Origin of the sequence: Sphingobacterium sp. BIGb0165, from assembly GCF_024810095.1 — a bacterium.
GTDB classification, from domain to species: domain Bacteria; phylum Bacteroidota; class Bacteroidia; order Sphingobacteriales; family Sphingobacteriaceae; genus Sphingobacterium; species Sphingobacterium detergens.
On the sequence record NZ_JANUEB010000005.1, the window covers coordinates 115,344 to 173,014 of the forward strand.

A 57,671-nucleotide genomic window follows, 5' to 3' on the forward strand; every position below is an offset into this window, starting at 1 on the left:
ATATCGAGCATGTTCCCAAACAAAGTTATCTGGAGTTTTCCTTGCTGGGCTATTTGTCGCAACGGGTAAAAGCAACGGAAAATTTTGGAACGGTCCGCTTGAGGCAGCAGAGCCAGTATCTGGAAGAACTGGTCGTGGTGGGCTATATGAATAAGAAAGCCTCTGAAGTGACAGGCGCTGTGCAGCAGGTCAGCGGGGATGTCCTGCGTAGCAGTGTCACCTCGTCCAATGTGCTGTCTATGTTAAAGGGCAAAACCACGGGCTTGTATATCACGGAGACATCAGGCGAGTCCGGGGCAAAGGGTCAGGTGGTGGAGCGGGGGCAGTCCTCCATGACGACACCTACCAACAGCTATCTGGGGCCATTGATTGTGGTAGATGGGATAATCACCAATTACCAGGCTGTGCAGGATGCTGTTAACCCTGCGGATGTAGAAAATATTTCGATCCTGAAAGATGCTTCTTCGACAGCCATATATGGTTCGCGGGCTGCACAGGGCGTGATTGTCATCACGACCAAACGGGGCTTGTCGGGCAAGAGCACGGTAGACGCGCATATTCAATATGGTATTATCCAGCCAAAACGCGACCTGCGCTTTATGAATACGACCGAGCTCATCGGTTTTATGGATCAGCAGATGCGCCGCTATTGGGAGCAGACAGAATCTATCCGCAAGACTTTTCCTGACGTAAATGATTTTATCCGCGAACGCCGTGTATATACCGATGCAGATCGTTCCCGCAATTTTAACTGGGAAGACGCTATTTATAGCAACGGCAATCTGCGCAATACCGAAGTGAGCGTCCGGAGCGGGACAGAAAAGACAAAGTTCTATGCCGGTATTGGCTGGTTTAAAGAGAATGGTGCTTTATATGACAATTCTTTTGACCGTAAAAGTCTGCGCGTCAATATTGATCATGCTGTATCGCGCAAATTTCACACAAGCCTTAACCTCAGTACCATCGTGGACCGCACCTCAAGACGCAATGGCGTCCCTGAACTGTATATGATCCAGCCTTTTATGTCGCCCTACGATGAACAAGGCAATTTGCTGGATAGTCTACAGCTTAGGCAGTCGAGCAACTATGGACCGGTCGCGACAAGTTGGATGCAAAATTTCCTTGCCGAAACGGACTATGACAACACACGCTTAACGAATGTGCAAAATCACCTCGGCAGTTTACGCTTGCGCTATGATATCTTGCCGGAACTAAGCATCCAGAGTACCAATTCAATCAATTATATGGGCACAAATATCAACTCTTATTTTGATCCAAGATCATTTTCGGGGCGGTATGGTGGCTTTCCCTATTTATTCCGGCCCGGCATGACCGTGCCAAATGGAAGCTTGGATCTGGACGATACAAAGATGGTCGACTATCTGACATCCAATACATTGAATTACCGGAAGAATTTTGGACAACACAACCTATCTGTGCTGATCGGGCAGGAGTGGGGCAAACGCACGACGGAGTTATCTACGGTCAATATGAACGATCTGCTTGCTGGTGAAAGAAATATGGGGGCGGCAAAAAGGTTTGGTAGTGCAGTAGACCTAGCCTATTCGCGGCCTTATTCACCGGTCGGAGCTTATCGCGAAAGAGCGACATTTTCGGTATTCGGACAGGCCGATTATAGCTATAGACAAAAATATCTGGCCTCAGCGTCGGTGCGGACAGATGCAACAACCAATTTCGGACGGGACAAAAGGTATGGTACTTTCTATTCCCTGAGTGCAGGATGGATGCTGTCTTCGGAAGATTTTCTAAAAGATGTCAAAGCGATAAATTCACTCAAATTGCGTGCTTCGTACGGGACTTCGGGGCGCGATCTGGGGGACGGCTATCTGAATACAACCTTCTATGCGACTGGAAATGGCAGTACCCTCTTTCGTTATGAGCAGGAAGGTAATACCGGTGTCCGCATTTCGCAGCTGGCAAACCCCCTCATCTCCTGGGAAACGCTATACAATACCAATGTAGGAGTGGATGCCCTATTATTTGGCCGTTTGGGCATCACTTTCGATATGTATCATAAGCGAAGCGATGGACTGCTTCAGAATGTATTATTGCCTTCTGCCCAAGGTTCATTGGCTCAATATCAAAATGTAGGGCAAATTGTCAATAAAGGTCTGGAATTGATGCTCAACGCACACCTGATCAAATCAACCGATTTTAACTGGCATAGTAGCCTTAATTTTAGCCTCAACAAAAATAAAACTACAAAACTCTATCAAGACTCGCTACTGGATGGCTATTCGCTCGCTTACTACCGGAAGATCGGTGAGGATATTAACGTGATCAAGGCTGTAGAGTATGCCGGTATCAATCCGGATAATGGCAATATGCAGCATTACAACTATGTCAATGGTGAAAAAACAATCGTGGAGGGACTCGGAGCCACAAGTGATCTGCGCAACTGGCAGCCGATAGGTTCGGCTACACCAAAGTTTTTTGGCGGTTTTACCAATACTTTTCAATATAAGACATTTACCCTGAGCGCCGAATGGTGGTTTCAGTATGGCAATTATTTGATGATGAATATTGTCAATAATTTCCAGAGTCCGACATTGCCAAGACAGGGCCGCAATAATATCGCATTCGGCGAAAACCAGCATATATGGAAAGGGCCGGGCGATACCGAGGCCAACTATCCGGATATATTCAGCACGGATCCCAATGCCTGGACGGCGCTGACTTACCGCTCGTCCAGAATATGGGGAAATGGCAGTCATGCACGTTTGCGTAATGTGCGGTTGGCTTATAGCTTGCCACAGCATATCCTAAAAAGTATAAAAATGACAAATGCAACCGTCTATGTCAGCGGTGACAATCTGCTGGTCATTAAGGACAAAGATTTTGTGGGTGCGGATCCCGAAGGGGCTGCACTCGGGGGAACTTCTTTTGGCGGTGTAGGCACAGGATTTGCAAATCCACGACGTTTTTTATTGGGGGTTCAAGTTACGTTTTAATTATTTACAGATGAAAATCAGATCTATATACCGATATCATAGAAATAGAAGTCTTTATTTTCTAGTCAGCATGCTTGTCGCGGGATTGACAAGCGGCTGTAATAAGCAGCTGGATGAGCTTCGTCCGCATAACGTTATTTTTGAGGATATCCAGTTTGAGCGTCCCGAAGGCTATAGCAAGGCTGTGGTGGGAGCTTACAACCTAGTGGCCGGTGGTGCGGTAGCATCTTCCTTTAACTATAATGATATGCTTATCTTTCTCTCAGAAGCAAAAGGCAACACGATCAGGGCGCTGGATGCGGAGGTGAACAAGAATACGGATGTGTTTGACTATGCCAACTCCAGTACAAAAGACCGCTCGCATACCTACGAGTTTTGGCGCGGAAGTTACACACTACTGCTGCACCTTAACAAAATATTGGGCCATGTGAAGGCGGGTGAAACAAACGCTGAAATCTTACAGGCAAAGGCCGATGCTTTATTTTTACGGGCTTATGTCTACTTTAACCTGATACGTCTCTATGGTAAACCTTACCATCAATCGCCTGGCGAATCTCTCGGAGTGATGCTTATTCTAGATGACAAAATCGGCCCTGAATTTGCTCCGAAAAGAGCCTCCGTACAGCAGGTGTATGCACAGATTGTGAGTGATCTGGAAACAGCAGCTCCGCTATTCGCACAAAAGAAATCAAACAGCTATGGTAGCAAATATGCTGCCTATGCGCTGCTGTCCAGAGTATACCTGTATATGGGTGGAACTGTCGATAATCCGGTCGCAGGTGCCAACCAGAAAGCTGCAGAATATGCCGACAAAGTGATCAAAGAAGGCGGTTATCAGCTTTTGCAGGACCAAGCTTATCTTGATTATTATAAAACCAATAACATAAACAACAAAGAGGACATCTTTGCGGTGAATATAGACTATTCACAGGGGCTGATCAGCAATTATTTTGCGATGCCCGTACAGATTGGTTATACCGGCGGATTATATCGGCCCTCGCCTTATTTACTGTCCTTATTGGACGTAGACGACAAGCGAAATAGTTTTTACGTCAACAATGTAACACCGGGATATCCCGAAGATACTCGGGCGGTTTCAAAATATATGATCCGGTATCTGTCACTTTATACTTTTTCACCTTTCCGTTACCTACGTTTGGCCGAAATGTACCTCAATCGGGCAGAGGCTTATGCAAAGCTAAATAATGCGGGCGCTGCATTGAGCGATGTCAATACGATTAGGCGGCGGGCAGGACTGACTGCTTTATCGGGGCTGGAAGGGAAAGCATTGATCAATGAAATCCTGAAGCAACGCAAGCTGGAATTGGCATTTGAAGGGCATGCAAGCTACGATGAATTCCGGAATGGCCTGCCTATGGCACGGAATTATAAATCTGGCAGTTCTGCCGAACTGAATATCAGCCCGACCGACAAAAAAATAGTCATGCAGATACCGGAGGAAGAGATCATCGCCAATCCTAACCTGGTTCAGAATTGAGTTAATAAAAATGAATTTTAGTAACCATCTTAAATTTAGAAAAAATGAAAAAATACATCGTAAGCATAGTGTTGTTGACCAATTTATCGTTGGTTGCCCTCGGGCAGCAGCCTTTTGTATTGAAGGGCGAAACCATTAATGTTTCGTCGCCCTATGTCTACCTGGGCTATCGTAGTGGAGACGGAAGCAAGCATACCTTGGACAGTGTAAAAATTGAAAATAATGCCTTTGTTTTTAAGGGTAAAATCGACGAACCAGTTATGGCTTATCTCTATCTGGACCGTAGCGGCAGGAGTGTGGATGATCCGAATGCCGTAAGTTTTTATTTGGAACCCAAAAAGATGAGCATCCGACTTGAGAGAGACAAATTCAAAGAGGGCCTGATCAAAGGTTCAAAATCACAGGACGAATGGGCAAAATTGAATGTGGAAAAGAATGTCATCCGCAAGGAGATGGAACCTGTGCTGGAAGAATATGGCCGATTGAATAAGCGATACATGGATGCGGATGCCGAACTGAAGCTGCTGGAAGCTAAAGTAAAGAAACTGAAGGAGGAGGCCTATGACTACCGGGAAAATTTTACGCCATTTAATGATCGGCTTGCCGGATTGGATGTGGAATTTATTAAGAAAAATCCAAATTCATACGTGAGTTCTTTTCTGATGCAATTTATGACAACAGGTGCCGATCTTGCTAAAATCGAAGGGTTATATAATGGTTTGTCCGATCAGATCAAGAACAGCGGTAACGGTAGGGAGATCGCAGAAAAGATCCAGGGCATCAAAAACGGTTCCCCGGGGAGCAAAGCATTTGAATTTGAGGCGACCGATATCAATGAAAAGGAACTGAAGCTTGCCGCATTCAAGGGTAAATATGTGCTGCTGGATTTTTGGGCGAGCTGGTGTGTTCCCTGCCGGAAAGGTAATCCGCATTTAATAGACCTGTATACAAAATATAAAAGCAAAGGCTTTGAAATTATCGGTGTTGCGAGCGACGATCGGAGCCAGGCTGCCTGGCACAAAGCAGTAGATCAAGATAAAATCGGTATATGGAGACATGTCCTTAGCGGGCTTAAATTTGAAAACGGTGAATTCGACCGTTCTAAATCCATTTCTGACCACTTTGGGATCAGCACATTACCGACCAAGATTTTGATTGATCCGGATGGCATGATTGTAGGGCGATATGCAAGCGGATCCGAAACGGATACTGAGTTGGACAAAAAGCTGGCTGAGGTATTTGGAGCGCAGTAAAGCTTGCCATTGAAGAGCATTGCAAAACATGGGAAATGCTGCCTTTTTCATGGCTGTACACATTAAATAATCTGTCTGCCGCTATCCAGAGGCAGACAAATTATTAGCCTTTGTAAGTTTTTTTAGCGGCTTCTATCAATTTGTTTTTCTAAGGATCAGCGTGCTGGTAGAAGGGGACAATTCATATCGATTGAATTTATTCTTCTTGTGGGCACCTTCAATTTCATACCCACTCTCTGGATTGATATTCAGCAATACATGTGGCACAAGAGCTGTTTGATTAAGTTTCAAGATTACACTTTTATCCTTTTGATTGTATATTAGTGTTTCGATTTCTCCGGCATCAGTGGTCAACCACAGATTTTCTTTTGCTAAGAAAATGCGGCCTTTGGATGCTGTTTTTATGGCTACTTCGATGTGATCTTTATTTTCTTTAAGATGACCACTAAATGCCAACCAGCCAAATTCTGGATGTTCTATGATATACGTGCCTGAATTGACTGCATAGCCATAAAACCCAGTACCGTAATCGCCCGAAATACCATCGTTGGCTAGTGTAGACGGGTAGGAATGGAATGCTGCAGGCCCAAAGCCATCTGCAGTCACATTGGCCAATGCCCCCATCATACCGGCATGCCCCACGCGAAGAAGGTAGAAATCATCAGGATGATCACGGTACTCGGTCAATACAGGGATCGCATTTAAAGCCGAACCATAATGATGTAGCTGACGTTCGATTCGGGATAATTTTCCGCCATAGACAAAATCCCAGTAACGACGGGCACTACCGTTGTATCCCCAATGTGGCAAGGTAGGCATATAGGCCAAGATAGCATTTAAGGTAACCCGGGTTTTGTCGTCAAAACCAAAGTAGCGAGACCATAAATAGACTTCTTCCTGTCCAGTGGAGTCCCAGGGCATTTCACTCCCAAAGGGATAAGCAAGACTTTTCCAATGTTCGGCCCGTTTGCGCATCACTGCTTCCAATTGATTGGCTTCAGCTGTCAGTCCCTCACGACGTAAATCATGGAGGATAAGCAAAAAAATGCTGCCTTCCATTTGTCCAAATTGGGCATAATAGGGTGCTTTTTCGATCATGGCCATACTGGTTTGAAAAGCACGTTCTAAATAGACATTCCAACGCTCTTCCTTTACAAGATCCTGGTAGACGCGGGCGAGACGATACATGACCCAATGTGCAGCCGCTACATGCGGATAGTTATACGAACGGCCAATATCATCCGCTTCTTTTTTTGGCCATGCCGACCAGGTCTTCCAGTTGATAGCTGCTTGGTAAGTGCCTGCTGGCATAGCATCTGGTTCGTAATAAAATAAACTTTTGACCACACCGTATTTTTGATCGCCTTCCTTGTGCTGAATACGTCCATACATCGTTTCATTGACGAAACGTTTCAATTTTGCGATCTCTGTGCGATTTGGCCGCAAGATCTGCTTCATGATGGCAGCCAGCCAACTGGCCGCTCCGGCTTCATCGCTTAAACCGGCATACCAAGCGCGTTGCTCTTGGGTGACCAATTTTTTATCTTCATAATCATAACTGATAACAGAGGGCGACCGTCCAAAAAGGTCTTTGTCATTTTCGTACCACTGGGTGGTCGTTAAGAAATTGCCAAGATCATTGACGACATCCTTTTCGGACTTAATGACTTTATATTGAATGGTTTGTTCGGTGCCATCCTGATAGGTAATGGTCAGGCGTGCACGTCCCCATTGTTGACCTTTGATCTCATAGTGATGCCATTGCTGTGGTGTGTCTTTTTGCTTGATAACACTTAAAGCGCTTTCAGGATAGATAGAAATGTTTTTAATGGCTTTGTTATGCTTGATAAACAATTTGACCGGATTATCTAATGGAACGACATAACCGGGAGCGCCAATGGCCACAGGTCGGTTATTTTTTAGCAGTGTATTTTCAATTTCTTTGATACTTGGAGCCAGGACAAACTTGAGGGCAAATGTTTTGGATTCATTTGGTTTTAATAGGGTAGAAGTTGCTGTGTTCCATTGTTCTACGCCTTTCCATGCTGTTTCGGCAAGTGCTTTGCTGTGGATCATCCACTCATGGAAGCCTTCGAAAGTAATACTTCTGGGCGTAGTGTCATCAAGTAAGGGGTTGTAGGCTTCAAATCCGGCATTGCTGTAGGGCAAAACCAGTAAGCTTGGACCATTTCCATGCAGATGGTTCACTTGGAGATAGCCGGCATCTTTGCCGATATAGGGGTCAAAAAATACATTTTGTGCATGTGCTTGATTCAAATTTTTCTGATCCATATTATTATTGAAAGGGAGAGGTATACCTAAGGCACCGATTTCAATAGCTTGGTCGGTAGGATTCGTTAGTTGAAATTTCAAGATAAGATCGCCCCCTATATTTTCCCAGCTGCGCTCAACTTTTAAGGGAATGTCACCTAATGTTGAGCTGATGTCAGCGGCAGCTAAGATGGTTTTGGATGGAGTCAATGCGATGACCTTCTTGCGGTCTTTGGCCGAAGAATAATTCGACCAATGTGTTTCTCCCTGACGCTTAAGACTGATGTTGATGTCACCGATATGAAAGAAGCCGTTGCGGTCCCGCTTCGCTAGCATTTCCACGGGCGTATAGTCGAAAGCAGCATCACCATGTACCTGTTGAAAAGCTGATAAAGTCTGTGAGTGATTGAGCACCGTTATTTTTAGCTTATCTAAGGCAAAGCTTTTAGATCCTTTATCGATACCCAAAGTCGCAGGCTGGTTTTTAGTAGCTTTCCATACGGGATGCTCCTCCTGTTGGCTAAATGTGGTGTTGGTCGGCAGGATATAGAGTAAGCTAATGAGGATATAGTAACTATTCTTTAAATTCATTTTGTCAGGTTTAGAAATTAATTATTCTTTATGGATCAGAACGTGAACTGGTACAAATTTGATTGATTAGGCCCTCTTTTAATTACCAGATTTTACCCTAAGATAGTACGTTTTTGATATTTTCTATTTAACGAGTTGCTTTGTAAACCACTAAATACTAAATTTAATGTATAAATGACGTTTAATAAAAATTATTTTAACCTTAAACGATTCATGATTTATGAAACCAATTCAATATCAAGTTCCTATTTCCCAAGATAAGGCCGTTTTTATTCAGGAGGATTTGTTGGATAAGTTTTATCCTTACATGCAACGTCACGAGGAGTATCAGTTAATCTGGAACAAGGAGGGAACAGGACAGCGGTTATTGGGTAGGGAAGGTAATGATGTATATTGCTAATTATAGTAATTTACTTTACGAATAGATTATAAATGTCAATATCCAATAAGTAATTATTAAAAGCCGGTTAGTTTAGCGCTTTTATAGTTGCTTTCTTTGATTAAGGAAATTTTAAATGACTTAATTAAAGACCAACGATGGCTGAATTACATTAGGTTATTGCTGATCGCCCTGACTTAAATTAAGATCTACGTGTTGATTAGCATTGCGATCACAGCCTTACTGTCCACCAAAGATACGGAAACGGATATCTCCGGCTTTAAACCGGATCGGTTTCAATAGACAAAAATAAACCGAAATGATGAAGAAAAACAACAATAACCCTAACGTAAAGAAATTTATAGTCATTGGCGTATTTTGTATGGCTTCTTCGCTAACAGATGCCCAAGATATGGATTTGTATCAACACACAACACCTATTGAGCCTTATATCATACAATATTACCATGATCTGCAGGCTGTCAATTATTTTTATGGTCCTATGCCCAAAAATTGGGAATTTCAGCAGTCGGCAGCCTCGCCTGAGCAGATCAATAGACTGCTCCAGATCGATGATGACTATTTGGCCAAATTAAAAGGATTTGATTATAAGAAGTTGAACACCAATGGTCAGGTCGATTATATCCTGCTGAACCGAAAAGTGCAGCGACATCAGCAAGAGCGCAAAGAAGCATTAGCTTCCTACAATCGACTGAAGCCTTATTTACCATTTGCCGAATATATTCTTCAATTTGAAAAGCAACGTCGTCGAGGTGCTGCTGTTGTGGGAAAGGATATTGCGGTCCTGCTGGAAAAAACGGGCGATCAGGTTGATGCAGCAATCCAAAAACTAGAAAATATAGCAGCGATCGAATCCGCTGATGTTAATTTCCTAGTCAATATGGTGGAGTCATTGCGAATCCGTTTGGAGAGTGCGTTCGATTTCTACAATGGTTATGATCCGATGTTTACCTGGTGGGTGCCAAAATCTTATGAAAGTTTAAACGAAAAATTGATCCAATACAAAGACGTATTGCAGGCAAAGAGCAATTGGAAAGTGTTTAATGATGGAAGTAATATTGGCGGGCAGCCGATCGGAAAAGTTGCGCTAAACAAAAAATTGCGCGAGGAAATGATTGCTTATGATGCGGATGAGTTATTGCGTATCGCTGATAAGGAATGGGAATGGTGTGTGGCGGAGTTATTAAAAGCTTCTCGTGAGATGGGATTTGGAGATGACTGGAAAGCAGCGCAGGAAAAGGTTAAAAATACCTATGTACCCGAAGGTCAGCAGCCGGTTCTGATCAATCAGTTATATGATCGAGCCCAGACATTTATCAAACAGCACGACCTGATCGCTATTCCTGAATTGGCGGATGAAACCTGGGGAATGATTATGATGACACCGGAACGGCAATTGGTCAATCCTTTTTTTACGGGCGGACGTGAGATCAGTATTTCCTACCCGACCAATACAATGACCTATGAGCAGAAGATGATGAGTATGCGTGGCAATAATCCGCATTTTTCATTGGGTACAGTGCAGCATGAACTAAATCCTGGGCATCATCTACAGTATTTTATAAATAAACGGTATAAGCCCTATCGTGAGCAAAATTTCAATACGCCATTTTGGACGGAAGGCTGGACATTATATTGGGAATTACTGCTCTATAGAATGGGATTTGCAGAGACACCGGAAGAACGTATTGGGATGTTATTCTGGAGAATGCATCGTTGCGCACGGATCACCTTCAGTATTAAATTTCATTTGGGCGAGTGGACGCCACAGCAATGTATTGATTATTTGGTTAATCAAGTAGGTCATGAATCTGCAAATGCGCATGGTGAGGTGAAGCGATCATTTGAAGGTGCTTACGATCCTTTGTATCAATTGGCTTATTTGATTGGTGGCTTGCAGCTGCTGAGTATCAGTGATGAATTGGTAGGATCTGGGAAAATGTCCTACAATGAATTTCATGATCGGGTCATTAAGGAAAATTACTTGCCCATGGAAATGCTCAGGGCGATATTGACAAACCAACGGCTTGAACCTGATCATCAGGCAAAATGGAAATTTTATAATTTTAAATAAGCGCAATCCAACCCTACATTATGAGTAATCAGGAAAATAGTCAAGATTTCAAAAAGTCATTAGGTTTATTGGATGCAACTATGCTCGTTGCCGGAAGTATGATTGGCTCGGGGATCTTTATCGTATCGTCGGATATCGCCCGAAATACGGGTTCTGCCGGCTGGCTGATGGTGGTGTGGTTGATCTGCGGTTTTATGACGTTGGCCGCAGCTTTGAGTTATGGCGAGCTGAGTGCCATGTTTCCGAAAGCTGGTGGCCAGTATGTCTATCTCAAAGAAGCCTATGGACCAGTGGTCAGTTTTACATTTGGCTGGACTTTTTTTGCGGTTATCCAGACGGCGACGATTGCAGCTGTGGGGGTAGCTTTTGCTAAGTTTACAGCTTATTTGTTTCCGGTACTGGATGAAGATGTTTATCTGTTAGTAATAGGGGACTATCATATTTCATCTGCTCAGCTGTTGGCAATCGCTGTTATTTTGCTGCTCACCTGTATTAATACCGGTGGCGTAAAGAATGGTAAAACAGTACAGACGGTGCTGACTTTGATCAAAATATTAAGCCTGGTTTTATTGGTCATTTTCGGTTTTGCGGCTTTCGATCTGGAGGTGTGGAATCAAAATTGGTCTTCAGCGAATAGGTGGGATCTACAACGATTAAATGCGGAAGGATCGACAGCAGATTATGCCACTTTTGGTGCGTTTGGTGCCATATCTGCTGCATTGGTAGGGGCTTTGTTCAGTAGTGATTCCTGGCATTCATCTTCTGCGGTAGCAGGCGAGATCAAGAATCCGCAACGCAACATTGGCTTGAGTCTGGCGCTGGGAACGCTGATTGTAACAGTGATCTATATTTTGACCAATTTGATGTATACGGGTGTATTGACGATCCAGGAGATGGCCAGCGCGCCTAAAGATCGCGTGGCCATGCTGGTAGGGCAAGAAATTTTTGGTCCTGTGGGCATAGCCATCTTGGCGATTATGATTATGGTCAGCACTTTCGGCTGTAATAACGGACTGATCTTGGCTGGTGCAAGGATCTATTATTCCATGGCTAAGGATGGTTTGTTTTTTAAGAAAACAGGTACCCTAAATAAGAATGCAGTACCGGCCTACGCGTTGTGGTTACAGGCGGGGATCGCTTCGATATGGTGCTTGACAGGTAAGTATGGCGATTTGCTGGATATGATTACCTGTGTCGTTGTTATGTTTTATGTTTTGTGTATCATCGGCATCTTTTGGTTAAGATATAAACGTCCGGATGTGCCGCGTCCTTATCGGGCGTTTGGTTATCCTTTTATACCGGCTGTTTATATTTTGATGGGGATCTCGTTTATTATTTTGTTGGTGATCTATAAACCGCAATTTACCTGGCCGGGTATCATCATCACGCTTTTGGGGATTCCATTATACTATTTTGTGAAACAGAGAGATGTAAAGACATAATCTTACTTATTTTTAATCCTGCCTGAGCACGATTAGAGGCCGATCAACATATACGATTAAAAAAAAATAACACATATGAAGTTAACATTCACAGCTGTATTATTGATGATATTTCAGCTTTCGACAATGGCGCAAGGGACATTGGAGGATTATAAACGTGCCAAAGAGATCAGAAATTCATTCGGCAAGGTGTATCAGGTACCACAGCAGATTATCTGGTCTGAAAAAGGAGATAGTTTTTCTTATCGGATGAATCTGAAAGACGGTAAGAGAAGCTTATATCTGGTGAATGCGCTAACGAAAAAGAAAATAGATACCGATGTTGCTGCGATTGAAATGCAGCTATCCGCTCAGTTGGGTAAAGAAGTGAAATTAGGCGTTTTGTGGGGGAGGGATCTGAAAGTCTTGTCTGCAAACGAGTTTGAGTTTACGGAAGAGAAAGTACTGTGGAAGTGGAATGGGCAGGAGAATAAGTTGAGCAGAGTGCGTGATATTCCTTCAACAGGTAATGACCGTAGATCGGATGGATATTGGGGAGCACGTTGGGACGATAGTAAGGGGGAATCTGTAGACTCGCCCGATAAGGTCTATACTGCTTATATTAAAAATAGTAATGTATATATCAGTAAAAAGGGAGATTCAAAAAGTGAGCGACAGTTGACCTTTGATGGCAGTCCCGGTGAGTATTACAGTGCCCGTATCCAATGGTCCAATGATTCAAAAAAATTGGCGGCTTCAAAAGTGAGAAAGGCTGAAATCAGACAGTTGACTTTACTGGAATCTTCACCAACTGATCAATTACAACCAAAATTGCAAACCAGAGACTATAATAAACCCGGTGATGCGTTGTCGCAATATTATCCAACGATTATTGATGTGATAAATGGTCAGCTGATCACTGTAGATCCTGCTCAGGTAGCCAATCAATTTTCATTGTCTGCACCGGTATGGAAGGCAGATCATAGTGGAATCACATTCGAATATAACCAACGTGGTCATCAACGGTACGATGTGATGGAACTGAGTGCTGTGGACGGAAAAACCAGAGCAATTATTTCAGAACGTAGCGCAACATTTATTGATTATAGCGGAAAGAAATACCGGAATGATCTCAAAAAAACAGCTGCCATCATCTGGGCTTCGGAACGTGATGGATGGAATCATCTTTATTTGTTCGATGCTAAAACGGGGGCATTGAAACAGCAGATTACAAAAGGAAATTGGGTGGTGCGTAAAGTTGTCAATGTGGATGAGGATAACAAAAAGATTATTTTTGAGGCAAGTGGCATGCATAAGGACGAGGACCCGTATCTTATCCATTACTATACGATTGGTTTTGATGGCAAGGGCCTGAGAGAACTTACTCCGGAAGCAGCCAATCATCATGCGAACTTTAATCCTGATCATTCTTTATTTGTAGATCTCTACTCTCGGGTGGACCAGGCTCCGCAGGCCGTATTGCTACGTGTGGCAGATGGAAAGATCGTGATGGATTTGGAAAAGGCGGATATTTCGGATCTGGAAGCTACCGGATGGCGCAGACCTGAAGTGTTTAAGTCGCTGGCCAGAGATGGTAAAACAGATATCTGGGGCATAATCGTACGGCCACGAAATTTTGATCCGAACAAAAAATATCCCGTGATCGAGTATATCTATGCTGGTCCACATAGTACTTTTGTCCCTAAATCATTTTCTGCTAATCCGGCAGGCCTCGCTGAGCTTGCTGAGCTGGGTTTTATCGTTGTGCAGATTGACGGAATGGGCACATCCAATCGCTCGAAAGCATTTCAAGATGTCGCCTGGAAAAATCTAAAAGATGCTGGTTTTCCCGATCGTATTGCCTGGATGAAGTCTGCCGCGCTTACATATCCATATATGGATATTGAAAAAGTCGGTATCTATGGTACTTCTGCCGGCGGACAGTCCTCCGCCGGAGCACTCTTGTTTCATCCTGAGTTTTATAAGGTAGGGGTTTCATCCTGTGGCTGTCATGATAATCGTATGGACAAAATATGGTGGAATGAACAATGGATGGGCTGGCCGATCGGGCCTGAATATGCAGCTTGTTCTAACATCGAAAATGCGTATAAATTAGAAGGAAAGTTGCTCTTGATCGTGGGGGAGTTGGATGATAATGTGGATCCTGCATCGACTTATCAGTTCGTCAATCAGTTGATTAAACATGGTAAGGATCACGACTTCATTATGGTACCGGGAATGGGACATGCTTCTGGTGGTGATTTTGGAGAAAAGAAACGCCGCGATTATTTCGTGAGACACTTGCTGGGAGTAGAACCTCCAGCTTGGACAGCTTATTAGCGAACAAAAATCGAGCTCGCGAGCTCACAATTAATGATATATCAATGAAAAGTTATAGAGTTTTTTTACGTTTTATCTTCATTGCCACGATTGTAGCGAACGGGTTAAGTACGGTGCAGGCACAAAGTGGTGATCAGATATTGGATGGAATCGGCGAAACGGGAATGATTGCACGATATGTATTTAATGGCGATTTGAAAGATTGGTCCCGCAATAATCTGCATGCTACTGCTGGTCGAAATGTTACATTTATCAATGATAAGCGGTTTGGAAAAGTACTGTCGTTGTCGGGTGAAAAAAATGACTTTATCCAGATCCCTGCCGAGGCATTGACCGATATGGAGTCGTTGAGCATCTCGGGTTGGGTATATTTACGATCGGAGAAAAAAGGTCAAGTTTTTTTTGACTTTGGAAAAGATATGTATAAACATTTCTTCGCCGCTCCTTCCGGGACAGATCTTCAGGAAGGTTTCCAAAGTTTAATTGCTACTGGGGAAAATAATCAAAAGGGAGCTGTTTCTCCAGCATTAGTATTAAATAAGTGGGTCTACCTGACGATCGTGGTGGATATTCCGGCTAAAACTATGATGACTTATGTGGACGCTGTGCTTGTTGGTGAATCTAAGCAGATACCGCGTGAGTTGACCGAAGTTTTTGGATCTTCGGGAGATAAGAACATGTTATATATCGGAAAATCACTTTTGGCAGGATCTCTGACCTTAGATGGCATGTTGCATGATTTTCGGATCTATCGTGTTCCATTGAGTAAAAATCAGCTTACTGGAATTTATACTAATTCACAACGAGGGGTGAGTAATCGCGCCGTAAATGTAACCAAAGTGGAGGATAATCTGCCTGAGTTTCCATTGACCCAAGCGCAACTCTATAATGCTTACTTAGTTGCTGTGCCGGATGTGCAAGTGGAAACGGCATTAGGCGATTTACCACGCTTACCAAGCTATGTTCAAGGGACTTATAAGGAGGATATCGTTGGTCCTAAAGTGCGGGTATTGTGGCCTTCACCAAATGATAACAGTACCGTCTTGGAAGCTAGACGTTATACCATTACAGGAAGAGTGCCGGGAACAGCTATACAGCCTAAAGCAATCGTGACTGTTAAGGCAGGTAATACCGCTGCCGCACCACGGTTGAAGTTGGCAACTTTTGGACTGAATCAGGTCTCCTTGCAAGCTGATGCGCAAAATCAACAAACAAAATTTATTGAAAATCGAGATAAATTTATCAAAACCTTGGCGACGACTGATCCCAATTCTTTTCTCTATATGTTTCGTGATGCATTTGGAAAACCACAACCTGAAGGGGCTAAACCTTTAGGGGTATGGGATAGTCGGGACACCAAACTCAGAGGCCATGCTACGGGTCATTATTTGACGGCGATCGCACAGGCCTATGCGAGTACCGGATATGATAAAACGTTGCAAGCTAATTTTGCCGAAAAAATGACGTATATGGTCAATAGCCTATACGACCTGGCGCAATTGTCGGGTAAACCACAGCAAGAAGGTGCTGTGGCCGTAGCAGACCCGATTGCCGTATCTTATGGTCCCGGTAAATCAGCTTATGACTCTGATTTGAGCCAGGAAGGTATCCGTACGGATTATTGGAATTGGGGTGTAGGCTATATTAGCGCGTATCCGCCAGATCAATTTATTATGTTGGAAAAGGGTGCGAAATACGGGGGACAGAAAACGCAAGTTTGGGCTCCCTATTATACCTTGCATAAAATTTTGGCCGGCTTAATTGATATCTATGAAGTGAGCGGTAATGAAAAGGCGCTTCAAGTGGCCATGGGCATGGCTGACTGGGTGCATGCACGTCTGAGTCAACTGCCTAAGGAAACGCTGATACAAGTGTGGAATATGTACATTGCCGGCGAATTTGGAGGAATGAATGAGACAATGGCGCATCTGTACCGCATCACCCACAAGGAAAGCTATTTGAAAACGGCACAATTGTTCGACAATATCGATATGTTCTTTGGTAATGCGCAGCATACACATGGATTGGCGAAGAATGTTGATACGTTTCGTGGGTTGCATGCCAACCAACATATTCCACAAATTGTGGGTAGTATCGAGCTATATCAGGCTTCGAATCTACCTGAATACTACCGTGTGGCAGACAATTTCTGGTACAAAGCTGTCAATGATTATATGTACAGCATAGGTGGGGTTGCCGGTGCGCGCAATCCGGCTAATGCGGAAGTTTTTACAGCAGAGCCTGCGACCCTATATGAGAATGGTTTTTCTGAAGGTGGACAGAATGAGACGTGTGCGACTTACAATATGCTGAAATTAACGGGCAACCTGTTTCTTTTTGATCAACGTGCTGAATATATGGATTACTATGAGCGTGGACTGTATAACCATATTTTAGCTTCTGTTGCTGAAAATACCCCGGCTAATACGTACCATGTGCCACTAAGACCCGGGGCAATAAAGCAATTTGGGAATCCCAATATGACAGGCTTTACCTGTTGTAACGGCACTGCCATCGAGAGTGGTACCAAACTGCAGCATAGTATTTATTTTAAAAGCAAGGATGATCAGGCTTTATATGTCAATCTATTTATTCCTTCTACTTTGGAATGGACTGAACGTCAAATATCTGTAGAGCAGAAGACGAGCTTTCCAAAGCAGGACGAAACGGAGCTGACCATAAAAGGAAATGGCAAATTTGATCTTCATGTACGTGTTCCCGGATGGGCAACGAAAGGATTTTATGTGACTATCAACGGTAAAGCGGAAAAAGTACAGGCACAGCCAGGTACTTATTTGAAATTGAGCCGCAATTGGAAGAATGGTGATCGCGTCACGTTGAAGATGCCTTTTCAGTTTCATTTAGATCCGGTGATGGATCAACAGAATATTGCCAGTTTATTTTATGGACCTATCTTGTTGGCGGCTCAAGAACCCGAAGCGAGAAAAGATTGGCGTAAAGTGACTTTGAATGCGAAGGATATCAGCAAGTCTATTACCGGCGACCCGCAGCATTTAGCGTTCAAGATTGATGGGATTGATTTTAAACCATTCTATGATACCTACGGACGACACTCTGTTTATCTGGATGTTGCATTGAAATAAATACACTATATACTGAAAATCTTGAGTGGTACTTTGCTAGGCAAAGTGCCCTTTTTTATTTTCTTTCTAAATCTCCCCGGAGTCTCCCCGGTATATTTTTTAAAGAACTTTGTAAAATTGGAAGGGTCGTAGGTGAGCAGAAACGCAATTTTCGAGATAGATAGGGGTGAACTGACCAGGAGTTCTTTTGCCTTAGCTATGATTTTCTGATTGTAGAAATAACCGGGATGATTGCCTTTTTCTTTTTGGACTGTATAACTGAGATGTTTGTGTGAAACGGCCAGCTCACGTGCAATCATATTGATCTCCATAAATTCAATCTTACGGCCTTGTACAACATCTTCGATGTGCATGTCCAACAATAATAAATATTGATTTGTGATCTGAGCACCTCTGCTTTCTGTTTTCATCCTTTCTCCATTTCTACCTGTGGTTATTCGATTAGGGGTTCATATAATTCTTTTTTGTTCTCTTCGTTGGTTCGGATTTTAATTGCTTGTTCTGTTTTTGATGATCTGACTGTTGTATGTTTATTTTCTCTTCATTTAAATAATGGGGAAAATCCATTGCGATATCAGTCGTATCATGATATCGTATTTCAAAGATACCGGAGAATGAAAAATAAACGATGATATGGATATATCACATTGTTATCTCATTACTATCACATCTTTTAATATATTGATATGTAGGTTTTTAAATTGGTTTAGAGACCATTTTTCGCAAAAATAGGCCTCTAACCCCCTATAGAAGACCTTTTGATAGTTTATTTATGTCTTATAGTGATAATATTTTTCTATATAATTTCTTGTATTTATTATAAAGGAGTTTTGATGTGTGATACATCTGTGATATGTGCTTTTTGTTGCTTAATGAGAAATTATTATAACATTTGCAGCTAGTTAGTTAAAACAATTATTCTCATTAAAAAAATTAAGAAAATGATTTTACAAGCACAGACAATGAAAGGTTGGAGAGCACTGGTTCTATCGGCTTTGGTGTGTGGATCGTTGTATTCCTGTAAGGAAAGCAAAGACAGTATAGCGTCAAGTGGTAAGGCTAGCGTCAGTATTCAGCTACTGGGCGTAGAAAATCCAATCGTCACTACGAAGAAAGCAGGTAAAGGCGGTAGCACTACGGGGGCAGCCCAAACAGTAGTGGTCCCTTTGACAAACTCAAGTTCTTTTGAAGCTACTTTGACCAACGAGCCGTCCGTAACAAGTGGCAACCTGTTGCGGGCCTCGTCCGGAACCCGTGCAGCGGTTACCGAGGAGAGAACGCCATTGGCAGATAACATCAAGTATAAAATCGTGGTGTATAATGCTGATGGTGATTATGTAACAGAAAAGATCTATACCAATTCAGTCGACAATTCGACTGCAATCACCTTGGATGCAGAAAAGACCTATACTTTTGTAGCCTATTCTGTCAATAGTACCGCGACTGTTCCGGCAGTAACAGCACAAGCAGATCTTGCGAATGCCAGCCTGGACAATATCAGTGCAGACCTGATGTATTTCAAGAAAGACCTGACAGTTCACTCCGGTGACAATAATCTGGCTGTGGTATTGAAACATCAGTATAGTGAAGTCACGACCAACTTGAGTATGGCGACTGAAATGACAGGAGCTATTACCAATTTGGGTACGACAACCATTGACCCTACACATCCTAGCGCTAATCTAAAACTGGCTGATGGTACGATTACATACAATGGATCTACCGCTACCACCAATGTTGTATTCCCGGTATTGGGAGCCGGCTTACGTACTGTGTCCAGTACACCGACGCTATTGATCCACCCAGGAGCAACAAACGGGGTATTTAAGTTTGGATCGATTACCATCGATGGCGAAACCAAGAGCAATGTATCTGTAGCAGGTTTAAATATTGTTCCGGGACAACGGTATAACCTCAACCTGAACTTCAAAACCTGTACACAACCGGTAACAGGTGGTGCTAATCTGAACTGGAACTATCCATCGGGTAACGCTGGTGGTGGCGCTGTGGTCGATGGGGTAGTTGTTCCCAACGGTCAGAACATCACGCGTACATTGACTGCACCGGGGGCTGATTATGGTTTCGTGTTTGACATTCAACAATTGGATAACTCTTTCAATATGGAAGTAAACGGCATAAAATTGGCAACGCAAGAAATGCAATTTGAAGCTGGTATTTCAACTTCGCCGAAAAATGTGGCTTTTGCAGATGGAAGTAACTATGGTGGAGCGAATACAGAACCAGTAGGCGGAACTATATCCCAAATCTATAACCTGACAGGTACTGCAGCCAATCCGATCATTCGCGTGGTCATTAGCCGTACAGGTGAGGTAACTGTGTATGGAAGCAAGCTATCTGGAGGCCCGCTTTATCCATTGGTGCTAACAGCAGGTTCATTTAATACGGTGCCTTGGAGTTCTTCTACAAATACGGTTGTCATCACACAACAGGTAATGGGTAAAACAACAATGCTTGGCGCAGGTAGCGGTAGAAAAAAGGTTACCTGTCCATAAGCCAGCTAAATTAAGTCAGTTAGTAATAACAATAAAAATTAATCAGATCATGAAAAATACAGAACGAAAAATTTATATAAGTCCACGCATTGAAACAATGGAAGTAGAATTGGAGCAGGGCATCGCCGCAGGTTCTGCAGCAACAACGACCAACGATCCCCAAGAATCTTGGGACAAAGCAGACGATGACAATCGTTTAATCAACTGGTAATTCCAGCTCAGTATTGTTTAATTCATCCGAGTTGGCTCGACAGGTTTTGAATAGATTCCTGTCGAGCTTTTTTTATGCTCGGCTGAATTTTAATCGCTGAATGACGAGACAGAGTTGGTTCAATTAGACTTCAAAAAGTAGTGGAAATATAGAAAAATAACAGGCCTTCTTCTGAAAAGGGCCTGTTGTTTTAGGGAGCTGCGGGATTAGTTCAACTCTTCCTGTTAAATTATTGATGGTTTTTTGTAATGGTAATGTCTTGTTTTTCAATTTTTTACAAAGTGTGATATCAATGTGAAAGGTGGTTTTTTTTGATTCTTTCTTTTAATGCAAATATTTGTCAAGCAGAATCAGGCCGGATATTCCGGTGGAGAGGCTGTCGGATAAAAAGCACAGCAGAAGTATCCTGCGAAGAACTTTTGGGTGCTAGCTATATTGAATTATCGCTCGGACCAATTTGCGTGAAGGTCCGTGATAATATATTTGGATTTACTCGATAGGGAAGATGGAGCCCTGTCGAGTTTAATTAAGCTTAATTGCCTATTTCCTCCGGAAAACAAAAATAATTGTCAGCTCTTGAGCGAAGGTATTTAGCTCAAGGGACGGAATATGAGAATATAACTTACTGAAAAACGATGTACAATGGAAAGGAATAACTTCAATAATTTAATTGCTTTAGCGAAGAACAATAATGCTGAATTTTTGGCTTTGTTCAATGAAATCTATCCTGAGTTTGTGGCCTCATTAAAAACAATCAACCCCAGAATCCGCAGTAGCGAACTGGAATTTTGTGCGATGACCTTTCTGAATTTTTCGACTAAAAATATTGCTCAATATACTTTTGTAACGGTGCGTGCGGTGCAGGTACGGAAAAATAGATTACGCAAAAAGCTTAATATCGCTTCTGATATGGATTTTAACAATTGGATGCGCGATCAGATCCAACGCAAGCCGCTTGTTGAACCGGAGCAAAGGCTGATCGGGACAACCCTGAAATAAAGGGTATGGGATATTACGTCCAGCTGGGAAAGAATCCTTAAGGTCGATCGAGAAAGCGGAAAATATCCCGAAAAATAAATTTTTGACATGATTTTATATTAGTTGAATGTTTTAAAATGCTTAGATTCGCATGGCAATGTTCTAGGACTGGAAAGGGCCTTATATTGTCGTGAAAAGTAACTACCTCATAAATTGACAACCTATTAAATGAAGAAGCAACTTCTATTTTTAATTCTATTCTTATTTACACTCAATTCAGTCGCTGCTGATGACCGGAAACAAGAGGTGGATTCACTTTTGAATAAAACGCGGGAGTTGTTCAATGCCGGCCAATTATTACCATATATCGAGACTGCGATAAAAGCGCTTAATTTATCTTATGAGTCTGACTATGATGATGGAATAGCGAGGGCTCATTCTTGGATAGCCGAAGGTCTTGTGACTGTAGGGCTATTTAAAGAGGGACTGAAACACCTTGACCGTGTGGAGCCGACGAAATATTATAAGGAGAGAATTCTCGCTCAATCGGAGGTGCATCGGGTGCGCGGAAGAGCTTATGGAGAACTCAAGTTGTATCAGCAGGCCATTCGGGAGTTTCGTTTGCAGTTGGGGTTAATCAAGAACCTGACGGGCGAAAAGCAAAAAAAATCCTACCAGTTTACCTATGAAAATTTAAGTAGTGTTTTTGCTCAGACGGGGCAATCTGACTCTGTTAAGAAATATGCGCTTCTTCAACTGGAGAGCCTGAAGGGTTCTGATGAAAAAAATGAGGTCTTCCGATATTTGGTGGCTTATGATAATTTAGGACAGTTATATATCAAGAAAGGTGATCTTGTGAAAGCACAACTTTACCTTGATAAATCCATGGAACTCGTGAAGAAATATAAAATTCCTGTAGTTCTGAATACATATAATTTGTTGGGTTCATTGGAGGAAAAGAAAGGGGATTTAAAAAAAGCCGCTGATTTTTATGAAAAGAGCCTAATCAATAAGCGAGAAATTGGTAGCCGAAATGGAATGAAGAATTCTTATCGGAAGTTAGCTGATTTTTATAAAAACACCGGTTTGGACAAAGCTAAAGCTGATAAATATGAACTGGCTTTTAGCCGGCTCAATGATTCCCTGGAAAATGAAAATAGACAGGTTGTCGATCAGGTGCTCAACCAGATTTTGCAACTAAAAGACCAGGAATCGGAGACTAAGGTGTCAAAAGCAGGCACGATCTCCATCCTAGTTTTGATCCTCCTTCTTGGCACGATCGCATTTTTTGTATGGAGATCCAGACACAATCGTAAAGTTTTAGACCAAAAAGAAGAGGCTTTACAGGAAACAGAAACGATCAATAAGGAACTGACGGAGCAGATCGGAGAAAACAAATTCACGAACCTGATCGAGCTGGCCAAAAGTAATAATCCGGAATTCCTGACTTTATTTACCGAATTATATCCACAGTTTATACAGGCATTGAAAACCTTTGATCCGAAGATGAGAAGTACAGAATTGGAGTTTTGTGCGATGGCCTTTCTTAACTTTTCGACCAAAAATATTTCAGAGTATACCTATGTCACCATCCGGGCTGTACAGGTGCGTAAAAATAGATTGCGCAAGAAACTGGAGATTCCTTCGGAAGCAGATTTCAACAATTGGATGCGCGAACTCGCAGATACTTTTGCGCAAACACAAGTTCCTAGCTAGCGACAAGATAATTTTTGTCGCACTAATTTTTCCGCTTTAAATTACAAATTTCGCCCCGCACAGCGTTTCTTTCAGGAAATGATCGACATGAATATTATCCACAGTAAACTATTATGGTTCCAAACCTTGCAGTTTGGAACCATAAAAAGTAAAGCGAACGAACCGCTTAATTATATCCTTGATTTTGAACGAGCTGCCGGTTTCGGTCCAGTTCTGATTGCGCAAAAGGCAAGACATTGTTGATTTCACCAAATCGCAATGGGGCGCCGCCAGGATTTTTTAGCGGTGCCAGCGTACTTTGCATCAGATTGCGCCTTTTGAGATCGTAGTAACGATGTCCTTCCAAGGCCAATTCAATCCGCCTTTCATGCAAAATAAAATCACGTAATTTTTCTTTTGTATTGTACACGGCTGTGTTGACTTTAGGCATCCCCACACCGCTTCGCTCGCGGATTGCATTCAAGGCATCATAAATGCTCTGATCGGGACCGCTTACTTCATTTTTTGCTTCGGCATACATGAGCAGCACATCCGCGTAGCGAATATGGACAATATTCTGATCGGTCATCGGTGTCTTTGTCCGGTTGAATGGTAGCATGGATAAATTCACATATTTTTTTTGTGAATAGCCGGTCAGCAAGGGGTCTGATTCTTCAAATACCGATCCATCCGGATTGATATATTTTTCGGTAGGCACCTTGATCGTCAGTGTAAGACGTGGGTCTCGATTGCTGTACGGGTCGGTGGCGACGTAGCCCGATCCCGGTTCCTCGATACGTTTTCCATTTTTCATCTCATAGGCATCGACCAGGTTCTGGTAAGGTGCAATAGCGCCGTACCAACCGATTTCGACCAAGACGCCTTCACCTCCCTGCGGATTGTTAGGGGCAAGGTATTTGGTGGAGAACATGATCTCGGGATTATTTTGCTGCGTAGCGGTCAGAAAAAGATTTTGATAGCCGCCCTGATAGATCTGAAATTTGCCGCCTTTCATAATCTGATCAGCCAACTTAGCGGCTTCTGACCAGTTTTGCTGGTAAAGATACACGCGCGTCTTGAGTGCCTGTGCGCTCCCTCTGACGGCATGCCCTGCATAAGCTGCATCTGGTAAGTTGCTGATCACATCGTCCAGCTCACTGTGAATGAATGCCAGGACTTCTTCTTTTGAGCTTTTGGCGATTTTGCCCTCGTCCACGGTTTTCGGTTCAGTTTTATAAAGTACCACACCACCAAAGGCCTGCACGAGATCAAAATAGAAAAGAGCCCGGATAAATCGTGCTTCCGCTTTGTATACAACTTTCTGCGCCTCGGTGCTCGGGGCCTTGTCGATATTGTCCAGAAAAAAGTTGCAACCCGAAATACCGGCATAGGGAGTGTTGTAGAATGCGTCGCTGACATTGGTCGAATTGACAATGCCTTGGGTAAGGTCACCAAAACCATAATACGAATGCCGATCTAGGGCATTGTCGGAGTAGGTGTCCAGCCATAATTTGCCTTGCCCATAAAAACCGGCCTGTAATCTTCTATATACACCGGTCAGTGCCATGCGTGCATCGGCATCAGTCATCCAGAATGTTTCACCAGAAATAGCAGTAGTAGGATTTTTATCAAGCAGATCGCTACTGCAGGAGCTCAGCATAGTGATCGTTGCGATCGCTACGAAGCCAATTTGTTTTATTTTCATCGTTGTTATCATATATTAACATCCGTTTTTTAATGTCAAAATAGGTTAGATCAATATCTGATCTTTACACCAGCTGTATACATTTTGATCTGCGGGAACTGCGCAAATCGTCCTGATCCTGATCTTTCGGGGTCGTTGCCCTCATACTTGGTCCAGGTAATCAGATTATCGCCTGATACGTATACGGTAATTCCCTTGGCCGCAATACGATTGGTGATTGCTGTTGGAAAGGTATAGGACAGGTACAGATTTTTTAGGCGCAGGTACGATGCATCCTGAAGAAAATAGGTGGACGGATAGCCGGCTACACCTGCATATCCGGTCAGATAGACCGCCGGAACAGTATTGCTTGGGTTGGTTGGTGTCCATGCATCCAAAAATTTGGTCGGTGGAGCTGATCCTTGCATAAAAGGCTCATAGCCCCATTGGCTTACCTGTACCTTTTGGCCTTGTACTCCCTGGAAGAATGCGCTGAAATTAAATCCTTTCCAACCAGCGTACAGATTGAAAGAATAGGAGTAATCTGGAAAGCGGCTGATTCGGATACGGTCCTCAGGTCCGATGGTGCCGTTACCGTCCACATCCCGCATTTTAAGGTCACCCGGTTTGAGCGTCCCCGAATTGGGTTGCTTCGGTGAATTGTCAATCTCGGCTTGACTTTGGAAAATGCCGATCCAATCATACAGAAAAAAATTGTTGTAAGGCTGACCTACTTCAATCGTCCCTATTGTTTCTGCTAACCGCTTGGTTACTTTATTGCGGTAACGGTTGAAAATAAAGTTGGCGCCATAGGTGAATTCGCCGATTTGATTCTGGTGGCGCAATTCGATTTCTATTCCTTTATTGACCATGGCTCCCGCGTTAACAATAGGCGGTGTTAAGCCCAGACTTGCGGGGACGTCGGTGCGCTCCTCCAAAATATCGGTCGTATTTTTATAGTACCAATCTATTGTTGCACCAAAGAGACCTTTGTAGATATCCACATCCAGACCAAAGTCGGTGATTGCAGTTTTCTCCCAACGGAGATTTTTCTCCACCAAGCGTGTTTTCATTGCGCCCGATTCAAGCCCAGTAAATGGATATGTTGTTGTGCTGAGAATATCCTGGTAGGGGTAATAATCCAGGTTTCCTGCTCGGGTAATTTCCTGATTACCCAAGGCTCCATAAGATGCTCGAAGCTTCAGATTATCGACCCAGGAAATATTATTTTTGATAAAACCCTCTTCTGAGATACGCCAGGCAGCGGATCCGCCTCCAAAGGTACCCCATCGGTATTGTGGGTCCACGCGTGAGGTACCATCATAACGGATATTTGCTTCGGCAAAATATTTTCCTTTATAGTCATAGTTGGCTCTTCCAAATAATGATCGGAGGCCCCATTCAAACGAACTTCCATTGAGGTTCTGGTCTTTAGGCGAACTTCCGTCCAGTTCCATAATCGTATTGTTCGGAAAATCATAACGGCCGCCACCAATGGTGGTGCTCCTGTTGTCCTGTTGCTCGTATCCGCCCAAGATGCTTATATTATGATCGTTGGCCAGGGTTTTTATATATTGAAGTGTAGAATAAAAGGTCTTGGTCAGGTTGCGACCGGAGCTCTGTTGCAGACCGACAAAACTTGGATTTCCATTTCCAGATTGCTGATATTCGCCATTTTCATTTGGATGGTAAGCAAAGGCCAGACTTCCAAACTGACGCTGTCTATAATCTTGGTTGAAGAACGTAAAGGCTGCTTTTGTGGACCATTTCAGCCCGGAGATAATATCCACATCCATATAGGCTTGAGCATTGACATTATAGTTTTTGGTGAGCTGCGACCCCGTGTTGTAAACCTCTTCTGGTGTACGGTTGGTACCACCTGTGCTCATATAGTCGCGGCCCGCCGATCGTCCGCTGCCGTCGGGTAGCCAGGGTTTGAAGGTGGGCGCAGCGGCATAAGCTAGCAATAGTAAATTGTCATTGGTCATCCAGGGAGCCCTGAGGTCCTGAAAAGAAAAGTTGACATTGGTACCTATTTTAACCCGTTTATGTACCTGTGTGCCATAATCAAACAAGCCATTGTACCTTTTATATTCATATCCTTTGGTGATGCTATTCTGATCTAAGTAATTGAGCGACACGTTATGTGTGCTTTTCTCGCTACCGCCAGAGAAACTCAGGTTATGGTTCTGGATTGGACCCTTGCCCAATATATAGTCGAGCCAGTCAAAGTTGGGATAGGCTTCGTTATTGGGATTATTTTTGTAGCTGTCGATCTGTGCCTGCGTATAGACAGCAGGTTGCCCGCTGCGTGCCCGTGCAGCATTGTACATTTCCATATAGGTGACCGAATTTGTAATAAGTTCGGGGTATTTGGTGGCTTCACTGGTTCCCCAGTTGCCGCTGTATTCAATATTGCTTGTGCCTGCTTTTCCTTTTTTGGTGGTCACTAAAATGACCCCATTGGCTGCTCGTGCACCATAAATAGATGCTGAAGCGGCATCCTTGAGTACGGTGATATTCTCGATATCCTGTGGTGAGAGGTTGGAGATCGAACCGATGACACCGTCAACCAAAACAAGCGGATTGGAGGAAGCTCCGCTCGAACCCAAGCCTCTTATGCGCATGGTGCCGTTATCGCGACCTGGTTCACCGGTAGGCTGCACGACATCAAGTCCGGCGATGCGGCCTTGCAATAGATTTTGAATATTTGGTGCTGGGCGTTCGGTGATGGTTTTGCCCGAAACGCTGGCAACAGAGCCGGACAGATTTACTTTCTTTTGTGTAGCATAACCCACGACAACAATTTCTTCCAGATTGCTGTTGGCTACTGCTAATACCACGTTGATCTGATTTTTGCCCTGTGTGGGGATTTCCAACGAAGTGAAGCCGACAGAACTGAAGATCAGTATGCTGTTTTCATCAGGGACATCGATAGAAAATTGTCCCTGTGAGCCGGTACTTGTTCTTACAATGCTTCCTTTGACAAGGACAGTGACGCCGACCAGCGGTTCTTCATTTTCATCGGTCACACGGCCAGTGATCGTCCGTTTTTGAACGATGCTTTCCTCCGTATTCTTGGCCATTGTTTTTGATATTCGCCGTCTTGAAATAGCAATAGAACGGCCTTTGATCTGATAACTGAGTGGCTGCCCGGATAACAGCTCGTCCAATGTCTCAGTTACACTCCGATTGCTGACGTTAATGGAAATCGGTCTGATGGATTTTAGGTCCTTTTCGTCATAGATAAAGGTATATCCAGACTGTTTGCTGATTTCGATCAGGATATGTTTTAGTTGAGTTTGATTTTGGTCTAGCGTAATACGCTGTGCACTCGCATTGCCCAAAGAAACCATTATTGACGCGAAAAATAGCACAATGGTCAGTTTCATCGACAAATAGCAATGAGAAGGTTTCAGGTATTTTAAAGCATACCTTAGATATTGGTTATTCATATTTTAAGTTCATATGCAATACATCCTTATGGGATATCGTATTTACTGGGGACGATATATCATAAAATAAGGTCTGTACTGTTGGTTTATAATGATGGTCATGTTGGCTGGATTTGATAGCTGTCTGCGCTGTATTACCGCCAGATAATGAATCCAGATATCAAAATAGTCTATTTATCGCATAGCAGTCACCCTCCTTCCTTCGATATTAAATCTTACATTGGACTTGAGTTCAATAGCTTGCAGTACTTCCGATAATTTGGCATCTCGCGGTATAATAGCGGATAGTCGTGTATTTCCGTAGGGACCCATATCAACTTCTACATCGTACCAACGTTCAATTTTTCGGGCATATTGACTTAGTGGTTCTTCGTTTAATATGTACAGCCCATTTTTCCAGGCATAGCTGTCCTCGACATTGATCGTGTTTACTTGGATATTTTTTTCCTTACCAACGACAGCCTGCTGCCCTGGCTTTAAGGTAACTTGGGCAGCTGATTTTACGTCGGTAACCTGAAGGCTGCCCGATACGAGCGTCGTCAGTGTCTGGTCATCGTCTTGGTAGGCGTTGATGTTGAAGCTGGTGCCTAAAACTTCGATACGTTGCTGTTCGGTATGGATGATAAATGGCTTCGCCCGATTTTTCGAAACTTCCAGGTACACTTCGCCGGTGATATGGACGCTGCGCTCAGGTCCATCAAAGGCCGTAGGATAGCGTATAGAAGACAAAGCGTTGAGCCAGGCTTTGGTACCGTCTGGCAGGGTGACCTGAAACTGCCCGGCGATGGGGGTTGATAGGGTCACTAGCTGTACTTTATTGGTCTCGGTAATGGCTGTTCCATCGCCATAGCGCAAAGCGAGGCCTCTTGAAATCAGTCCCTCTTTCTGACCGTCGAGCTCGATGGGAGCTTGGCCATCTATAGACAGCTTGGCGCGGTCGGTGCCAGGTAGAATATCATGGGTGATGGCTGTTTGTGACGCGACTCGTTTATCTTTTGATATTTGTTGCCATAACAGACCTGTAGTCAGTAGCAAGAATAGAACAGCCGCCGCGGCAGCAATATAGCGTTTGCGCTTTGGCTTGGTAACATCGGGGATTTGCTTTAGTCTTTTCTGTAGTTCAACAAAATCTGAAATAATTTCGTCATCTGTCTGATCAAAGCCCTCTTGATTGAAGGTGAGATACCATTCCTCTACTTTTGATTTTTCATTTTCATCACATTGCCCTGAAAGATATTTTTCCAATAAGTGCCGCGCTTCAAACAGATTTTGGTTTGTCATGATACGTTTGTATGGTTACGTATATAGGACGGATGAAAGTCGGGGATAGGGGGGGGAGAATTTAAAATATTTTGCAATATAGAACCAATAATGTCCAGAGTAGGCTACCAAGTTTGGCCCGCAGCAGGCGCAGGGCCTCTTTGATATAGCTGCGGACACTATGTTCGGATAAATTTAGTTTTTCGGCAATCTCCTTATGACTAAGGTACTGCTTGCGGCTCAATTCAAATATTTCCCGTACTCTGGGCGAAAGCTTTTTGAGTACTTGTTCAATCTGTTCCTGTAGGAGCCGTTCGCGCAGGAGATGATCGGTTTCCGATACCTTATTGTCCAGATACATCGAAAGTGAGTCCAAATAATTTGTCTTGGACTGTTCTTTGGCAAGATAGTCAATGATGCGGTGCCGAATAGCCGTATAGAGATAGGAGGATATTTTTCCTTGAATGATCAGCGTTGTTTTTCTTTGCCAGATATTGGAAAAAAGATCATGGACAATATCTTTGGCGGCTTCGCGATCCTGTAATTTTTGGGAAGCATGCAGATAGAGTAATCCATAATACTTGTTATAGAGTTCCTGAAAAGCGGTGGAACTGCCTTGCTGCAGCTTGGTTAGCAGCTCTTGTTCATCATTATATAGCACACTTTGCATGGTTATCCGTCTGGCAATTATAGTAAACAATGTGGATTGTAACAAATTTATGTTGAAAAATTCGGAGCTGGGATTTTGTATTGTGTATGCGTGTTGTTTTTGGTTGTCACAGCGCATTGTTAAATTTTTGAAGGATAAGATCAGTCTACGTCTGTTGATGAAGAATTCTATTCTTAGGTAAAATCGTGTATATGGCCGATTTTCAGCAGTAGTCGCCATTACTTATTCTGCCAATAGATTTTTCTTGTCAAAACTAACCACTTTTTCATATTCGAAAGCCATTATCTAAGAATCGTTTTTTTGGTGGGTAATTATTCACGTATATAAGTTCATAAAAGATTTAGGCTGTTCATTGGTGGTTCTACTTGTTTATTTCCTTCTCATAATGGAAATTTTCGCTATCAAAATGAAAGACTTTGCTTGTTTAAGTTTGTTGTTTTGATTGTGTTATATAGTTTGTATTCAGTGTTATATGGTTCTTTTGTATGTTGTGGAATACTTTTGGCATCAGCCTAGAATAAAAATAGTTGATAGGGGGTCAACTGATGCTTATTGAAAAGGATACAAAATGAACAATTTGAAAAATGAATTTTTATATGAAAAATTTTTGTGAATCAAGTCTCGATACCTGGGTTGTTGACCGAATTGAGATCCTCCATACGGAGTGCGTGGGTTTATTAAAAGAGCTAATCAAGACACCGTCGTTCAGTAAGGAAGAAGAAGGTACAGCGCGCGTACTATCTTCTTTTTTCTCCAGGCATGGTCTTGATTTCAATCGGGTCGGAAATAACCTTTGGCTCTATAATCTGCATTACGACAAATCCAAACCAACTATTTTACTGAATTCCCATCACGACACTGTTAGACCCAATCAGGGGTATAGCCGGAATCCATTTGAACCGAAAGTCGCGGACGATAAGCTGTTCGGACTGGGATCAAATGATGCCGGTGGTTGTCTGGTCGCTTTGATCGGTGCATTTCTTTATTTCTATCCACGGTATGATATTCCTTTTAACCTCTCTCTTGCGATCACGGCAGAAGAAGAGATTTCAGGAAAAGGAGGGCTCGCAATGGTTCTTCCCCAACTTGAAAAGATTTCGGTCGCTATTGTTGGTGAACCTACCACAATGCAGATGGCCATCGCTGAGAAAGGAAATATGACCCTGGAATTTATCTGTCAAGGGAAGGCTGCGCATGCTGCTCGTAATGAGGGTTGTAATGCGATATTGATGGCTATGTCTGCGATTGATAATATGCAGTCTTGTCAGTTCAGATTCGATGAAACATTTGATGATGTTATCAAGCTAACAGTAACAGAAATACATGCCGGAATTCAGTCTAATGTTGTACCAGATGAATGCAGATTTACCGTTGATGTACGTATAACCCCCAATTACAGTCCTGAGGAAATTATAGCCATCCTAAAGGAGAAAGTACATGCAGCCATTGAATTGGTCGGAAACCCTATGCGTGCGTCGTCCATCAGTCAACAGCATCCGCTTATTCTTGCAGGCAAGAATCTTGGTTGGCAAAGTTATGTCTCTCCGACATGTTCAGACCGAGGCTGGTTGAATGTGCCCTCCCTAAAACTTGGCCCGGGAGACTCCGCCAGATCGCATACTGCCAATGAATTTATATTTCTAGCGGAGATAAAAAATGGATTGGCCGGGTATATAGAACTATTGGAAGGACTTCCTGATGCATGGGAGACAAGTTTTGACAAATAAGCAAAATGTTATGGAAACAGATCGTATAATCGTACGAACAGCGACAGCAGCAGATTTAAAATATGCGATGGAGATTTCAGCGGAAACGGCTTCATCAGCGAAAGCACGGGGCACGGGAATAGGGACACGGACCCCGCAGTCGATCTGCAATAAGATCCTTGATGGTAATGCGGTTATCGCATTGACTCAAACAGGAGAATGGGTTGGCTACATTTACCTGGAAGCCTATGCCGAGGAGAAATTTATTTCGCATTGTGGCCTTATCGTTTCGCCATCCTGGCGACGTAGGGGTGTCGCAACACTTATGAAAAGACAGATCTTCGAACTTTCGAAACTAAAATATCCCAAGGCAAAGATATTTGGCATTACGACTTCGCTGGCTACCATGAAAATCAATTCAAAACTGGGATTATATCCGGTCAGCTTCTCGGAGATTACCCGGGACCGTTCCTTTTGGAACAAATGCCAGAACTGTATCAACTATCCGGATCTGGAGAAAAAGGAATTCAAAAACTGTTACTGCACAGCCATGCTTTTTGACCCCAGTGCAGTACAAAATTTAATTATAGAAAAGACCCGAGGATCTTATAGTAATTCGACCATCCATTGATAATACTTTATTCTGATTGAGTGGATTTATAAAATCCCGCCGCTCCCAATCCACTTACACCATAAGAACCCCCTTCCTTTTGCAGACAAAAGGAGGAGGCTTTTTTTATAAATGAGCCGGTGTATAAGTCTATGTAAGGGAAGGCGTGGTTGATGAACAGGATGTTTCATCATCTCAAAAATTTTCTTGGCCGAGTAAACTAATCCATTGAAATATTATTAATTTCGAAGGGGCATGTAAGGATAAACATCCATTTAGCTGAAAGGATAGATGCGCATGTAAAATCAGCTTTTAAAGTAGAAGAAAATAAAAATTCGATGAAAACTATTGACCAACATAGAACCCAATTTGATAACTTCGTTTGGATTGATATCTGTCAACCGGACAAAGAAAGCCTGAACAAAATTGCTGAAGAATATCAATTAGACTATTTTCAGATAAAGGATAGCCTGGAACCGGGGCATCTGCCCAAGTTTGAAAGTCAACCCAATTATAATTTTTTGATATTGAGGGCATTTACATCCACCATTGACAAGGGGGCCACGACAATCAATGAATTATCAAATAAAATAGCCTTTTTCTACAATGGACACAAGCTTATTACAATACACCGTAGCCAATTTGCTTTCTTAGACTCCGTAAAGCAAAAATATGAAACCTCAGAAGAACTACTGGTCTATTTGATTTATAAAATGGTTGAAACTTACCAAACGCCATTAGATACACTAGACGAAAAAATCATCGAAATAGAACAAACAATATTTCTCAAAGATTATGCGCGGGTGTCGTTAAAAGATCTATATTTCCTGAAAGCACAGACCCGGATTACAAAGAAACTTTTACAGATTTTTCAGAACGTGACCCACCAAATTGAAGTGGCGGAGAATAATAAGACTGCTTTGCAGGATATAAAAGACAAATTATTGAATCTGATACTCAGTTATGATGAAGTCATCGAAAATGCCAACAATTTATTGACTACTTACCATTCGGTCAATGCCCAAAAAAGCAATGATGTCATGAAATTGCTGACTATTTTTTCAGCATTCTTTTTACCATTGACATTTTTAGCAGGAATTTATGGGATGAATTTTGAAAATATGCCCGAATTGAAGTGGCGCTTTGGCTATTTTATCACGCTCGGGGTAATGGCAGTTATTTCGATAATCATCTATTTATGGTTCAAACGCAGACGGATTATCTAAACTTTCAAAGTTATGCTGTGCGTAGTACTATCAGAAAAATAATACCTATATTTTATTAAAAGAGAGGAATACAACCATGGATTGTTAAATACAACAATAAGTAGTGTAGATACAACTAATGGTAGCGTCGTTTATTCGCTGCTATACTGGCTTGCAAAATAACTTTGTAGTATCAAAAAAATATAAAGACATGATGCTAAATTCTAAATCAATCGGCAATAAAATAGCCGAAGCAAGAAAGAAAACAAATCTTTCACAGGCCGAACTTGCCCAGCAGGTTTCGATCAGTCCACAAGCGGTAGGTAAATGGGAGCGGGGTGAATCGATGCCAGATATCATGACATTGAACAGGCTTGCTGAGATACTTGCTGTAGACCTCAATTACTTTTCCGAAAGTTTTCATAGAGATCAGATTGACCATACGGATCGGGAGTCTATCGATCAGCAGGCTTATCTAACTGAACCGGTATCGAAATCTGAAAACCAAGCCGGCCGTAGCTGGGATATGTCGAAAGGCAACTGGGAAAATGCTGATTTCTCGGGTTTAAAGAATCTGAAAGAACAGTTCAGCTCTTCCAATATCAAAAATTGCAAGTTTACAAACTCAGATCTATCGGGATTAATACTCGGCAAGAACAATATTGAATTATGTGATTTCTCATCTTCAGACCTCACCAATAGTAAAATACAATCGTCTAATCTGTTAAAGAATCAGTTTAACCGTTGCTCCTTTATAGATGCTGATTTTTCGAGAAGCAATATCGGAAAGTGTAATTTCTCTGATGCAGACTTTACCGGTGCCAGATTTGATACTGGTTGTTTTGAGAGCAATGAAATGACTAATGCCGTGTTGAAACACACTTCATTTAAAAATACGGGGATCAGTGATGTTATTTTTGAAGGTATGATCGAAGACTGTCATTTTGAGGGCTGTGGGTTTTATAAAGTCAAATTTCAGGGTGCCACAATCTTGAATACCTTTTTTAAATACAATAGCAAATTTAAAAAAGTAGAGTTCTCCGATTGCAAGGTTGACAGACTGACTTATGCTTTCCTGAAGAATAATGAAGCAAACTTAACGGGGATAACCCTTCTAGCGGAATCAGCGTACTGATTTGAAAAGCTGCCCCCAAAAATTGTTTAACTTTTTGGGGGCATTGTAATTTTGAAGAACCCTATTTATTTAAAAATAACAGAGATCCTTACAGCAGTGGTATCGTAGTTTCCGCTAAAACTGCTATTGATGGTTAGGCCTTTCGCTCTAATTTATTTTCGGCAAATGGTACGATTACTAACGGATATTTCTCTGTTTCAATATTGCTCCTGTCCAGTCCAAAATTGATATAGTCTTTTACGGAGAAATAGCGCAAGTTGTAATATCCCTTCATAACAAAATTTTTCCAGAACGGCATTCGATTATCATAGGAAAGAAAACTGTCCATAATCATAAATTTAAAATCCCCAATTTTGTTCTGTTGATAAGCCTGTTCCAGCGAATCTTCGACATCTACTTCATTCTTTTCGATCATATCATTGACGACCTGTTTAAAGTAATAGCCAATCCGGGGATCTTCACGGAATCCCAGATCAAATTGAATATAATAGACATCGTTTCTGATAACAGTTTCGACTGAATACCGTTGTAAATAGGGCTCATCTAAAATATTGACATGTACAAACCAATAAATGTCGGCACGTTTTGGAAGACCGAATTTTAGGATCGAATCCATAATTGTTTTTTCGATCTTTTTTTCAGAATCTGAAGTCGTCAAATACACGAGATTGGTTGCATACTTTGGAAGTTTTTCGTCTGTACTCAATTTCGTCAGCAAGGGCAGGTGTTCGGATAGTTTGACAAAGGACTGAATATTGGATTTGATCTGCCGGCCCCTCCACCAGACGTACATCACGGCAAAGAGCGAAAAGCCCAATAACAGGGTTATCCAGCCTCCTTCTTTAACTTTAAGCAGATTGGCAGATAAAAAACTTAGTTCTATCGCCAAAAAGATGAAGGTGATCAATATATTGAAGATAAATGGTACACGTTTGATACGCAGATAGGCATTGATCAAAATTGTACTCATCAGCATGGTGAGGGTGACGCTTAGACCAAATGCGGCTTCCATTCTTGTACTTTGCTTAAAATATAAAACCATCCCAACGCAGCCGCACATCAGAAACCAGTTGATTGCAGGGATATACAATTGGCCTTTTACATTACTTGGAAATAGTACGAGATGTTTGGGCCATATATTGAGCCTGATTGCTTCATTGATCAACGTAAAACAGCCACTGATCAAGGCTTGAGAGGCAATAATGGTCGCCAATGTTGCAATCCCTAAGGCAAACCAAAATATAGACTTCGGAACAATATGATAAAAAGGACTGAGACTGCCCACTTCTTCGCCGACATGGTTGAGTAACCATGTTGTCTGTCCTGCATAGCAAAGTATAAGCGCAATTTTTATAAATACCCAGGTAATGCGGATGTTGTTCCGCCCACAGTGTCCCATGTCGCTATACAGTGCCTCGGCACCAGTCGTACAAAGGAAAATACTGCCCAACAACCAAAATCCTTTGGGTTCGTTGACCAGCATTTGATAAGCATAATATGGATTTAGCGCTTTAAAGACATTCCAATTATCTCCAATTGATAGGATGCCTATTATAGCAATAAAGCCAAACCAAATAATCATCAAGGGACCAAATATCTTCCCGATTTTATCAGTGCCAAACTGCTGAAAAACGAATAGTAAGATCAAGATCCCGACGATAATGGGAACGGTATTAAAACCGGGAACAACAGCCTGCACACCTTCGACGGCAGAGGCAACCGACATTGGCGGTGTAATAATCCCGTCAGCCATCAAAAAGGCGCCTCCTGCCATGGCGATGAAAACAAGCCATTTACCGCTGTAACGTCGGACTAAAGCATAAAGAGAGAAAATACCACCTTCGCCTTTGTTGTCAGCCTGCAAGGTAATAAGGACATATTTTATCGTTGTCTGAAAAACAAGGGTCCAAAAGATACAACTTAAACTTCCAAGCGCTATCGCTTCTGTAATCACCCGATGATGAAAGACAGCATTGAGTGTATACAGTGGTGAGGTACCGATATCACCGAAAACAATCCCTATTGCAATCAGTGAGCCGGCAAGAGTGATCCTTTTATGGAATTCTGCGGTGTTATGTCCAGACATAATTTAGTTTTTCCTGCAAATTAAGTTAAAATTTGCATTGAAATCTAAAGTCTATTCTTTTTTTATTAATGGCACAAATTAGACGAAATATATGGCATCTAATCACACGGCTTTATTATCCATATTAAGCGTAAAATAAAAGGTACTTCCGGCACCGTACTCACTTTCGACCCAAATCCCTCCGCCCTGTGCTTCGATAAATTCTTTGCTGATACTCAGGCCTAAACCAGTACCTTCTTTTTTGGTGCCGGGAATACGGAAATATCGCTCAAAAATCTTTTTTAGATATTGGGACTGTATTCCTTGTCCGGTATCGGAGACTGAAAACTTGACCTGATTATTCTCCCGTTCCGTTTTGATGGATATCTTCGAATTCTCGTACGAATAACGTATCGCATTGGAAATTAAATTGGTCAGTACCCAAGCCGATTTTTCACTGTCAGTCACAGCTGTAGAGGCATTCTCATCCATTTCAATTGCAATCTGTATGTTTTTATTGTCCGCTGCAGATTTATTGGCATTGACAGCATACTCGATAATAGGTTTGATCTCCGATGGCAGCAGATTGATTTGTATGGATCCGCTTTCGACCTGTGTTATATTGAGCAGTTCTCCTGTTATTTTCAGTAGTCTGTCGGTATCGTCTTTTATCCCATTGATCAGGTCTTTTTGTTCGCCATTTAAAAGACCTACTTTTTCATTCTCTAACAGTTGTACGCCCATTTGAATAGATGAAATAGGTGTTTTAAACTCATGCGATACCGTTCCCATAAAATTTGTTTTGGCAAGATCAAGCTCTTTAAAGGGGGTAATATTACGCAATAGGATCACCTGGCCGATAAATTTAATTTCTGTTTCGCCGGTGGGGACGATATTGATGTCGATGACTTCCTTCTCAAAATAACTTTCTTTACCATCCGCATAGATCTTCAACTGTTCGGCTTTGTTGCTTTTTGGTGCTGGTAGAAAGATGTCTTTTATAATATCCCGGATCAGATCATTGGTGACGGCGATATCTTGTACAGCTTTTCCAATGAAATCTTCTTTCCGCAGTCCTGATATATTCAAGGCTTCATCGTTGGCAAATAGGACCTTTTTATTTTCGTCGATACCAATAACAGGATCATGCATGTTGTCGATCAAGGTTTCGATCCGCTTTTTCCCTTTCAGGATCTTCTCTAATTTGCTGTCCGAATATTCTTCCAGCTTCTCAGCCATAGTATTAAATGATCGTGCCAGATCTCCAAATTCGTTATGTCCGCCAAAGTTGACGCGTTTTGAATAATTTTGGCTGGCAATTTCCTTGATGCTTTCGGTTAGCTCCCGGATGGGATTGGCAATATTGGACGGAAGATTGATCAGTAATATGACAGCGATCAGAAAACAGAGTGCTCCTGTAAATGAGATGATGAGTATTGCTCTGCGGGCAGTTTCATCTGCAATGTTACTTTTTCTACTGATCGCATCCATATTTAGCCGCATTAATTCGGTGATGTCTTTTCGGATGGATGAGCTTAGTTGTGCATCATCGGGTTTATTTTTAAGCGAATTGAAGTGTTTGACAATCAGGTTTGTCCTTTCGATCTCGCCAATTTCAGTGACGTTGCCCATTTGTAGCGTCAAATTATTTTGAAACGTATCGATTGCTGCAGCATCCTTATTGATATCTTCCAGCGCCAGAAGCATATTCCGCGAATAGAGTAAGGTGTTGTAATTGGCAACAAGTATATTATTCGTGTCTCTTTTGAGCTGATTAACATACCATCCGCTAATAACAGCTAGGGCTACGATCAATATAAATAGGAGCCCTACTCCAAATGTTAATTTTGCTTTAATTTTCATTTTATGACAATATTACGAGATCAATATTTTCCTGAGACAATTTATTCAATAATGTATTGAATGTATCGGTTGCGAGTATGACTTTAATCAGATTGATATGCGGTTTACCGATACAGACCGTCGTGATCATACGTTCTTCACATTCTTTGATAATGGCTTTGGTGGCATTCTTGGCCTTTACTTTAATAATTTCAGCCCCCAGTTCGGTAGCCAGTTTAAAATTATTGATGAGATGTCGCTGTTTATCCAATGCGATCCGGTCCACACTTTCTTTGGGGACTTGTACATACATGACATACCACTTGCTATTATAGTAATTGGCCAGACGGGCAGTTTTCCTGATGACATTTTTGGCCGTTTGTTCGTTTGAACTGATGCAGGCCAGAAAACGTTCTTTCTTAACATTTCGATTGAGGACAACTTCCGTTTCGACCTTTCTTTGCACCTGTGAGGCGACTTCTTTTAATGCCAGTTCGCGCAACTGCAGAATATGTTCACTTTTGAAGAAATTGTTGAGGGCTGCGGCTATCTTTGAATTTTCATAAATCTTACCTTCCTTTAGCCTGTTAATCAGCTCCTCTGCCGTTAAGTCGATATTGACAACTTCATCGGCCTGGGCAACCACACTGTCAGGAATTCGTTCTTGCACATCGATACCTGTGATTTCTCTGACTTCATCATTGAGGCTCTCGATATGTTGGATGTTTACAGCGCTGATGACATTGATACCGGCATCAAGGATATCCATTACATCCAGCCATCTTTTTTCGTTTTTACTTCCTTCTATATTTGTATGTGCCAGTTCATCAACGATAACCACTTCGGGACTCAGATTTATAATGGCCTGTACATCCATTTCCTCGAGCTCCTTGCCTTTGTAGAACAATGTTCTCCTTGGGATAATAGGTAGGCCGGCCAGCAACGCATGGGTTTCGATACGCTGATGAGTTTCGATATAGCCGATCCTGACATCGATACCACTCTGTAAAAGCGCATGTGCTTCCTGAAGCATACGGAAGGTCTTCCCAACTCCGGCACTCATCCCGATATAGAGTTTGAATTTACCTCTTCGGGATTTCTGAATCAGATTTAAAAAATGTTCTGCACTTTTTCTTTCATCCATAACATGTGATAACTTTTATAAACTTACAAATTCCCCTTAAACAAATTGCCAAGGGGAATTATTAATCTATCCGCCCTGCTTAGCCGAAAAAGCAGCTAAACAAAACATGATAGGTTCTTGGTTGGAGTTTTTTATCTGCTCGCCAGCTTATCCAAGGCGATGTTGAGCTTTAACACATTGATTTTTTGAGGACCGAAAATTCCCCATAAAGGGCTTTCAGTATTTTCCTCGATCAATTGATTTATTTTCTGTTCTTCGATACCTCGTACAGTAGCGATACGTTTGACCTGAACTTTGGCCGCCTGAACAGAAAAATTTGGATCTAATCCACTTCCACTTGCGGTAATCAGATCGACGGGTATTTCGGATTTTTTGATACCAGGGTTGTGTACTAAAAATGTATCGATACGTGCCTGCACCTGACCAAGATATTCTTCATTTGAAGGCCCTTTGTTACTCGCTCCTGAACCGGCAGCATTATAATTTACGGCAGACGGTCTCGACCAAAAGTATTTGTCGGCTGTGAAGGCCTGACCAATATTTGAATAGTACTTTTTACCATTATGCTCAATGATTTTTCCCTTTCCCGCGTTGGAGGAAAACTGGGCCATTCCCCAGACAGCTAATGGATAGATCACTGTAAAGAACAGGATCATAATGATGGTCAGCTTTAATGCGGGTAAAATGTGTTTTTTCATTTCAGTTATATTTTATGAGGGTAAAACTGCAAGGAAACAAGTCCTGTGAGATTTTATCCCTCTTGATTTATTTTACGGATTAAAAGAAAATAGCGACGAACATATCAATCACCTTAATACCTAGAAAAGGAACGGCAATCCCGCCCAATCCGAATATGAGTAGGTTTCGGCGCAATAAGGCGCTTGCTCCAATCGGTTTATAGGCAACACCTCTAAGTGCCAACGGAATCAACATCGGAATAATAATGGCATTGAAAATAACGGCAGATAAAATAGCGCTTTCTGGGCTGTGCAATTTCATGATATTGAGCCCCTGTAGCGCTGGAATAGCGGTGATAAACAGGGCCGGAATAATCGCAAAATATTTAGCGACATCATTGGCGATACTAAAGGTCGTTAATGTTCCCCTGGTCATTAATAATTGTTTACCGATTTCAACCACCTCGATCAGTTTTGTCGGGTCGTTGTCTAGGTCAACCATATTTCCGGCTTCTTTTGCGGCCTGCGTGCCCGAATTCATGGCAACGCCCACATCGGCCTGCGCCAAAGCTGGAGCGTCATTTGTTCCATCACCCATCATAGCCACTAAGCGGCCTTCGGATTGCTCTTTTTTGATGTAGTTCATTTTGTCCTCTGGTTTGGCTTCGGCGATAAAATCATCCACACCAGCTTTATCGGCAATAAACTTCGCGGTCAAGGGGTTGTCACCCGTTACCATCACTGTTTTGATCCCCATTTTACGAAGACGTTCAAACCTTTCATGAATACCGGGTTTGATGATATCTTGTAGTTCGATCACGCCTAGGGCGATGTCATTTTCGGAAACCACTAGTGGTGTTCCTCCATTTTGGGAGATCGCCTTAACACTTTCCTCGACTTCTTCTGGGAATCTATTGCCAGCTCCTGTAACAAGATTTTTAATCGCATCAGTTGCACCTTTTCGGATACGTATGTTTTCATAGTCTATACCTGAACTTCGTGTCTCAGCTGTAAACTTGATGAATGCAGGGTTCTTCACTTCATAGCTCAGCGGATTGATTCCGGCAAGTTCTATAATAGATTTACCTTCGGGCGTTTCATCAGCCATAGAGCTCAATACAGCTGCTTTTATTAATTTTTTCTCATCAATACCGTGTGCGGGGTGAAAATGAGTAGCCTTACGGTTACCGATGGTTATTGTTCCTGTTTTGTCCAATAATAATACATCAATATCACCTGCTGTTTCCACAGCCTTACCACTTTTGGTAATGACATTTGCACGTAGGGCTCTGTCCATTCCGGCGATACCTATTGCTGAAAGTAATCCCCCAATTGTCGTCGGGATAAGACAGACAAATAGGGAAATGAATGATGCAATGGTGATTCCGACATTCGCATGATCTGCAAATGGTTTTAATGTCACACAGACGATGATAAATACCAATGTAAAGCCTGCCAGTAAAATAGTCAAGGCGATTTCATTGGGTGTTTTTTGTCTTGAAGCACCTTCTACCAGGGCGATCATTTTATCAAGGAAGCTCTCACCGGGTTGTGTGGTTACCTGCACGACTATTTTATCGGAAAGCACCTTGGTTCCACCTGTTACGGAGCTTTTGTCTCCACCTGCTTCCCGAATGACGGGGGCGGATTCACCGGTGATGGCACTTTCATCAATTGTGGCAAGTCCTTCCACGATCTCACCATCTGAGGGGATAATATCGCCGGCTTCGCAGACGAAAATATCGCCTTTTTTTAACTGGGCAGAGGAGATGGTCTGGCCGCTTTTAAGTTTGGCTGGAGTTTCTTCTCTTGTTTTGCGCAGGCTATCCGCCTGCGCTTTTCCCCTTGCTTCGGCAATGGCCTCAGCAAAGTTGGCAAACAACAGTGTGAGTAATAATATGACAAATACGGCAAAGTTGTAACCAAAACTTCCCTGTCCTTGTGCTCCTGCCAAGGTCCATAAACTGACGATCAGCATGACCACAGTTCCGATCCATACGGTAAACATAACCGGATTGCGGAACATTGTTTTCGGGTTTAGTTTCACAAAAGACTGTTTCAGTGCTTCCTGTACCATGTCTTTTTGAAACAGTGATGTATTTTTGTTCATTTCTAATTTCTTTAATCAATGTTTAATAAAGTGAGAAGTACTCCGCAATAGGGCCTAATGCCAATGCAGGGAAAAAGGAAAGTGCAGCGACAATGGCTATGACGGCAAATACCATAAGGCCGAAAGTTGCTGTATCTGTTTTCAATGTTCCATCTCCCTCAGGAATAAATTTCTTTTCAGCCAATAAACCGGCGATGGCCACAGGTCCGATAATCGGTAAGAAGCGGGACAGAATGAGTACGAAACCTGTACTGACGTTCCACCATAGGGTGTTGTCTCCCAATCCTTCAAAGCCGCTACCATTATTTGCTGCCGATGATGTGTATTCGTAAAGCATTTCACTAAAGCCGTGGAATCCAGGATTGTTTAGCGTTGCTGCGGTGTATTGTGGTAATGCAGCTGCTAAAGCTGTGCCCACCAGGATTAGAAATGGATGCAGCAGTGCGATAATCATCGCGATTTTCATTTCTCTGGCTTCCACTTTTTTTCCTAAAAACTCAGGTGTCCGACCAACCATCAGTCCACTGATAAATACGGCAAGAATGATGAAAATAAAGAAGTTCAGGATACCTACGCCACAACCGCCGTAGAAGGCATTTATCATCATGGCAAGCAACTCATTCATACCGGATAGAGGCATGGTGCTATCGTGCATGGCATTAATCGAGCCTGTCGAGATTACCGTGGTCACGATACTCCAAAAACCGGATGCGGGCGCTCCAAAGCGAATCTCTTTACCCTCCATTGCTCCGAGAGAATTATCGACTCCCATCGCAGCAATCGCTGGATTACCTTTGGTCTCCATCATAATATTCGGAATGACAAGCAAAAGGAAGCCGACTGTCATGACACCAAATATCATCCAGGAGAGCTTCCGCCGTTTGATGAAGATACCTAGCGCAAAAATCATGGCTAAGGGGATAATCATCTGCGCGACCATCTCGACCATATTGGAGAGATACGAAGGATTTTCAAATGGGTGGACAGAGTTTGCACCATAAAATCCACCGCCATTTGTTCCGATATGTTTAATGGCTACAAAGGCTGCAGCAGGACCTCTCGACACGGCTACAGTATCACCTTGCAGCGTTGTAATGGTGTCTTTTCCTTCAAAAGTCATTGGTGTACCCTCAAAAGCAAGGATGATAGCCACAAGCAATGAAAGCGGTAATAATATACGTGTACATGATTTTACAAAATAGATGTAAAAATTTCCCAATGTACTTGCTGTGCGATCACGGAATGCTCTGAATACAAGTACGGCAGCTGCCATACCGATACCCGCACTTACAAATTGTAGGAACATCAACCAGTATTGTCCCAGATAACTGAGTCCGGTCTCACCTGAATAGTGTTGCAGGTTACAGTTAACGACAAATGAAATGACAGTGTTGAATGCGAGATCCGCCGACATACTCGGATTATTGTCCGGGTTCAGTGGCAGGCTGCCCTGTGTCATCAAGATGAGCATACCCATTAAAAACCAGATCATATTGATGCTGACCATCGCTACCATCTGTTGTTTCCAGTTCATTTCCGTCTGTGGATTGATCCCGCTGACTTTATAAAAGATTCGCTCTATGGGATTAAATATGGGGTCAAGCAGTGTTTTTTCGCCTCCATAGACTTTTGCAATGTATTTGCCTAACGGTATTGCAAGCAATACTGTTATGACAAACATTACGATTATTCCTAAAATTTCTGTATTCATTTCTGTTAATATTATTTAATTTCTCTACATACTATCTGATGAAATTCTGTTGTCCCTTATCTACATAAGATTTTAACCTTTTCTTCTTTCATCAGCTATTGTGATTTAAAATTTCTCTGGTTTTAGCAGTACGTAGCAGATGTAAACGAATACACCAATAGCTACCACAAATAGTGCTGTCATATAAAAGATTTTTGAGTGATATAGCTGTTGCTTTGCAACAAATAAATTTGTTTAAGATTTTTTGGAATCTGCTGATACATATAGATCCATTCTTCGGATGTGCATCTTCTTTTCATTCCCCGAAAAGAACGCACAAAGAGATTTTCGATGATGTTGCGTACCTGTTCATTTCCCCTTCTATAAAGCCATCCCATATATTTTAATCGATTGCCAATTTTTTCGATCTGGCCATTAGAAAGTAGGTAATTGATATGGTTCACAATGGCCTGAAATATCCCAGCAAAATTTCTTCGGGATGATAGGTCATTGATTTCTTCTTTTATTTCCCCATAATGATCGGCAAGATATTGACTTGCGGATTGTTCATTTATTTTATTCATTCTTACTAGATTTTATCAAAAAAGTCAATTGACTTAATGAATAGACCGAAGCAGGCTACTCCTGCCAGTATTAATATTAATGTGATCATTTTGTGATTGATTAGACTGTACTATACTGTTTTATTATTGCTCCGAAAATCAATACCACAAGTGTTGCAAAGAACAATAAGTGATAAGATTTTAACCATTTAGGGAACGATAGTGGTTCTTGTTCCTGTTCCCATTTAACATCTGTCTTGCTCATTTTTATTTATTTTATATCCGATATGCCAAAATGTATTCCAATAGTTTTTGTGGTGGTGTAATTGATTGTTTTTTAGTTTGTTGTGATTTATTTTTAGATGTGTTGAAAACAAATAACCTATCATTTTGATAAGGTGGATTATCAAAATGATAGGTTATTGTTTTTTACATAAAAAGCGGATAGGAATAGCAGCTGATTGATCTCTGCAGGCTGTTGCTGTTGATAGGAATATTCTTGGATTGGGTTTTAATGGGCGTAAATTTGCCCATTTCTAGGATATTTTATAGTGGTCTATTTTTCGGTATAGGGTTGCTAAGCCTATTTCTAAGAGTCTCGCTGTTTCTGTTTTATTGCCTTGGGTGTAGTTTAATATTTTCAGGATATGTGTTTTTTCTACGCTGGCCATCGAAAATGTTGACCTCATCGCACTGTCTTTGTTGTCTTGTTGCAGGTCTATTGGCAGGGTATCTAAGGTGAGGATCTCATCGTCTGCTAATATCACGCTTCGTTCGATCACATTTTTCAGCTCACGGATATTGCCTTTCCAGGCATTTCTCTCCAATGCGCCGAGATATTCTTCTGTTAATGTCAATGCGCGTCGATTGGACTTTACGGCAAACCAACTGACAAAGTGTTCTGCCAATAATTGAATGTCTTTGGATCTTTCGCGCAAGGAGGGAAGTGGTATTGCAAAGACCGATAAGCGATAAAAGAGGTCATTCCTAAAATTACCGAGTTCAATTTCATTTTCTAAATTGCGATTTGTGGCTGCAATGATGCGGACATCTACTTTGGTGGGTTTGTTATCGCCCACGCGCAGGAATTCACCTGTTTCCAATACACGTAATATTTTGGCCTGTAGCTCTATTTCCATTTCACCGATCTCATCCAGGAAGATTGTTCCTTTGTGCGCTTCTTCAAAGAGTCCTTTTTGATCTTTGGTCGCACCTGTAAAAGCGCCGGCTTTATGTCCGAACAGTTCGTTTTCAAGGAGCTCTTTGCTGAATGCTGAGCAATTGATTGCTACAAAATTGTGATTTGCACGCAAGCTGGCCAGATGTATTGCCTGAGCAAAAACCTCTTTTCCGGTTCCGGTTTCTCCGGTCAGTAGTACAGTGGTCTCGGAGGTCGCGACTCTTTTAGCCAGATCAATTGCCTTCATGATGGATTTAGACCGTCCGATGATCTTATCAAAAGAATGTTTTTCACCAAGCTGCTTTTCGAGTTTTTGAACTTTTTTATTGAGCACGGCCTTTTCCCCGGCTTTGTACAGCAGTGGAATTATTCTGTCGTTGTCGTTCCCTTTGGTGATATAGTCAAAAGCACCGTTTTTGATGGCGTCGACACTGTCCGGGATATTCCCAAAAGCAGTTAAAAGAATAATTTCGACTGCAGGATATTTGCTTTTGATAATCTTGGCTGTCTCTACGCCATTCCCATCGGGAAGTTTGACGTCAGATACAATGACATCTATCTCTTCCAGTTCTAATTGTTTTAAGCCTGATTTGATACTGGAGGCCTGAAAGACCTCAAAGCCTTCGAAGCTAATAATTTTTGATAACAAGTTCCTCAACTTGTCTTCATCGTCAATGATAAGTACTTTCACGTGATATAATTTCCTGTTGATAAAGCATGGCAGACGCTACATGTCGCGATCATGTTGTAGCTTAGCTTTCAGTTAGCCTCTGTATTTGCGAATTTCGAGCTTCAATAGCTTGCTTGAACGCTGAGTGTGTTATAAAATTACCTAATCGGGCTATCTCGATATCGTGATTTTGCTTGAACTGTAGTGGCTATTGCCATCCATTCTTTTTGCACCAAAATGTTTTAAAACTGCCCCAAAAGCGACTACTACAATGACGGCGCATAGCAGGAGGTGATAGGATTTGAGCCACTTTGGAAATGATGGCGGTTCCACTTCCTGTTTCCATTTTATATTCAATCTGTTCATTTCTGATTTATATTAGTTTTATTTTAAATCAAAATTTACTCCAGCAATGGTTTTTTATTTGTAATATATTGGATTTTAGTTAGTTGTGGTTATTTGGTGCCGGCATAGCTTGAATAGATGCCTATCATTTTGAGAAGGTTATTTTCAAAATGATAGGCTAACGTTTTACAGCATAATGTATATCCACAACCTAAATATGTATTAAGCAGATCGTGGGCATTGGAATGTGTTAAAATTAGATTTTTTCAATTTTTAGGGATGATATCTTATCATTAAAGTTTTTGTTGATTAGGCAGGTTTCATTTGCAGTAAGTACTAAGGAAGCCCCAGTAAAGTTGTCCCCGTCGTAAAGGGTGACCTTATAGTTTGCTGGAATTTTGAGCGAAGAAATATCATTGTTATTGATTCCTTTTGCAAGCATTTGAGCAGTTGTATAGGAGCCAATGGCAAGGATAGCATTGTTGCCGGCATAATCGCAATGTTGAAATAGTGTAGCACCTAGGACACGGGTACCGATTAGACTAATGGAGATCTGAATGCTACCTCCGTAGTCGCTTCTGCCAGCGACGTTCTGTGTCATGTCAAGTTTGAGCTCATGGGTTCCTTTGGTCAATTTGTTGGTCAGCAAGGTTGTATGCGGTGGAACGGTGTCGCTTTGACAATAATTTCTTGTAGGATAGTTCCATAGGCCGGGTTGTACAGTTCCGTTGGCTACAGACGGGTTTCGTTGTTGGTAGCGTTGCTCGGGTATACAGACCATACGTGTACTGTAGGAATCTATTTGCTGGTTGTCTAACTTTAAGACATTTGTCGTATAGTAGCCTTCAGGTCCAGTGTAAATGACCCTAATTTTTGCATTGGTAATATCGTCAGGAACAGTAAAAGATCTGCTGATGGACTTGGTCTGTGACAATGTGCTGCCCAATCCAGCAAAACCAACGATCGGTAAAGTATAGTTGTCTTTTTGCCAGGAACTTAAGTCGGTGTTGCCTGAACTTGTTAAGGTTAGATCGGTTTTGTATGTATAGGAACTATTACCGGGTTGCCCCTGACTGGATGCAATCCAAACTGTCGAATCCTGATCTTTGAGTGCTGAGGCAAAGGGACTGATATCGAACGTGTAGGGTACTACTGGAGAGCTGGTTGTAATCGTAACTAAGCCGCTTTGATTCCATACGGTAGAGAGGTAGGGAAGAATATAACGCGCTATTTCTACCCGACCTGTCTGATATGCAGTTGTCAAGACGGGGTCGTTTTCTGTCGATGGAACTGTTGTTCCCTTGGCAGTTTTAAAATAATAGAGATACCCGAATGGTTCTGTTTGGGCCGTTCCGGCATATACATTGAGGTTGAGTGCTAATGTGGCCCCCAGTCCCTGCTGTTGTAAGTCAGTTAGTTTGGTCGCATACACCAATTTGTCATAATTGCCGACTTCGAGCGCCACAGTACTGGAATTGATGTTGGATACTTTATTTGCAGGATAAAACAATACACCTTCCTGAAGTTTCACTTCACCAATATTAGGCGTAGTCACTTGTGCCCGAGTTGAAATTTTCGGAAGTACATCTTCCTTTTCGGATTGTTTTTGGCAGGAGGCCAGCGAAAACAGTCCCATAGCTAGCGCTAATGGTAGTTTAAATTTTAATGATCTCATATTATATTAAGTTTAAAAATGTAATCTGCTGGTTTCTCTATCCTGAATGCATGTCCAAGGAACAATGATTCGATTAGCTGTCTGTTATAGCCACAAACAGTAAGAAACATATGATCTCTTTAGGAGCCTGTTATAACTGATTTATTGCGACTAAGGAAGCCTTAATATTAAAACTAATATAAAGTATATCTATAATAACTTTTGCTATCTTTTATGTTTTTTTTAAAAACTTTTAAAAACTTTACTATTTGGATTGCAAATCTATTTCTCCTTTTTATGCAAAATGATGGGCTAAATAAGTAATAAACGATGATTACCATGTTAGGGTAAATCTTTTGGTTTGTTTGCTGGTGGGGTAATTTTATTTTTCTAATGTTAATAAAATGTAATTTAATTTTTAGAAATGTAACAGGGCGCCCGCTAGTCTTTTAAGATAATTTAGATAATGGTCAGATTTTTTTCTTGTCATTAGAGGTAAATGGAGTTATGAATGTGGTATACAAAGAAAACTAAAAGGGACTGGGTGAATGCAATCGTAAATGGTGAATTGTGGGCGAGCAAGCCATGGCGAAGTATAATATCCAGAACAGAAGACTAGTCATTGCTTGACTAAGAAAATATTTGCGGGAAATAAAATATTATCTCCAAAATCAGGTTTTATTGGTAGTATCATTGTAAACATTGGTATTATGGTTTTAGATTTTCCGTTCACCAAAGGATAAATTTGTTTTAACAATTTTATCCAAATAATGAATAGACTATTATTTCTTATTTACCTTTTGCTTACGAATTTAAGTGCGTTTTCACAAGGAACCATTTCTATAAGTCAAAAGGGGAGTGACCTCGAAATCGGTAACTCTTCTTCTATTTTACGATTTAATTTGGAGATGGGGACCTTTGATGTCCTAAATAATAAAGGAGATAAATTGATTTCAAATGCCTTTTTTCAAGCTGAGGCATGGCAATCCAAAGATAAAGGTGCAAAGCGGACTTGGTCGCAAAAAAATATTAAGGACGAGCTCGGGAAGGGAAAGTTATTGATGATCCGATCGGAGATTGCTGATGGATTTGGAATTGATTGGTCGGTTTCGATGTATGAAGGAGAATCGTTTTATGTGTTTAAGATGGAGGTAACCAATAATACTTCGGAACCCAAGCACCTACGTATGTTTTACCCATTGATTAGCCATGACATTTACAATGGGAGGGATCTTCAATCTAATTATCGAGTATTGGACGGAAACGGAGGGGGGGAGTCCTACACGTGTTACCAGCTTGGATACGATCGTAAGTTTTAACAATTTGCTTGTGAGGACAGGGAAATTAGACAATCCCGATATTCTTGTTGCAGGAGGTGTGAGCTATGTTGACTTTGAGAAATTTGTACGTCTGGTACGTGGGGATAAAAGTCTAAAATTATCAATGTATGCTGCTGATCCAGTGGGCAAACGTATCGATCCGGGACAAAGATACCAAAATAATGAAAAGTTCTACTTGTGTTTGGATAACCAGGATCCGTTTCGGGCTTTGGAATCCTATGCAACGGTATTGAAACGGGTACAAGATATTCAGTTAAGCTATTACGACTTTCCGACAGAATGTCTTTGGTACGCGTCCTATTTTAATAATGATAAAAGTCGCGCAAAATTTAATAATACGAAAGGTGCAGTAGAAGAGATGGATAATGCTATCCGTTCGGGGATTACGAAATATACAAAGGTTGCCATTAGACTTGTGCCGGATGCGTATGGGCAAAATAATCAACAAGGATGGTGGGATGATTTGCATTGGGGGAAATATAATGAACCCATGTCAACCGAACTTCCACACTATACTGCTCCCTTTTTAACGACTGCATCTTGGGCAAAGGAGATTATAAAAAAAGGAGGCTATCCATTTACCTATATGCAATCTGCCCGACGCTCCGAAGACTTTGTGAAATTGCATCCAAATTGGATGATGTTTAATGATCCATATCGTAAATATTATGGTAATCAATCCTTGGAACTTTTGAAAGAAAGCACATATTTTAATGAATTTGGAAATGGCTATACCAAACAATGGTGGCAAGATGAAGATCGACAGCTGTGGGGGTATGATTTTACTGATCATGGATTTATCGAACATATGAAAGAAGTATATTCGAATCTAAAAGAAGCTGGGATTAAAGGAGTATTTTATGACTATCCTGAGAATACAGCATGGGCTTATGAGGGCGGGTTTGAAGATAAGTATGCGACAACGGCCTTCGCTTATAGAAATATGTTCAAGATTGCATATGAAGGTTTGGGCAAAGGTACATTTTTGCAAGAGAGAAATATTGTTCGAGGCTCTGACATTGCTTTAGGCGCTATAGCATCGCAACGGGTGTGGGCAGACACTGATGGGATCACACCAAAGATGATTAGCTACTGTGGATTGCGCTGGTACAAAAATAGGCAAGTAATCAACTATGATATGGATTCGAAAGATCCAAGTGATGCTTTGCCAGTTGGTCATAGTGATGGAAATAGGGCTATGTTGACCATGTCTTACGTAACAAGTGGACGGTTCCTCCTTGGTCGAAGTTTTTCTCAGCTTACTGCGACTCAGCTACATGACTTGAGTAGGACTTTTCCTTATCATAACACCACACAGAGCGCGAGACCGCTGGATGCATTTAATGGAACTTCAACTTATCCTCGTGTCTATGATTTTGCGATAAATTCCAACTGGCATCAGCTCACTCTTTATAACGACCATTTAACGCAGGAAAATACAATAGAGGTTTTCCCTTCAAAATCCCTAAATGAAGGAGGAATGCAGCTGGACAAAAAGGGACAGTTTTACCTATATGATTTTTGGAACGATAAATTTTTGGGGCTAGTAGATCATTCGACAAAAATTGTTCAATCTCTTAGGCCTGGAGAGGCTAGGATGATCGCTGTACATCGAAAGGAAGATCATCCACAATTTATTTCTACCAATAGGCATATTATGCAAGGCTATATTGATTTGAGAGATGTGTTATGGAATAATAAAGGTCAACAACTACTTGGAACTTCGTCGGTAGTTCAGGATGATCCTTATGAACTTGTGATTGCCTGTAATGGAAAAAAACCAAAAAAAATAGTGATATCGTCTGGATCAGGCAAAATACTTCCCTTAGATGAAAAAAATGGAATATACAAATTACATATAATGAGCAACGAAAATGCAGAAATCAAATGGAGGATTTCTTTCTAAGCTATTGCTGGTCGTGCCGAAAACTATAAAAACATCCGTTTTAATTCAAGGACTGCCCCATAAAGTGTGTGACTTTTTGGGGCAGTGCATTTTAGTAGCTAACTTTTTTATTTGTCAGTCCTTATAGGTGCCGATTTCGCTTAATGCAGCCCATTGTGTGCCGTCTGTAGCACTTGTAATAGTCACTTTAAAATACCTGAAATTAAGTGTTGAAGCTAATTTAACATCAGTTGGACCTGCGGCATTCGGAAGCACATAGCTTCCGGCATTTTGCCAAGTTATGTTGTCTGAACTCACCTGAATCTGAATATCTTTGGGTTTACTACCCCCCGCACGTTGAACAAAAGTAAAACGATTGACAGGTTTTATTGTTGCCATATCGATCGTGAAATAATGCGGATGGGTGGAGCTTGTTCCAGTCCAGCGACTTACCCATTGTGTACTTCTGTCATTATCAATTAAGTTGATCGCAAAACCGTTTTCGGCCTGCGACTCTTCTGAACTGAAGTTTAGCAGCGACCAGTTACTTTTATTGTATTCAGGCCTGTCACCAAATTGGATATCTGGCTTCCCACTGATCATTTGATAGCTGTAGCTGTTGACATGTCTATACCCATTTTCGTGGATTAAACTGATTGTAAAATCATTTTGATAATTACCACGATCTTTAAATTCTGTAATAGCTATTTCGGTATAGAAGCTATCTACCCCGATGGGAGAAACCACCCAATTTTCGGAATCATAGTTTCCATCACCGGCACTTCGTTTGGGGTCGTTGGTGAAGCCTATAAAATTGACTTTCTTGTTACTACTGAATTTTCCTGATACAATTACTTTTTGGGATGCATCATCATAGTGCGCATGTAAGCTCTTGATTTTTGCTCCAGGATCTTGATACCAGTCTGTGCGAGCAGTGCTGCTGAATACCTGCCCATTACCCAGTACAGCACAGTCCCATGCATCTAGATATGTAGGTGCTACAACAAATGTTCCGCCATTACCTGTAATAATTGGAGTGCCATACAATGCATTTTGAGAGACCAGACCGCCATTGTGCGGAAGGTTGAGACCATGCATCATCTCATGCGTATTACCTCCTATCCAAGAAGAAGCAAGTCCAGCCGTATCAGTTCGGCCCATATTGACAATTTCCATATCCGGAAAGTCTATCCCATAACATTTAGTGCCTATCCCGTAATAAGGCGCCATTTGCTTTCCATATTTATTCACCGTAGTCAAGATAAAGTAATGGTCGCTGGATTTTTGATGGGTCATAAAATAATCGCTGATCTCCTGCCACATGGCGGGTTCACCACCATCGTAAGGATAGGATGAAGTTGGCAATTTACCCTGAATGACATGAATCTTAACACGATTGGATGCATTTTTGAGTAAACCAAACGTCTTAGCTCCATATCCCCAGTGTTGCATCCATGTCTTTACAAAATTTTGTTTGTACAGTAGATTTTCGCTTATACGTCTTTCATAGTCGGCATTCGGTACCATGTCAGATGGTACAAATAGGACGATATTGAGATTGTACGGATGATCCGAAGTGTAAACGGTGTCAAGCGCGTTGGATAACGAATCATTTAATGGAGAAAGTGCAAATTGGCTCTTTCGACAAGAACTCAGTGACGTTAGCACTGCGACAATAATAACGATGTTTAAAAAAATTCTCATAATTTATATTGGGGTTAGTAAGTAAATCCCTATGTATCGAGTGTTGAATAAATTGGTTGTGATAAGTAAAATAATCTCTTAATCTTTATAGAATGACTTATTTTTAATGTCTAAACTAAATTAATAGGGATTTGTATTTTATTTTAAAAGTTTATTGCTTAATATGTAAACTTTTTTAACCCTTTCGACTTGATTATATGTTGATTTGGCCGCTATCTATTGAACGAAGGAACTATGATTTGTTCGTCGAATGTTTTTTCGATCAAACGGCATTTGAAGACTACAAAATAAATTGGATGAAAACAACAATTCGAATTCAGAAATAAAAATGGGGAGGAAATATGGATTAAAGATCTGCTTTCTGTGGATGAAAAAGGTGAATACAGTCTGATGTATATGCATCGGACTGTATTCTTTTAATAGGACTAGTAACCTGGATTCTGCTGATCTTTCATATTTGGTGCGTTGTCGATATCTTTCTGTGGGAAAGGCATCAAATAGTCTTTTTCTTTTCGGAATATTCTTTTTTCTGTTACTCCCTTGGTTTGTCCACCATTTAAGACGATGGATCTATTGAGTACCTCCTCGGCGATTTTCCAGCGACGTATATCCGAATAGTATAGTCCTTCGCCTGCAAACTCTATCCTTCGTTCGTGACGGATACGCTCACGCATTTGTTCCTTGTTGAGTCCGGCTGGCAAAGCTGGCATCTTAACGGATGGCCTTGCACGTACCTGATTGACGGCTGTGTAGACTTCCGCCGTTGGACCAGATAGTTCATTCAACGCTTCGGCGTACATTAAGAGGATATCGGCATAACGAATGACAATACCATTAATCTGAGAAAGACCGGTTCCTCCAATGGCGTTAGAAAGGCTCGTGTTGTTGTCATATATGGTATACTTTTTATAACTATATCCTGTATAAACACCAGCCCAGCCATCTTCGGTGACAGGATAAGGAACAGAATTGTATAATACACCTTTTCTGAATATTGTCTGGTCAAGCCTTGGATCTCTGTTATTATTCGGATCTTTGGGGTCTACAATAGGATTACTAGCGCTGTATTTACTACCATCTTTCATCTCGTATTCGTCAACAAGATCTTGTGTTGGCTCTATTGAACTCCAGCCAGGGGCATTTGTAGGAGCATAAATGCCTAAGTAAATATCCCAGCTTGTAGGAAACCTAGGCTGTAGAAATTGGACATCGAAGATCACTTCGCTATTGTTTTCATTCGCTTCTAAAAAAAGCCCACGATAATTTGGAAACAATTGATATCCTAATTTCATCACTTCGGAGGCCGATTTTACAGCATCATTCCATTTATTTTGGTAAAGATTGATCCGTGTTAATAAACCATAAGCTGATCCTTTTGTTACCCTTCCTTTTTCTGCTGGTTCTACAGGTAGGAGTCCCGCAGCAGTAGTCAGATCTTTTTCTACCTGTGCGTAAACTTCTTCCTTAGTGCTTTTCTTTGCGTTAATCTGCTCAATGTTAGGAGAATCCAACACGAGAATAACTCCGCCCCAATAGTTTACGAGTAGGGAATAGTAATATGCTCTTAGAAAATATGCTTCACCCTTCATGACGGCTTTTCGCTCTTCGTTCATCTGAATTTTATCGATGTTCGCCAAAAAGTTGTTTGTTGCAGATATACCACCATAAGCACCGGTATAAACTCCGCCCATACCACCTAAACTAGTGGGCGTTTGTGCACTGAGCGAAATATTCTTCCATCCTTCCCAGGGGTAATTGCTATAGGCATTTGGTGTTAAGACATCCAGATAGGGAAGTACTTCGGTCGTGACGTCCCAAAGTGCCGAATAACAGCCAATATTGGCGGCTTTGGCATCTTCCTCTGTTTTCCAAAAGACCTCAGGCGAGACCGAGTCCTGCGGAAGCTTATTCAGAAAGTCTTTTTTACAGGAAATAGCGAATAAGGATAGTACCGCTAGTCCAACCGTGATATATTTTGTTTTAATCATGAGATACTTTTTTTTATTAAAATTTTAAGTTTAAACCTGCGCTGATAATCCTGACATTTGGATATTGAGCCGGAGAAGAATTTGCGAGATCGCGCTCTGGATCCAGCCCTTCAAACTTGGTAAATGTAAATGCATTCTGTGCATCAATATAGACACGTAAACCTGCAATCTTGAGTTTAGCAAGTACATCGGCAGGGAGAGAGTAGCCTATTTGGATATTTTTAATGCGTAAAAATGATGCATCTTGAAGCCAAAAGCTGTTATCTGCATAATTCTGGCTATTTGAAGCACTATATTGTACTAACCTAGGTAGTTTAGCATTCGGGTTTTCTGGTGTCCATGTATTTCCAGATTCCCATCTTTTGGCTACACCCGCCCCATTTAAGAAAGGAAAAAATAATTCACTTCCAACATAGGATTCTACATCGGAAACGCCTTGTAAATTAACACGTAGATCAATGCCTTTGTAAGCTAAATTGATGTTGGCTCCGTAGGTCCAAGTTGGAATAGGCTTACCCACAATTTGTCGGTCATAGGCATCAATGATACCATCCGGTTTTCCCTCGGGGCCACTGAAATCTTCAAATTTGATATCTCCCGGCTGGGTAGGGACTGCATTCTGTTTGGCGCTTTCATCTACTTCTTTTTGAGATTGGAATATACCGAGGGATTTCCACATATAAAAAGCGTTGATAGGCTCACCTTGAAGCAAAGCGTTACGCCCTTTCTGTGGATCCGGGATATAATCGATTTTGTTTTTCACATGAGTTAGGTTGAAACCTGCATTAATATCCAATTCTCCAATTTTGTGCTGATAATTAGCAGATAGTTCCCAGCCTTTATTGCTAACAGTCGCAAGATTACGGAAAGGAGCATTGCGAATACCAATAAAATCTGGAAGTTGTATTTGGCGTAAAATTCCTTCACGTTTATCAGTGAAGTAATCAAAAGTGACATTGAGCTTCCGTTTGAGGATTGTGGCGTCAAACCCAATATTACGTTTTGTCCCAACTTCCCATTTAATGTTTTCATCTACAATCGACATTTGCGCGATACCGGTCGCAATATTATCGTTGATCGGATAGAAGCGGGCAAAGGCTAATGTCGGTATATAGGCGTAAAGGTCACGCTGGTCATTGAATCCCATGCGATCATTTCCAGATCTACCCCATGAGCCGCGGATCTTCAGCTCATCAAAGAAGGTTTGATCTTTCATGAAATTTTCTTGTGTAACGCGCCAGCCAACGGAAAGCGACGGGAAAAATCCCCATCTATTTTTTGGTGAAAAGCGAGAAGAACCGTCATAACGTGCTATACCCTCCAATAGATACTTCTCCCGGAAGGCGTAGTTAAGCCGACCGATATAGGAGCGAAGGGCCCATCCATAGGTGGTCCCATTTGTGAGGGGAGTGGTCAGACCGGCATTAAGCTCCGATAGGGAGTTGTTGACAAATCCCATAATGGAACCAGACAGGTTGCGATATTCCTCTTCCTCTTGACTATAGATACCTGCTAAAGTGAAATCGTGGTCTTTTGCGATAGTCTTATTGTAGGTCAAACTACTAAACAACGTTTTGTAAAGCGTTTTGTCCCAACTATTGCTGGCATTGGGACCCGATGCATTCATTGTGGAAGTAGCTGTATTGGTTTTTGGGTTGTAAACTAGGGTTTTGGGAACAAATAGCTGATTGTCATTGGTCGAATAGTTTATCCCTGCTGTCACATTGAATTTAAGTCCTTCGAGAAGTTTGTAATTTAAGAATACGTT

Annotated in this window: 39 protein-coding genes (2 of these 39 cut by a window edge); 18 read left to right on the plus strand and 21 right to left on the minus strand. The window is 41.8% G+C overall.

Annotated elements, in window-relative coordinates; genetic code table 11:
• The 3 genes in view from M2408_RS12570 to M2408_RS12580 are tightly spaced (at most 44 nt apart) and all read left to right on the plus strand, a layout consistent with a single transcriptional unit that may run on beyond the window.
• Positions 1 to 2,972, plus strand: partial view of a SusC/RagA family TonB-linked outer membrane protein gene (locus M2408_RS12570; protein WP_259182277.1) — the 3' portion only. Its footprint begins 463 nt before the window's first position; 2,972 of the gene's 3,435 nt are visible here — the last part of the coding sequence; the start codon falls outside the window, past its left edge; it ends in the stop codon at positions 2,970 to 2,972.
• Positions 2,973 to 2,982: 10 nt separating this feature from the next.
• Positions 2,983 to 4,470, plus strand: coding sequence for a RagB/SusD family nutrient uptake outer membrane protein (locus tag M2408_RS12575; RefSeq protein WP_259182279.1), 1,488 nt, complete (start codon positions 2,983 to 2,985; stop codon positions 4,468 to 4,470).
• Between the two features lie 44 nt (positions 4,471 to 4,514).
• Complete coding sequence (locus M2408_RS12580; RefSeq protein WP_259182280.1) at positions 4,515 to 5,723, plus strand: AhpC/TSA family protein; 1,209 nt, start codon at positions 4,515 to 4,517, stop codon at positions 5,721 to 5,723.
• Positions 5,724 to 5,858: 135 nt separating this feature from the next.
• On the opposite strand, the gene M2408_RS12585 is transcribed toward M2408_RS12580, so the two are convergent.
• Positions 5,859 to 8,585, minus strand: a complete 2,727-nt coding sequence (locus tag M2408_RS12585) for a DUF5695 domain-containing protein (protein ID WP_259182282.1) — start codon at positions 8,583 to 8,585, stop codon at positions 5,859 to 5,861.
• A 220-nt stretch (positions 8,586 to 8,805) separates the two neighbouring features.
• Between M2408_RS12585 and M2408_RS12590 the strand changes: the two genes are divergently transcribed.
• The 5 genes from M2408_RS12590 to M2408_RS12610 all read left to right on the plus strand — a co-directional run bounded on the left by M2408_RS12590 (position 8,806) and on the right by M2408_RS12610 (position 17,924).
• Positions 8,806 to 8,985 carry a hypothetical protein gene (locus M2408_RS12590; protein ID WP_259182283.1) on the plus strand — a complete coding sequence of 60 codons (180 nt, stop codon included), beginning with the start codon at positions 8,806 to 8,808 and terminating at the stop codon, positions 8,983 to 8,985.
• 298 nt (positions 8,986 to 9,283) lie between these two features.
• Entirely contained in the window at positions 9,284 to 11,059 is a 1,776-nt protein-coding gene (locus M2408_RS12595) for a DUF885 domain-containing protein (protein WP_259182285.1), read from the plus strand.
• Positions 11,060 to 11,079: 20 nt separating this feature from the next.
• Positions 11,080 to 12,501 (plus strand): APC family permease, encoded by a 1,422-nt coding sequence (locus tag M2408_RS12600; protein ID WP_259182288.1) that lies wholly within the window; start codon positions 11,080 to 11,082, stop codon positions 12,499 to 12,501.
• Between the two features lie 75 nt (positions 12,502 to 12,576).
• Positions 12,577 to 14,820, plus strand: a complete 2,244-nt coding sequence (locus tag M2408_RS12605; RefSeq protein WP_259182290.1) for a S9 family peptidase — start codon at positions 12,577 to 12,579, stop codon at positions 14,818 to 14,820.
• Positions 14,821 to 14,864: 44 nt separating this feature from the next.
• Positions 14,865 to 17,924, plus strand: coding sequence for a beta-L-arabinofuranosidase domain-containing protein (locus M2408_RS12610; RefSeq protein ID WP_259182292.1), 3,060 nt, complete (start codon positions 14,865 to 14,867; stop codon positions 17,922 to 17,924).
• Positions 17,925 to 17,929: 5 nt separating this feature from the next.
• Here the strand turns inward: M2408_RS12610 and M2408_RS12615 are convergent, their stop codons facing one another.
• A complete protein-coding gene (locus M2408_RS12615; protein ID WP_259182293.1) occupies positions 17,930 to 18,334 on the minus strand; it encodes an AraC family transcriptional regulator in 405 nt (134 codons plus the stop codon).
• A 531-nt stretch (positions 18,335 to 18,865) separates the two neighbouring features.
• On the opposite strand from M2408_RS12615, the gene M2408_RS12620 reads away from it, so the two are divergent.
• The 4 genes from M2408_RS12620 (at position 18,866) to M2408_RS12635 (ending at position 23,342) form a co-directional block, all read left to right on the plus strand.
• Positions 18,866 to 20,437, plus strand: coding sequence for a fimbrillin family protein (locus tag M2408_RS12620; protein ID WP_259182295.1), 1,572 nt, complete (start codon positions 18,866 to 18,868; stop codon positions 20,435 to 20,437).
• A 49-nt stretch (positions 20,438 to 20,486) separates the two neighbouring features.
• A complete protein-coding gene (locus M2408_RS12625) occupies positions 20,487 to 20,648 on the plus strand; it encodes a hypothetical protein (RefSeq protein WP_259182296.1) in 162 nt (53 codons plus the stop codon).
• Positions 20,649 to 21,290: 642 nt separating this feature from the next.
• Positions 21,291 to 21,647, plus strand: coding sequence for a hypothetical protein (locus tag M2408_RS12630; protein WP_259182298.1), 357 nt, complete (start codon positions 21,291 to 21,293; stop codon positions 21,645 to 21,647).
• 207 nt (positions 21,648 to 21,854) lie between these two features.
• Complete coding sequence (locus M2408_RS12635; RefSeq protein ID WP_259182299.1) at positions 21,855 to 23,342, plus strand: tetratricopeptide repeat protein; 1,488 nt, start codon at positions 21,855 to 21,857, stop codon at positions 23,340 to 23,342.
• A 166-nt stretch (positions 23,343 to 23,508) separates the two neighbouring features.
• Here the strand turns inward: M2408_RS12635 and M2408_RS12640 are convergent, their stop codons facing one another.
• The 4 genes from M2408_RS12640 to M2408_RS12655 all read right to left on the minus strand — a co-directional run bounded on the left by M2408_RS12640 (position 23,509) and on the right by M2408_RS12655 (position 30,390).
• Positions 23,509 to 25,026: a RagB/SusD family nutrient uptake outer membrane protein gene (locus M2408_RS12640; protein ID WP_259182302.1), complete on the minus strand. Its 1,518-nt coding sequence runs from the start codon at positions 25,024 to 25,026 to the stop codon at positions 23,509 to 23,511.
• 50 nt (positions 25,027 to 25,076) lie between these two features.
• Positions 25,077 to 28,460: a TonB-dependent receptor gene (locus M2408_RS12645; protein WP_259182305.1), complete on the minus strand. Its 3,384-nt coding sequence runs from the start codon at positions 28,458 to 28,460 to the stop codon at positions 25,077 to 25,079.
• 174 nt (positions 28,461 to 28,634) lie between these two features.
• Positions 28,635 to 29,741 (minus strand): FecR family protein, encoded by a 1,107-nt coding sequence (locus M2408_RS12650; protein WP_259182308.1) that lies wholly within the window; start codon positions 29,739 to 29,741, stop codon positions 28,635 to 28,637.
• A 61-nt stretch (positions 29,742 to 29,802) separates the two neighbouring features.
• The gene (locus M2408_RS12655; protein ID WP_259182309.1) at positions 29,803 to 30,390 is read right to left on the minus strand and encodes an RNA polymerase sigma factor; all 588 of its coding nucleotides are present in this window, start codon (positions 30,388 to 30,390) and stop codon (positions 29,803 to 29,805) included.
• A gap of 596 nt (positions 30,391 to 30,986) precedes the next feature.
• On the opposite strand from M2408_RS12655, the gene M2408_RS12660 reads away from it, so the two are divergent.
• The 4 genes from M2408_RS12660 to M2408_RS12675 all read left to right on the plus strand — a co-directional run bounded on the left by M2408_RS12660 (position 30,987) and on the right by M2408_RS12675 (position 35,046).
• Complete coding sequence (locus M2408_RS12660; RefSeq protein ID WP_259182311.1) at positions 30,987 to 32,117, plus strand: M20/M25/M40 family metallo-hydrolase; 1,131 nt, start codon at positions 30,987 to 30,989, stop codon at positions 32,115 to 32,117.
• A gap of 10 nt (positions 32,118 to 32,127) precedes the next feature.
• Positions 32,128 to 32,727, plus strand: coding sequence for a GNAT family N-acetyltransferase (locus M2408_RS12665; protein WP_259182315.1), 600 nt, complete (start codon positions 32,128 to 32,130; stop codon positions 32,725 to 32,727).
• A 317-nt stretch (positions 32,728 to 33,044) separates the two neighbouring features.
• On the plus strand, positions 33,045 to 33,932 hold the full coding sequence (locus M2408_RS12670; protein ID WP_120258672.1) for a CorA family divalent cation transporter: 888 nt from the start codon (positions 33,045 to 33,047) through the stop codon (positions 33,930 to 33,932).
• Between the two features lie 190 nt (positions 33,933 to 34,122).
• Positions 34,123 to 35,046 carry a pentapeptide repeat-containing protein gene (locus M2408_RS12675; RefSeq protein WP_259182316.1) on the plus strand — a complete coding sequence of 308 codons (924 nt, stop codon included), beginning with the start codon at positions 34,123 to 34,125 and terminating at the stop codon, positions 35,044 to 35,046.
• A 133-nt stretch (positions 35,047 to 35,179) separates the two neighbouring features.
• On the opposite strand, the gene M2408_RS12680 is transcribed toward M2408_RS12675, so the two are convergent.
• The 12 genes from M2408_RS12680 to M2408_RS12730 all read right to left on the minus strand — a co-directional run bounded on the left by M2408_RS12680 (position 35,180) and on the right by M2408_RS12730 (position 49,007).
• Entirely contained in the window at positions 35,180 to 37,132 is a 1,953-nt protein-coding gene (locus M2408_RS12680; protein WP_259182319.1) for a KUP/HAK/KT family potassium transporter, read from the minus strand.
• 102 nt (positions 37,133 to 37,234) lie between these two features.
• The gene (locus M2408_RS12685; RefSeq protein WP_259182320.1) at positions 37,235 to 38,974 is read right to left on the minus strand and encodes an ATP-binding protein; all 1,740 of its coding nucleotides are present in this window, start codon (positions 38,972 to 38,974) and stop codon (positions 37,235 to 37,237) included.
• A 1-nt stretch (position 38,975) separates the two neighbouring features.
• A complete protein-coding gene (locus M2408_RS12690) occupies positions 38,976 to 40,097 on the minus strand; it encodes a sensor protein KdpD (protein ID WP_259182323.1) in 1,122 nt (373 codons plus the stop codon).
• Positions 40,098 to 40,228: 131 nt separating this feature from the next.
• The gene (locus M2408_RS12695; RefSeq protein WP_259182325.1) at positions 40,229 to 40,795 is read right to left on the minus strand and encodes a K(+)-transporting ATPase subunit C; all 567 of its coding nucleotides are present in this window, start codon (positions 40,793 to 40,795) and stop codon (positions 40,229 to 40,231) included.
• A 79-nt stretch (positions 40,796 to 40,874) separates the two neighbouring features.
• Entirely contained in the window at positions 40,875 to 42,884 is a 2,010-nt protein-coding gene (gene kdpB / locus M2408_RS12700) for a potassium-transporting ATPase subunit KdpB (RefSeq protein WP_259182326.1), read from the minus strand.
• Between the two features lie 22 nt (positions 42,885 to 42,906).
• The gene (gene kdpA, locus M2408_RS12705; RefSeq protein WP_259182328.1) at positions 42,907 to 44,595 is read right to left on the minus strand and encodes a potassium-transporting ATPase subunit KdpA; all 1,689 of its coding nucleotides are present in this window, start codon (positions 44,593 to 44,595) and stop codon (positions 42,907 to 42,909) included.
• A 105-nt stretch (positions 44,596 to 44,700) separates the two neighbouring features.
• On the minus strand, positions 44,701 to 44,778 hold the full coding sequence (gene kdpF, locus M2408_RS26360) for a K(+)-transporting ATPase subunit F (RefSeq protein ID WP_120259290.1): 78 nt from the start codon (positions 44,776 to 44,778) through the stop codon (positions 44,701 to 44,703).
• Entirely contained in the window at positions 44,775 to 45,158 is a 384-nt protein-coding gene (locus tag M2408_RS12710; protein ID WP_120258665.1) for a hypothetical protein, read from the minus strand. The genes kdpF and M2408_RS12710 overlap by 4 nt, the downstream gene beginning before the upstream one ends.
• A 100-nt stretch (positions 45,159 to 45,258) precedes the next feature.
• Positions 45,259 to 45,402, minus strand: coding sequence for a hypothetical protein (locus tag M2408_RS12715; RefSeq protein ID WP_167457155.1), 144 nt, complete (start codon positions 45,400 to 45,402; stop codon positions 45,259 to 45,261).
• Positions 45,403 to 45,673: 271 nt separating this feature from the next.
• Positions 45,674 to 47,008 carry a sigma-54 dependent transcriptional regulator gene (locus M2408_RS12720; RefSeq protein WP_259182332.1) on the minus strand — a complete coding sequence of 445 codons (1,335 nt, stop codon included), beginning with the start codon at positions 47,006 to 47,008 and terminating at the stop codon, positions 45,674 to 45,676.
• Between the two features lie 150 nt (positions 47,009 to 47,158).
• On the minus strand, positions 47,159 to 47,353 hold the full coding sequence (locus M2408_RS12725; protein ID WP_259182333.1) for a hypothetical protein: 195 nt from the start codon (positions 47,351 to 47,353) through the stop codon (positions 47,159 to 47,161).
• Positions 47,354 to 47,588: 235 nt separating this feature from the next.
• Positions 47,589 to 49,007 (minus strand): peptide-N-glycosidase F-related protein, encoded by a 1,419-nt coding sequence (locus tag M2408_RS12730; protein WP_259182335.1) that lies wholly within the window; start codon positions 49,005 to 49,007, stop codon positions 47,589 to 47,591.
• 749 nt (positions 49,008 to 49,756) lie between these two features.
• Between M2408_RS12730 and M2408_RS12735 the strand changes: the two genes are divergently transcribed.
• A complete protein-coding gene (locus M2408_RS12735; protein ID WP_259182336.1) occupies positions 49,757 to 50,305 on the plus strand; it encodes a hypothetical protein in 549 nt (182 codons plus the stop codon).
• Entirely contained in the window at positions 50,196 to 52,232 is a 2,037-nt protein-coding gene (locus M2408_RS12740; protein WP_259182338.1) for a hypothetical protein, read from the plus strand. Before M2408_RS12735 ends, M2408_RS12740 begins: the two co-directional genes overlap by 110 nt.
• Positions 52,233 to 52,346: 114 nt before the next feature.
• On the opposite strand, the gene M2408_RS12745 is transcribed toward M2408_RS12740, so the two are convergent.
• The 3 genes from M2408_RS12745 to M2408_RS12755 form a co-directional block, all read right to left on the minus strand.
• Positions 52,347 to 53,915 carry a discoidin domain-containing protein gene (locus M2408_RS12745; RefSeq protein WP_259182339.1) on the minus strand — a complete coding sequence of 523 codons (1,569 nt, stop codon included), beginning with the start codon at positions 53,913 to 53,915 and terminating at the stop codon, positions 52,347 to 52,349.
• Between the two features lie 425 nt (positions 53,916 to 54,340).
• Positions 54,341 to 55,903, minus strand: coding sequence for a RagB/SusD family nutrient uptake outer membrane protein (locus tag M2408_RS12750; protein WP_259182340.1), 1,563 nt, complete (start codon positions 55,901 to 55,903; stop codon positions 54,341 to 54,343).
• A gap of 16 nt (positions 55,904 to 55,919) precedes the next feature.
• A protein-coding gene (locus M2408_RS12755; RefSeq protein ID WP_259182343.1) for a TonB-dependent receptor crosses the window boundary here: on the minus strand, positions 55,920 to 57,671 show its 3' portion. The gene runs 1,365 nt beyond the window's last position; only the last 1,752 of its 3,117 coding nucleotides appear in the window; its start codon lies beyond the right edge, outside the window; its stop codon occupies positions 55,920 to 55,922.

What these genes read in the sequence shown, in the direction of transcription:
- M2408_RS12740 (WP_259182338.1), top strand. Translation starts at nt 50,196, where the DNA reads ATGACATTTACAATGGGAGGGATCTTCAATCTAATTATCGAGTATTGG.
- M2408_RS12750 (WP_259182340.1), bottom strand. Translation starts at nt 55,903, where the DNA reads ATGATTAAAACAAAATATATCACGGTTGGACTAGCGGTACTATCCTTA.
- kdpA (WP_259182328.1), bottom strand. Translation starts at nt 44,595, where the DNA reads ATGAATACAGAAATTTTAGGAATAATCGTAATGTTTGTCATAACAGTA.
- kdpB (WP_259182326.1), bottom strand. Translation starts at nt 42,884, where the DNA reads ATGAACAAAAATACATCACTGTTTCAAAAAGACATGGTACAGGAAGCA.
- M2408_RS12695 (WP_259182325.1), bottom strand. Translation starts at nt 40,795, where the DNA reads ATGAAAAAACACATTTTACCCGCATTAAAGCTGACCATCATTATGATC.
- M2408_RS12580 (WP_259182280.1), top strand. Translation starts at nt 4,515, where the DNA reads ATGAAAAAATACATCGTAAGCATAGTGTTGTTGACCAATTTATCGTTG.
- M2408_RS12690 (WP_259182323.1), bottom strand. Translation starts at nt 40,097, where the DNA reads ATGGATGAAAGAAAAAGTGCAGAACATTTTTTAAATCTGATTCAGAAA.
- M2408_RS12600 (WP_259182288.1), top strand. Translation starts at nt 11,080, where the DNA reads ATGAGTAATCAGGAAAATAGTCAAGATTTCAAAAAGTCATTAGGTTTA.
- M2408_RS12640 (WP_259182302.1), bottom strand. Translation starts at nt 25,026, where the DNA reads ATGAAAATAAAACAAATTGGCTTCGTAGCGATCGCAACGATCACTATG.
- M2408_RS12655 (WP_259182309.1), bottom strand. Translation starts at nt 30,390, where the DNA reads ATGCAAAGTGTGCTATATAATGATGAACAAGAGCTGCTAACCAAGCTG.
- M2408_RS12735 (WP_259182336.1), top strand. Translation starts at nt 49,757, where the DNA reads ATGAATAGACTATTATTTCTTATTTACCTTTTGCTTACGAATTTAAGT.
- M2408_RS12715 (WP_167457155.1), bottom strand. Translation starts at nt 45,402, where the DNA reads ATGAGCAAGACAGATGTTAAATGGGAACAGGAACAAGAACCACTATCG.
- M2408_RS12590 (WP_259182283.1), top strand. Translation starts at nt 8,806, where the DNA reads ATGAAACCAATTCAATATCAAGTTCCTATTTCCCAAGATAAGGCCGTT.
- M2408_RS12610 (WP_259182292.1), top strand. Translation starts at nt 14,865, where the DNA reads ATGAAAAGTTATAGAGTTTTTTTACGTTTTATCTTCATTGCCACGATT.
- M2408_RS12670 (WP_120258672.1), top strand. Translation starts at nt 33,045, where the DNA reads ATGAAAACTATTGACCAACATAGAACCCAATTTGATAACTTCGTTTGG.
- M2408_RS12605 (WP_259182290.1), top strand. Translation starts at nt 12,577, where the DNA reads ATGAAGTTAACATTCACAGCTGTATTATTGATGATATTTCAGCTTTCG.
- M2408_RS12650 (WP_259182308.1), bottom strand. Translation starts at nt 29,741, where the DNA reads ATGACAAACCAAAATCTGTTTGAAGCGCGGCACTTATTGGAAAAATAT.
- M2408_RS12665 (WP_259182315.1), top strand. Translation starts at nt 32,128, where the DNA reads ATGGAAACAGATCGTATAATCGTACGAACAGCGACAGCAGCAGATTTA.
- M2408_RS12710 (WP_120258665.1), bottom strand. Translation starts at nt 45,158, where the DNA reads ATGAATAAAATAAATGAACAATCCGCAAGTCAATATCTTGCCGATCAT.
- M2408_RS12635 (WP_259182299.1), top strand. Translation starts at nt 21,855, where the DNA reads ATGAAGAAGCAACTTCTATTTTTAATTCTATTCTTATTTACACTCAAT.
- M2408_RS12620 (WP_259182295.1), top strand. Translation starts at nt 18,866, where the DNA reads ATGATTTTACAAGCACAGACAATGAAAGGTTGGAGAGCACTGGTTCTA.
- M2408_RS12660 (WP_259182311.1), top strand. Translation starts at nt 30,987, where the DNA reads ATGAAAAATTTTTGTGAATCAAGTCTCGATACCTGGGTTGTTGACCGA.
- M2408_RS12595 (WP_259182285.1), top strand. Translation starts at nt 9,284, where the DNA reads ATGATGAAGAAAAACAACAATAACCCTAACGTAAAGAAATTTATAGTC.
- M2408_RS12615 (WP_259182293.1), bottom strand. Translation starts at nt 18,334, where the DNA reads ATGAAAACAGAAAGCAGAGGTGCTCAGATCACAAATCAATATTTATTA.
- M2408_RS12575 (WP_259182279.1), top strand. Translation starts at nt 2,983, where the DNA reads ATGAAAATCAGATCTATATACCGATATCATAGAAATAGAAGTCTTTAT.
- M2408_RS12745 (WP_259182339.1), bottom strand. Translation starts at nt 53,915, where the DNA reads ATGAGAATTTTTTTAAACATCGTTATTATTGTCGCAGTGCTAACGTCA.
- M2408_RS12675 (WP_259182316.1), top strand. Translation starts at nt 34,123, where the DNA reads ATGATGCTAAATTCTAAATCAATCGGCAATAAAATAGCCGAAGCAAGA.
- M2408_RS12680 (WP_259182319.1), bottom strand. Translation starts at nt 37,132, where the DNA reads ATGTCTGGACATAACACCGCAGAATTCCATAAAAGGATCACTCTTGCC.
- M2408_RS12630 (WP_259182298.1), top strand. Translation starts at nt 21,291, where the DNA reads ATGGAAAGGAATAACTTCAATAATTTAATTGCTTTAGCGAAGAACAAT.
- kdpF (WP_120259290.1), bottom strand. Translation starts at nt 44,778, where the DNA reads ATGACAGCACTATTTGTGGTAGCTATTGGTGTATTCGTTTACATCTGC.
- M2408_RS12685 (WP_259182320.1), bottom strand. Translation starts at nt 38,974, where the DNA reads ATGAAAATTAAAGCAAAATTAACATTTGGAGTAGGGCTCCTATTTATA.
- M2408_RS12585 (WP_259182282.1), bottom strand. Translation starts at nt 8,585, where the DNA reads ATGAATTTAAAGAATAGTTACTATATCCTCATTAGCTTACTCTATATC.
- M2408_RS12625 (WP_259182296.1), top strand. Translation starts at nt 20,487, where the DNA reads ATGAAAAATACAGAACGAAAAATTTATATAAGTCCACGCATTGAAACA.
- M2408_RS12725 (WP_259182333.1), bottom strand. Translation starts at nt 47,353, where the DNA reads ATGAACAGATTGAATATAAAATGGAAACAGGAAGTGGAACCGCCATCA.
- M2408_RS12730 (WP_259182335.1), bottom strand. Translation starts at nt 49,007, where the DNA reads ATGAGATCATTAAAATTTAAACTACCATTAGCGCTAGCTATGGGACTG.
- M2408_RS12645 (WP_259182305.1), bottom strand. Translation starts at nt 28,460, where the DNA reads ATGAATAACCAATATCTAAGGTATGCTTTAAAATACCTGAAACCTTCT.